Here is a 57,671-nt window from a genome sequence, read left to right as displayed (position 1 = left end):
TCTTCACGTTCGACCCGGACGCCTTCGCCGTCTTCAACGAGTTCACGTGCGTCGCCCACTCACTGGACACCGGCGAGAGACCGGTACGCACGATCGACAGCCCCAACTGGTTGGGTCCCATCCCGACCAGAGTCTGCGTCTCGGCAGTCGACCACGCGCTACCCCAGATCGACTGGGCGGCACCGAATCCGTCGACCGTCTGGTACCTGGTGGCGCTGTTCACGGTGATGTCCGCCGGCCCGGTCGGCGGTGGGGTGGTCGGGGGCGGAGTGGTCGGTGGCGGGGTCGTCGGCGCGGGAGTGGTCGGCGCGGGAGTCGTCGGCGTCGTGCCGCCGGTGCAGGCCACCCCGTTCAGCGCGAAGCTGGTCGGAGCCGGGTTGCTGCCGGTCCACGAACCGTTGAAGCCGAATGACGCCGTCCCGTTGGTGGGGATGGCCCCGTTGTAACTGACGTTAGTGGCCGTGACTGCCGCGCCGCTCTGGGTCACCGTCGCGTTCCACGCCTGCGTCACCGTCTGGCCGGCGCCGTAGGACCAGGTCAGCGTCCAACCCGACACCGCATCACCGTGGTTGGTGATGACGACGTTGGCCCCGAAGCCGCCCTGCCACTGCGACGGCACGGCGTAGTCGACCGAACAGCCAGCGGCAGCGGCACCGGCCGGTACGGCTGCCGCCACCGCCGTCGATGCCAGAAGGACGGCACCCGCCGACATCATGGCCATCGTGGTCTTTCTCGGTCTTCTCATCGACAATCTCCTAGGTGTTCGGGGCCGCCCGGATCAGAGGCGGTACGGGTGAGGGACGGTCGTCGCCGGTCACTGACGGTGCGCCCCGGTTGGCGTGGAGGCACCCAGCCGTCCAGGTCCTTGCTGGAGACGTTCCGGGTGCTGCCGCTGGGCGCGTTACGTCCGCCCGGAGCGGGGTTTGATGCTCTGCTGCGGGGATTCATCGTTAGCGCTAACAGGGCGGCCCGTCGCACCCGGCGCTGAAGTCGTCGATGTCTGGCGGCGTCCGTGCTCCCAGCCGGAGCGCCACCGTGCCCGCATCGACTTTCGTGGATTGGAGGGCGTCTCGTCAAGATGCGCCGTCGAGTTTCGCGAAAGTGATTTCTTGTGCCGCGCCTACGTGGCACGCTCCGACCTCAGGCGCGATGACGACCGAGGACCATCGGCGCAACACCAGGGCACGAAATGTTGTCGCGAACATTTCAGTGCGGGCTGACCGGTACGCGGCTGCGGCGTACCGGCTGACCGGGCGGGCCACGGTCCACCCGTAGAATTTCGTTCGTGATCGATGAAGGCCACGGACGCCAATCCCGCAAGCCCTGGCGCGGTGACCTGCCCATCGCCACGATCGCCGAGCTGGCCGGGGTCTCCCCACCGACGGTTTCCAAGGTCCTCAACGGCCGAGGGGGCGTGGGCGAGCAGACCCGACTGCGGGTGGAGGCGCTGCTCCGCGACCACGGTTACCGCCGACGACAGGCCAGCGGCGCGTCCCGCTGCATCGAGGTGGTCTTTCACCAGATGCTGCCCTCGATCGCCATGGAGATCCTGCGCGGTGTGCAGGAGGTTGCCGGCCCGAGGGACCACACGGTCGGCTTCAGCGATGTCCGGCGGCGAATACTGGCGGGCCAACCGTGGGTGGAGCCCCTGCTCCTGCGCCAGCCGGCCGCCGTCATCACCGCGTTCTCGCTCATCACCGCCGACGACGGCAAGCGGTTCGCCGCAGGCGGCATACCGCTGGTCGCCATCGATCCGACAAGTGACCTCTCCCCCACGCCTGCCGTCGGGGCGAACAACTGGAGTGGCGCTCTCGCCGCCACCCGGCATCTTCTCGACCTCGGGCACCGGCGGATCGGTGTGATCACCGGGCCGGTCAACGACCTGTCCGCGCGGGCTCGCCTGGACGGCTTCCGCGCCGCGTTGGACTACGCAGGCGTTCCGTTCGACGAGACCCTCGAACGACGCGGCGTCTTCAGCTTCGACGACGGCAACGAACTCGGCGCCGACTTGCTTGCCCAGGACGCGCCGCCGAGCGCCGTCGTCTGCGGCAACGACCTACAGGCGCTGGGCCTGTACACCGCGGCTCGCGCTCGTGGCCTGCGGATTCCGGAGGACCTCAGCGTCACCGGCTTCGACGACATCGATCACGCGCCATGGCTGACCCCGCCCCTGACCACGATACGACAGCCCTTCGGTGAGATCGGTGCCACTGCTGCCCGGCTGGCCCTGGCGCTTGCCGACGGTGGCCGCCTGGCCCAGGAACGGTACGAACTCGGCACGACCCTCGTCGTCCGTGGCAGCACCGCACCGCCGGCTGCCCGGTGACCCTGGTCATCAGTCCGGCAGGTCGGCGATCCGGGTCGACAGCCTGTGCAGCACCGCGAGTTCGTCCGGGCTCAGATGATCGAGGAACCGCGCTCGTACGGACCGAAGGTGGTGCGGGGCGGCCTCTTCCAGCACCGTGAAGCCGTCATCGGTCAGGTGCAGGATGCAGCCTCGGGCGTCCTGCGGGTCGGGCTCCTTGCCGATGAGCCCTCGCGCCTGCATGCGGGCCGCGTGGTGGGACAGCCGGCTGCGCGACCACTCCATCTTGGCGGCGAGGTCCTTGAGCGCCCACCGCCGGTTCGGCTTTTCCGAGAGCGTGCTCAGCACCTCGTAGTCGGCCGGCGACAGCCCTGAGTCGCGGGCCAGGTCCCGGCTGAGCCGTGCCGGCAGCGCTGTCAGCAGTCGCCGGAAGGAGCGCCACGCGTGTTCCTCGTCCTTGCTGAGCCAGCGGATGTCCACCTGGCCACAGTACTACTCGTTGACACGTCATTGAAAACTCGGCTAACTTCTATGACATGTCATCGAATGCGTCGACCCCACCCCTGCACGTACAGGTCATCGTCGCGAGCACCCGCCCCGGACGGCTGGGGCCAGCAATCGCCGACTGGTTCGTCCAGGCAACCCTTCCGGCGGCCACCGCCGGCGCGGTCACTCTCGACGTCGCGGACCTGGCCGACATCGGGCTGCCGCTGCTCGACGAGCCCGAGCACCCCTCCAGCGGCGTGTACGAACACGAGCACACCCGGGCGTGGAGCCGACGGGTTGCCGCCGCTGACGCGTTCGTCGTGGTGACACCCGAATACAACTACGCAATGCCTGCGGCGTTGAAGAACGCCTTCGATTTCCTCTACCACGAGTGGGCGTGGAAGCCGGTAGCGTTCGTCAGCTACGGCAACACCTCGGCCGGCACCCGCTCCGTGCAGATGGCCAAGCAGGTCGTCACCACGTTGAAGATGATGCCCATCGGCGCCACCGTCGCTCTGCGCATCGCCGAAAGCACACGCGACGGGCAGGTGCTGCAATCCGAAGGACTCGACGAGACCGCCCGCAGGATGTTGCTTGAACTGACCCGGGTGGCCTCAGCGATGCGGCCCCTGCGGACCGAACCCGAGAGTGACGTCACCGGGCTGACCGGGCCTGTCGACGGGCTGCGGCTGACCACAGCCCAGCCCGACGACCTGGCCGAACTGCTCGTGCTCCAGCGGTGCTGCTGGGTGCAGGAGGCCCTCGCGAACGACACCCTCGACCTGGCGCCCCTGCGGGAGACGCTCGACGAACTGCGCGAATCGATGTCGACCTGGCAACTGTGGTGCGTACGGCGGCATGGACGCCTCGTGGCAGCGGTGCGCGCCCGCGCGCAGGGGCGTGCGTGGCTGATCGGTCGCCTCATGGTCGCTCCCGACCAGGCCGGCAACGGAATCGGCACCTGGCTCCTGACGCACGTCGAGCAGCAGGCCCCCCACGAGGCCGCGCACTACGAGCTGTTCACCGGCCGCCGCAGCACCCGCAACATCAAGCTGTACGAACGCGCCGGCTATGCCGCCCTCACCCCCGATGAAGGCACCCCGCACGACGCCGTCCGCCTCACCAAGCCGCGGCATCCGGTCGCCTCTGTCAGGTGAGCTGGCCGGCCCTCCCGGCAAGGTGGGCTCTGCCCACGGCGGAATGTGTTGCGGCCAGCGACCACTGTTGGAGAGGCTCAGGAGGTGCCTGAGCTCATGGACATCATGGTCGGAAACGTGCGCCTCTCATTGCGGCTGTGGCCTGCCGTCGACGAGGACAAGCCGCCCGCCCTGCTGCTCCACGCCACGGGCATGACCACAGGCGACTGGGATGTGATCGCCTCGGGCCTTCGTGTAGACCGCACGGTGTGCGCCGTTGATCTGCGGGGCCACGGTGCCAGTGACTGGCCCGGCACGTACACGATGGATTTGTTCGCACACGATGTCATCGGCGTCATCGACCGGTTGGACATCGGCGCGGTGGACCTGGTCGGTCACTCCCTCGGCGGCCTGGTGGCCTGCCGAGTGGCCGCCGAACGACCGCTACTCGTCCGCAAACTCGTCCTTGAGGACATCGGGTTCCTCCACCCCCGACCGCCAGCACTTCCCGAGCGGCCCGCAGGGGATCTACCGTTCGACTGGCGCATGGTCGAGCAGGTCCGGCCGCAGATCGACGACCCGGATCCGGGATGGGCCGACATCGTCGCCCGGATCACGGCACCAGCGCTGCTCATCGCCGGCGGACCCAGCAGCCCGGTCCCCCAGCAGCACATCGCCGAACTCGCCGATCGCCTGGCCGACGCGCGGCTGACGACGATCGCGGCCGGCCACCTGGTTCACCAGACTGCTCCAGCCGAGTACCTCAGGACGCTGACCGCCTTCCTCACCGCCTGATCGACGCCATCCGCTCTGGTGGCGTTCAGGCAAGCGGCTCCAGGCCCTCTGTTCGAGCCGTTGGGCATTCTCGATCATGCCGAGAGAGTTGTCGCCTCCGCAGACGGTCACGGGCAGCTGCCGAAACTGCCGGCAGTTGCCCGTGACCACGTTGTGCCATCCGGGAAGCGAGCGATGGTAGAGAGCCGCCCGTGGGGTACGGTGCTGGTTGCTACGGCTGGAGGGCCTTCGCGGCGGGGGTCCAGGTCGACTCGTCATTGACGTCGGCGACCGTGATCCCCTTGGCGATCTTCTCCAGCTCGGACTGCGACAGTCCGTTGCCGAGACCATCGGTGCTGACCTGGACGACGACCTTTCCGTCGGCGCTCCAGACGTTGCAGAAGCCACCGGCTTCGCGGCCGCCGCCAGGCCGGTCGGAGGCGTTGTAACACCTCGTCGTGCCGGGCTCCGGCGACTGGTTCGAGCTGGCGCTCGGCGTGACGAAGATGTGGAACCCGTCCTTGATGGTGCCTTCGCCCTGGTCGTACGGCCTGGTCAGGCCCGAGGTGGGCGCCGCGGGCTTGGTGTACGTCGCGCCGCCGTAATCACCGGCGCGGGCCGTGGCGATGCCGCTGAGACCGGGCATGGCGTGCGTGCCGATCTGCAGCGGCTTGTAGCCCCGCGGCACGTAGCCAACAGTGAACGGCACCGGGGCCGGCGTCGGCTGGCTGGGCTTCAGACCCTCGACCAGACCGCCCAGGTCCTCGAAGCTCGGGGTGGCCTCCTCGGTGGAGACCGACGTGACGGCAGCCCAGGCGTTGTCGGCGTACTCCCAGGCGAACAGCTTGTTTCGCGGGTCCAACACGTTCCGCGGATCGAGGCCGACCGGCAGTGTCGCCTGCACGGCCTTACGCCCGGCCACTGTGACGTTCCTGCCATCCTTGATCCCGGCAGGGTCGAAGGCACCCGGCCGGTAGACGGTCAGGTACGCCCACAGGGACGGCTTCCCGCCGGCGGCCTTCTTCTTCTGCTCGATGATGTCGCCCTGCGCCTCGGCCTCCTCTTTGGTGACGGGCTTGTCGTTCGAGGTGTGGCCGTCGGAGTAGACGGAGGCGATCTGGTACGCGGTGGACACCACGATCGGGTCCTGCACGTGCAGCGTGCCCGCGTCGTACCCCTTGAAGGTGAAGGTGAACGGCGCGGCATCGGGCCACTCGGCCGCGCCGTTCCCGGACGCCGCCGCCCCCGCCGGGGCCGGGGCCGGGGTGCCCTGCTCGGCGCCCAGGACCGGCAGCAGGAACGCGCCGGCGACCGCGACCACGACGAGACCGGCCGCGCCGGCCGACGCGAACCCGGCCCGACGACGCCGCTCGGCCCGCCGGCCCGCCAGGATGATGTCGTCGACGGTACGGGCCGTCGGTGGCTCGTCGCCGGTCACGGCGTCCACCAGGTCATGCAATTGCATTGGTCCACTCCTCCATCGGGTTCCCGTTGAGATTGATGCGCTCGGCGGCCAGTGACTCGCGCAGCTTCGCCAGGCCCCGGGAGACCTGGCTCTTGGCCGTGCCCACAGTGCAGTTGAGGACGCCGGCCGTGTCCTCCAGGCTCAGACCCAGGTAGTGCCGCAACACGACCGCTGCCCGCTGCCGGGCCGGCACGGCGTCGAGCGCTGCGCGCAGGCGCATCCGCTCGTCGGCCGCACTTACCGGGTCGCCCACTGAGACCTCCGGCATGGCGTCCCCTGCCGACCGCTCGCGCCGCCAGGGCCGCCGGGTCTCGTCGATCGCTGCCCGATAGACCATCGTCTTCACGTAGAGATCGGGCCGGTCCAGCTTCCGCCAGCGCGGGTAGAGCTTGATGAGCGCGTTGGCCACGGCGTCCTCTGCCGTATGCCAGTCGCCGCAGGTCACGTACGCCAGCTTGCGCAGCGACGTCATCTCTGACGTCACGAACTCGCGGAACGCCTGCTCGTCTTCGGCTTTCACTTCGATTGCCTCCCTGTGACGGAGGTAGAACGGAGCCACCCGCCCCAGGAGTTGCACGGTCCGGAGAAGTAGTTGTGTCATCACCGACAGTGAGGAAGGGCCTATCTCGGCACGGCTCGGAACCACGCCCCCCGATCCTCCGGGTCGGGTCCGCGCCGGGGCAGCGTCTGGGGTTCCGCACCGATGACAGGCGCGTAGTGGTCGAAGGTGGTGGTCAGGACCGCCTCGCCGCCGGTGAGATCGGGAAGGGCGGCGACGACCCCCGGAACGCGTGCGGACGGCAGGGTGCCGCTCACCTCCAGGTAGCCGCCGGTGACGGCGGTCTCGTGGACGATCGCTCCGAGCCGGCCGAGCAGCGCCAGTACCCTCTCCACCGCGGACTGGGGAAGGTTGACGTCGAACCGCTCGATCGGCTGACACACCCGGGTACCGGCCTGGCGCAGCGCGGCGGCGACCACCACCGGGGCGAGATTGCGGAAGTCCGCCGCCACTGTCGAGATCGACTTGTCGAACTTCTGATGCGGCCTGCTCTGTCGGGGCCAGTACCGGGAAGCCGTCATGGTGACAGTGCAGTCGGTGACCGGCCAGCCGTACCGGCCCTGCCGCAGCGCGGCACGCACGCCCTCCTCCGTGGCGGCGACGAACGCCGGCGGCAACCGCCCGGGCTCGACACCGGGGCGGAACTCGACGCCGTGCCCGACCGGGGCGGCCTCGATGCGCAACCCCAGTCCGGCCAGGTACGGGTTGCCGCGCTCGTGGATCCGCTCCTCGGCGGCGCCGGTGCCGACGACCCGCTCGATGCAGGCGGTCAGCGTGCCGGAGAACCGCACCCGGACGCCGTACCGGTCCTCCATGAGGGCGGCCAGCACCTCCTTCTGGACCTCGCCGTGCAGGCGGACCACCGCCTCCGCCTGCTGCTCGTCGAGGCGAAGGTCCACAAGCGGGTCCTCGTCGGCCAGCTCGGCCAGCCCGGCGAACATCGCCAGGCGCTGCTCCGGCTCCACCGGCTCGACGACCGCCTGCCGGGTCGGCGGAGGGAACCGGTAGCCGTGCCGCCGCGGCGGTTCTCCGATGTGCTGGCCGATCCGGGCCGACACGCCGCGTACCGCAGCGATCTGACCGGCGGACACCGAGGGGCGCACCAGCACACCTTCGGGCTCGATGACGGCGATCTGGGTCACCGGCTGCGGGCGGCTCTCACCGAGCCGCACCCGATCGCGTACGCGCAGACGCCCGGACCACAGCCGCAGCCAGACACGCCTGCCGTGCCCGTCCCGGTCGACGGCGAAGACCGTGCCCGCCAGCGGACCGTCCCGCGCCTCCCCGTACGGCAGCAGGTCGGCCAGGATGTCGCACAGCTGGCGTACCCCGGCTCCGGTGATCGCCGAGCCGCACGCCGCCGGGATCAGTTCGGCACGGCGCACCGCGCGCCGCAGCGCCCGCCGGACGTCGCGGACGCGTACCTGCTGATCGGTCAACCACCGCGCCGCCACCGCGTCGTCGACCTCCGCCACCTCCGCCACGACCGGTTCGGCGTCGAGGCTCACGGCCCGCACCCGGGCCTCGCGACCGCCCTGGCCGGCGACAGTGGTGAGCAGGACCGGACGCGCCCCGAGCCGTTTGCGCACCTGGGCCATCACCCGGTCGACGTCGGCGCCACGGCGGTCCACCTTGTTGAGGAAGAACACCGTTGGCACGCCGATACGGCGCAGCGCCCGCCAGATGGCGACGGTCTGTGGCTGGACCCCCTCCACGCTCGACACGACGAGCACAGCGGCGTCCAGCACTGCCAGCGAACGCTCGACCTCCGCGATGAAATCGGGGTGGCCGGGGGTGTCCAGCAGGTTGATGCGCAGGTCACCGATCGTGATCGACGTGACGGCCGCCCGGATGGTGATGCCGCGCCGGCGTTCCAGCTCCATCGAGTCGGTCCGCGTCGTGCCGGCATCGACACTGCCGAGCTGGGACACGGCGCCTGCCTCGTAGAGCAGGCGTTCGGTCAGGCTGGTCTTTCCAGCGTCAACATGGGCGACGATTCCGAGGTTCAACAAGGCCAACGCAGAGCTCCACGGTAGGACGGGAAAGGGTCCGAAGCGTGGAAGCTGCTCGCATTGGCACTCCTCGTTCTGATGGCGGTGGCGGGCGTTCGCCGCCTGCTGCAGTCCTACCTTGCACGCCCGCCGCGACCTGCACCACCGAATTCGCGCAGCTTCGAGCGACCCGGCCACCGCTCATCCCACAGTCTCGACAACCCGACCGTGTCGACCGACGCCCTGGTCGGTCCGCCGGTCGTGCGCGTGGCTGAACTGCTCGTCCCGGAGGCGGCTGCGAGGCTCACCATCGACCTGGGCCACCGGCCCCGTCCACCGCGGTTGGTGGAAAGCGTTGCACGAACGCGCGATACACGGGCGTGCCCGGCAGGCCGTCGCGGATCGCGAACACCACGTGGTCGAACCGGTCGACCACCTGCAGTGCCTCGGCGAACGCGTCGGCAACCGTCGCGGGATCGTTGCGGAAAACCCCGCACCCCCATGCGCCCAGTACGACTGTTCGGCGCCCGTGCGCGGCCGCGACCTCCAACACCCGCCGCGCACGCCGGGCCAGCACCGCCGGCACGTCCGTGGTGTGCTCGGGCTGGTTGCGGATGATCGCGCCGAGGTTCGGCGCCGCAGCGGTCAGAAACGACGTCGTGTACGGCTGGTCGAGCAGGTTGCCCTTGTCGTCCCGGAACACGGGCACATCCGGGGAGTAGATGACGCGGTCGCTGTACCGCAGATCCCGTTGCCCGCGGTGGAAGGCATAGAAGTCCGGCGCGGCAAGGAGACACGGGTACAGCGCCGACGCGCGGGCGACACTCTCCTCCTGCGCCTTCGCCCCGCCGAGGAACCCGCCACCCGGGTTCTTCGCCGACGCGAACACGAGACACGCCGCATCGGACCCAACCCGGTGGGCCGCCTGCAACGTCGACTCGTACGTCACCTCCACAGTGCCGGCACCGGGCTCCGCGCTTCCCAGTGCGAGCACATCGTCCGGTAGGTGATGACGGGTGCCGGCGACCGCGGCACGTACCGCCCGGCCGAGGACGACCTCGTCCCCGGCATCATTGCGATAGCGCCCCGACTCCGCGATCGCCACCGTCTGCCGAGCGATCTCGCGTAGACGACCGCTCACCGGTGCACCCGGAGGACCTGAAGGTGAAAGGCACGCATAGCCAGCAGGCTAGGCAGGCAGTACGCAAGCGACAAGCAAGTTTCCCCACCATGCCGGAGGCTGCGAAGGAGCAGCCGCGAGCCGGTCAGCGATGACCGTCATGCCGGGGTCGGCCGGGGAGCCTCAGTGGCCGAGTTGCCACGGTGACGGAGGAGCGGCGCGGGTGGCGGACGTCAAGCGGTGAACCGGACCCGACGGCGACGGGCCAGACCGAGCAGGGCCGCCCCCACGACCAGCAGCAGGCCAGCGGTGGCGGCCAGGGCGCCGGTCGACTGGCCGGTCACCGGAAGGCCGCCACCCCCACCGTCGCCGCAACCCGCTGGCTGCTCCCACGTGTACGGACCCCTCAGGTGGCCGGCCTGCGGGTCGAACTGGTTCGAGCGCAAGGTGACAGCCAGGCCCGGCGTGGCAGGGAATGACACGTGGGCAGTATGGTCCTCGGCAAATGCCCGCCGCTGTTCCCGGCCCTGGTTGGGGTCGAAGACGATGGACAGGCTCGCGTTGGCGGGCGCTGCCGTCACCGTGATGATGAACTCGTCGCATGTCGCGCGTGTGCGGATCTCAGGGACCGCGCAGTGGTCGGGATCGTAGGTCCACTGGTGCGTGCCCAGCGTCTCGCCTTGAGTCACAAGGGTCACCATCGCCATTGTGTACTCCCGGGGAACCACTATCGTTTTCGCGCTTTTCCCCGGAGCCAGGGTGACGGTCCGCACGAACCCTTCAGGCACAGAGGTGACCATCAGCTCGACCGTCCGCCCTGCGGGCGGGTTCGCCAGATCGACCAGCACGCTGCCGTCGCACCTGGACTGGAAGGTAGCTGTCGGATCGCTGGGCGGCTGCCCGCATCTGCCGCTGAGCGGGACGGACGCGCCGTAGCCGGCTGGCTCGTCGTAACCGTCGTCCCACTGTATCCACAGTGCCAACGAGGCCACGGTGGCCGTGCCCGGCACAGTCTGCGTGCCGATCACCGGCTTGCCCACCGAGTGTGGGAAGTCTCCCTCAGGGGTGGGGGCGATCGTGTCGATGGTGGTCCCGGCCGGGTGGAGCTCGACCCCAACGAACCGGTACCGCGTCGCATCGGTCGGCGCGGTCTCGGCGAGAACGGTCCACTCGATCCGGTAGGTGCCGTCGGCTGTGCACCGGACCTCGTGGTTGACGGTGGGGCGCGGTGGATCAGCGTTGGCCGGGGACATGGGCATCAATGTTCCGGCGAGGCTTACCACTACCACTCCGAGAGCAACCAGTGACCGCCGGCCCCGCGACCGTAAATTGATCATGAGCGCTCCCGCGCTGAGGTGAGTCGTGGTGAGCCGTCCGTCCGGCGCAGCGCCGTATCAGCGGATACGTGTGCCCACCGCCGTGATACTCGGAGGTAGGTAGGAACGGCCGACCTGCTTGGACAGATGCTACTGGCTGCGACATGCCGCCCGAGGCCCGTGACACCAGTCCGACAGGATGAACCGACCGACGCCCAGGCGGACCTTCTAAGCGCGCTCGTCCGAGGGCTGCTCTTTCGTGAGGTGGAGCAGCCAACCCTCACCGGTGCTGATGAGCGCGTACCGCCGACGACCGGTGCGGCCGTTCAACGTGAACAGCATTCGACGCTCGGTGCGGTCGTGCTCCTCCCAGGTGCCGATGTCGGCGATCGACTTGTCTGCGTCCTCGTAGGTGAGGTGATCGAGGTGGTGGTCGGGCACGGCGATCGCGAGCCGGTTGTCGTCGGGGCTGTCCGGCAGGCCGCGGGGCACCGCCCAGGAGCGCAGCACACCGCCCTCCTCGAGCCGCAGGTCGAAGTGCGGGCGGGGCTTGCGGTGGTGGTGCAGGACGAACGCGGGTTCCACAGGCACCATTGTCCGCACCTGCCGGCCCCACCGCCCGCCGATCGACGCGGATGCCCGAAGGGCCGGCGGATGGTTGCCCGCCGGCCCTTCGGAGAGGTCATCACCGTCCGTAGAGCTCGAATTCGTAGAGCGAGAACCCGTACGAGGTGGCCCGGCTGACCCCGTACACCCGCACGTAGCGGGCGGTGACCGGGGCGAAGGTGACGTTGTCGACGCCGCCGTTGCCGGCGGTGGTGGCGAACACCGGCGTCCAGGAGCTGCCGTCGCCGGAGACCTCGATCCGGTACGCGGTGCCGTAGGCGGCCTCCCACCGCAGCACCGCCCGGCTGACCGTCCGGGCCGCCCCGAGGTCCACCCGGAGCCACTGGTTGTCGTTGTAGCTGCTCGCCCACCGGCTGCTGAGGCTGCCGTCGACCGCCTTGGCCGGGGTGTTGCTGGTCAGGAACTGGGTGCTCGACGCGGTGGCCGGCCGTCCCTGCGCCAGGTTGGTGATGTTGTCGCCGCGCCGCGCCGGGAACGAGACGACCTGCTGGTAGGTGGGACGGTTCTGCCAGGCGATCACCGGGTGGGTGATGCCGCCGAGCCCAGAGTGGGCGATGGAGTCGGCGCACCACTGGTCGCCGGCTCCGCAGGACGAGTCACCCGGGTAGACAGTCGTGGCCGGTACCGCCGCGGCATTGCCGAGGGTGTCGAGCAGCACCTGCCGGCACGCGCCGAGGTTGCCGTTGCCGCAGTACGCACGCCCCGGCCCGCCGGCGACGGGGTCGCCGAGCACGGTACGCACGTCCTTGTCGACGTAGCCCCACCAGCCGTACTGGAACGCCGAGCCCTTGTGCGCCTGCCCCTGCGGCGCCCAGCTCACTGTGCCGTCGCGGCCTCCGTTCTGGCCGCCCGACGGCGCCTCGTTGACCTCGATGGCGTCGACGAGCGCGGCGTAGAGGTCCGGCCCGAGGCCCTGGCGGAACTGCGCCGAGGCCAGCAGCGGCCACCAGGCGTCGAAGATCCGAATGGCGTCGGCGTGCTGGTAGACCTTCGAGCCGGGCGACGTCTCCACCCGGCGCGCGCCGGCCTGCTGCCACGCCCGCAGCTTGCCGATCGCGTCGGCGAGCGCCGGATCGGTGACCGGCGTGCTGTTCAGCACCCGCAGCAGGTTGCCGAGAACCTGCTGGCCGCGCAGGTCGGTCACCGCCGCGTCGGCCGTGATCTTGACGACGTCGGCGCGGCCGAGCTTGCGTTGGGCGATCGCGGCGCGCACCGGGCCGTCGAGCAACTGACCCCGGTGTACGGAGCCGAAGCTGAAGTTGCCGTCGGCCGCCCCGAAGTCCCGCGCCTGCTTGTTGTTCCAGCTGACGTAGTAGTCCTGGTTCACCGACTGCGGGTGGGCCGACGTCGGGATGTAGGTGGCGTCGTTGGTGTCCGGGTTCCAGCCTGCCCACTCGTACGCCGGCTCCGCCTTCGCCGGAAGGTTCGGGTCGAGCCCGGACGGGCGGACCGGGTTCGAACCGGAGTTGAAGTACGCCGCCTCGGTCGAGTTGACGTAGAACCAGTTGAACGCGTACCCGACGTTGGCGGCGGAGGCCTGGAACGCCGCAGCGCTGCCCATCGCCGACGGGTCGTTGTACGCCTGGAAGCCGATCGCCGACTCGGCCTCGTGCCGGTAGGTCGAGCGCAGCTTGGTGAACGCTGTGGGCTTCCCGTCCACCATGCCCCGGTAGGCCACAAGTCCGTACTTGGTACGCAGGGCGCGCAGCGTGTACGCGCCGGCCGGTGTGGAGTCGGCAAGCGTCGGCGACCAGGAGTTGCGCTTCTCCAGCACCTCCATCGCGAGGCACTGACCGCGGTAGAGGTAGCGGTTGGAGCGCAGCGTCGCGGCGCTGCCGTCGGTGGTGCACAGTGGCACGGCGTACGTGTCGGTCAGGTCCTGGGACGCGGAGGTGGCGCTCCAGGCGTAGTCCTGACCACGACCGAGCAGCACGTACAGGTTCAGCCCGGCGAACGCGGCGCCGCGCGCGCTGATCCCCGGCCCCTGGAGTTCCTGGAGCATGAGCAGCTGCGGGGCGAAGTAGCCGGTCTGCGGGCCGAACACGGCGACCGGGTTGCCGGTGGTGGTGTGCCTTCCGGAGACCACCACCGCGTTGGACATGCCGTGTGCGCGCAGGTTGGACAGCCCGCCGAGCAGCTTGTTGGTGGCGGTGCTGGCACCGGCGCGGGCGGCGGCCCCGCCGGTGGCGTCATAGGCAAGGGGTTCGGCGACGACAGTGCCGGCGTCGGGAAGCACCGCGCTTGTCGCGCCCGGCGGTGTCGCGCCGTACGGGAAGCTCTGCCCGTCGTGCAGCGTGAGCACGGTCTCCGGGTCGTTCTGCGAGCGGAACCCCTGCCAGACCCGGTCGCCCTCGGTGGCGCCGTACTTGGCTCGGGCTGCCACCCGTACCAGCGCGGACTGGATCTCGCTGCCGCCGCCCCCGCCGAAGAGCCCACCAACGACACCGGCGGTGGCGATCAGATCGGTCATTGTGAAGTGCGTCGGCTTGCCAGCCCCGGTAAGCACGTACTCGCCGGGGTAGTTGTCGTCGGCGATCGACTTGTCGATGTAGGCGTTGATGCCGGCGATGTAGTCGACGACGTCGGTGTAGAGCTGCTGGCCCCTGGCGCCCTTGAGGCGCAGCGCGTCCACCTGCGCCTGGAGGTCCGCCTCCGAGTAGGGCGAGTTGGCCCAGATGCTCTGCTCCAGCTCACGGTTGCCCGGAGCGCCGCCGGCGAACGAGGTGAGCGTGCCGCGACCGGCGTGCCGCAGCAGGTCCATCACCCACAGCCGGTCCTGGGCCCCGGCGTAGCCGGCGCCGAACATGGTGCCGGCGCGGGTGGTGCCTGTGACGTGCGGAACGCCTGTTGCCTTGTCCCGCACGATTGTGACGTCCGACCGCGGTGAGATGGTGCTCTCGACCTGCGCGGCGGGGACGCCGAACGAGGCGTCGTTGTAGAAGTGGGCGATCTGCTCGTCGGTCAGCCCGGCGTAGTTGTAGACAAGGTTCGCGTACTCGTCGAGCTGGTCGCTGGAATGCGCCGGGCGGGTGCCGAGCGCCTGGTGGGCCAGGATGGCGACAAGCGTGGCGTTACCGTTCTGCCCGGGCGGCAGGATGTCGGCGCACTGGCCGAGGCAGTAGTCGTCGGGGGTGAAGGTGCTGGCCGCGAGCGCCGGTGACGGCGGGGTGGCGACCGTCAGGACGCTCGCGGTCAGGACGGCGGCGGTGAGGGCCGCGAGCCGAGCACGAAGGGCGGGTCTGAGCATGGGGTCCTCCGGGGACGCGGAGTCGGGCCGTTCGTCACGCCCGGCTGCCGGTGCCGACCTCTCGCCCTCCGCGCCCGGGCGTTCCACCCGGAGGTGAGAATGACTCACGTCGATTCGAGCAATGATCGACGCAGGACCGCCGTCCGGGATAGCCGTCGTTCACCACGCGCCAATGCCGACGTTTCGCCGTCTACCGCACCCGAAACACCAACCACCTCGGGTCACTCCGCACTCCCCCAACTTCCCGCCTTCTGTAAACAATCCTTGATATTAGCCTTCACGAACGTCAATATATGGAGGTCGCGGGACGCCGAAGCCAGGGGAGTTGGCAATGAGAAGCCGTCGGATTTTCGCAGTGGCAGCCGGGGCGGCGATGACCCTCACGGCCGCCGTCGCCTTCGTCCCCAGCAGCATGGCGGCCGTGTCCTCGGCCAACGCCGTCGCGATGGTCGCCTGCACCGCCCCGGCCTGGGCCGAGGGCAACACCTACCAGACGGGCGCCCAGGTGACCTACGGCGGCCGGCTCTACCAGGCACTTGTCACCCACACCGCGCACCCCGGCGCCGGCTGGAACCCCGCCGCGACCCCGTCGCTGTGGCGTGACCTGGGCGCATGCTCGGGAACCACGCCGCCACCCACCACGCCGCCACCGACGACCGCGCCACCGACGACTCCCCCGCCGACCACGCCGCCGACCACCACGCCTCCCCCCACGGGTGGGACCTGCGCGGTGAAGTCACGGCCCACCGGCAAGGTATTGCAGGGCTACTGGGAGAACTGGGACGGCGCCTCCAACGGCGTCCACCCCGGCCTCGGCTGGATCCCCATCACCGACAGCCGGCTGAACCAACACGGCTACAACGTGATCAACGCGGCGTTCCCGGTGATCCGCTCGGACGGCACGGTCCTCTGGGAGAACGGCATGGACGCTGGCGTGAAGGTGGCCACCCCGGCCGAGATGTGCCAGGCCAAAGCGGCAGGCGCCACCATCCTGATGTCGATCGGCGGGGCCGCCGCGGGCATCGACCTCAGCTCCACAGCGGTCGCCGACCGGTTCATCGCGACGATCGTGCCGATCCTGACGGCCTACCACTTCGACGGCATCGACATCGACATCGAGACCGGCCTGACCGGCAGTGGCAACATCAACACCCTGTCGACGTCACAGGCCAACCTGATCCGGATCATCGACGGCGTGCTGGCCCGAATGCCGTCGAACTTCGGCCTTACCATGGCACCGGAGACGGCCTACGTCACCGGCGGCAGCGTGGTCTACGGCTCGATCTGGGGCTCGTACCTGCCGATCATCAAGAAGTACGTGGACAACGGCCGCCTCTGGTGGCTGAACATGCAGTACTACAACGGCAGCATGTACGGCTGCACCGGCGACTCGTACCCGGCCGGCACCGTGCAGGGCTTCACCGTGCAGACGCAGTGCCTCAACAACGGCCTCACCATCCAGGGCACCACCATCCGCGTGCCGTACGACAAGCAGGTCCCGGGTTTGCCCGCGCAGATCGGGGCGGGCGGCGGCTACCTGTCGACGTCTCTGGTCACGCAGGCATGGAACTCCGTGCCCGGACTCAAGGGCCTGATGACCTGGTCGGCGAACTGGGACGGGTCGAAGGGCTGGACCTTCGGCGACAACGTGAAGCGCCTACAGGGACGCTGACCGATGATGGGTGCCGGCGGCCGGCGGCATTCGAGCCGGCCGCCGGTCAGTGCTAGCCAGATCGGCCGCGCCGGGCCCGCAGCCACACCCGCAACGCCGCGCCGGTGCCGATCAGGGCCAGCAGGGCCCACTCGCCGATGCCCAGTTCCCGCTCCAGATAGCGGTAGGAGGCGCCGCCCAGGTAGCCCAGCAGCGCCACGGCTGTCGACCACACCAGCCCGCCGGCCAGGTTCGCCCGGAGGAACACCGGCCAGCGCATCCCACCCGCGCCGGCGATCATGGGGATCACGGCCCGCAGCACCGCCACCCAGCGTCCGGTGACCACCGCCCACGCCCCACGACGGGCGACCAGGCGGCGGGCCCGCGCAAGGTCGAGGCGGCGGCGCAGCACTCGCGGGGCGCGGGCGAGCACGCTCGGGCCGTACCGGCGGCCCAGGGCGTACCCGGCCTGGTCGCCGAGGCACGCCCCGACGGCCCCGCCGGCGACCACCGCCCACAGCGGCAGCGCACCGCCGTGAGCCACCAGCCCACCGATCAGGATGGCCGTCTCGCCCGGTACGACGAGCCCGAGCAGCGTCGAGGACTCCAAAGCCGGCAGGAGGATCACCAGCGTCAGGACGAGGATCGGCGGTAGCCCGACGAGCGTCTCCACCACCTTGTCCACCACTCGCTGATTGTCGCCCCAACCGGTTGGTCGGTGACGACGAATGCCTTCCGGTGGGCGGGCGATCCGTAGGGTTCGGGTACCCCTCGGGACACGTCGCGGTCGCCACCGCCCTGGCGCTCGTCGCGGCGCGGGCCTGCGGCCCCCGGTGGCGCAGGCCCCGGCCGACCGGTTGGCCGAGACCGAGTACGCGGACCGCCCCCGAACGGAGGGTGCGTCGGGGCCCTCCATTACGGTGACGACGAACGGGGGTGGGCCACGGTGCCGGAGGTGTCGCCACGAAGGGCGAGGGCTGTGCTCGTCGCGCTCTCCCTCGCCGCGTTCGCGTTCATCACGACCGAACTGCTGCCCGTCGGCCTGCTGACGCACATCGCGCCCGATCTCGGCCGGTCCCGCTCGCAGATCGGTCTGCTGGTCAGCGGGTACGCCGTCGTGGTCGTGCTGTCGTCGATACCGCTGACCCGACTGACCCAGCGGATCCCCCGGCGTCAACTGCTCGCCGTCACGATGCTCCTGTTCGCCGCCGCGAACGCCACCGCCGCGCTCGCGCCGACGTACACGGTGCTTGCCGGCTCCCGCCTCGTGACGGCCCTCGCTCAGGCGGTGTTCTGGTCCGTCGCCACGGCGACGGTGACCGGACCGTTCCCGGTCGCGGTGCGCGGCCGGATGGTGGCGCTGTTCGCGACCGGAGCGACGCTCGCGCCGGTGCTCGGCGTACCCCTCGGGACCTGGCTCGGGCAGCAGGCCGGCTGGCGTGTCGCGTTCGCGGTGCTGGCCGGGGTCGGCCTGGCGATCGCCGCCGCGGTGTTCGTCCTCCTTCCTTCCTATCCCCCAGCCGCTGGCGGCGCCGCGCAGGGCACCGCACCGGACGGGCGGCGCTTCGCCCTGTTGCTGATCGCGACCGCCCTCGGCATCGGCGGCTTCATGACCCTGCAGACCTACATCACACCGTTCCTGCTCGACGTCAGCGGCTTCGCCGACGCGGTGCTGGCACCGCTGCTGTTCGTCTCCGGCGCGGCCGGCGTCGTCGGCACCCTTGTCGCGGCCCGGACCCTTGATGCTCGGCCTATCGCTTCCCTGCTGACGCCGCTGAGCATCGGCACGGCCTCGCTGTTCGGCCTGTACACGCTCGGCGCCCTCCGGCCCGGCACTGTCGCTCTCCTCGCCGGGATCGGCCTCGCGTACGCGGCGTTCGGCTCCGCGGTGCAGAGCCGGATGCTGCAACTGGCTCCGGGCAGCACCGACATCGCGTCGGCCGGCGTCAGCACCGCCTTCAACGCCGGTATTGCCGGCGGATCACTGCTCGGCGGTGGCCTCCTGCCCACAATTGGGGCACGACCGCTGGCACTCGCCGCCGGGGTACTGACGCTTGCCGCCCTCGCCCTGCTCGCCGTGGACGCCCGTGGCAGTCACGCGCCGCCGGGCCAACGCCGACCCGCCGCCCATCCTCCCACCAGCCCCGCACCTCCCTCGCCGTCAGCGCGGAGGTGACCCGTCAGCGCGGAGGTGTGCTCAATGGCCGCGGAACGCCTCCTCCAGCCACCACGAGCCGCGCGAGCCGCAGACCTTGGCGTCGACCACCAGCGGCCGGGTACGCCGACCGGCGAGCCATTGCCGTACCGGCCCGAGATCGTCGACGGCCCGGACCGTCACCCCGTCGCACCCGTAGCCACTGGCGATAGCGGCCAGGTTGGTCTCCGGGAAGGTGACCGTCTCCAACGGATGCCCGTCGGGGCCGAAATGGTGCACCTCGGCCCCGTACGCGGCGTCGTCGTAGATCACCACGAGCAGAGGTAGCGCCAGCCGGACGGCGGTGACCAACTCGGTAGCCGACATGAGGAACCCGCCGTCACCGACCGCGGCGACGGTGAGCCGGTCCGGCCGGGCGACCGCCGCGCCGAGCGCACTTGCCAGGCCGAGCCCGACCGACTGGAACGCCTGGGTGAAGCAGAATCCGGCCACGTCCGGCACGTCGAGCCACATCGACGGGTAGCCCATGAAGTTGCCGGAGTCGACCACCACCGTCCGGTCGGGCGGCAGCAGGTCGTCCAGGGCGGCGGAGAGCGTCCTCGGGTCGATGGTCGCCGGCGAGCCGCCGCCCTCGTCCTCGTACGGGACCGTCCGCCACCGGCCGTGGTCGCGGATCCGTCGGGCCAACTCCGGCGTACGCCAGCCGCCGTCCACGGACCCCGTGACGTCCTGCCCGAGCCGACCGAGCACCGCCTCGGCGACAGCAGTCACCTCGCCGGCCACTGTCAGGTCGACAGGGCGGTTCACACCGAACGCCGCAGGGTCGTGATCCACCTGGACGACGACGGCGGAGGGCGGGATCAGTTCGCCGTGCCGTGTGGTCCACATGTTCAGCGTGCTGCCCCACGCGACGACAAGGTCCGCCGCGCCGATCAGCTCGGCGGCGAGCGGGGTGGCGAAGCCGCCGGCCACGTCGAGGTTCCACGGGTTCCCGGCGAACAGACCCTTCGCCGCCGCCGAGACCGCGAGCAGAGCGCCGCACGCGTCGGCGAGCCGGATCAGCGGTTCCCGGGCGGCCCGGGCGCCCCGACCCGCGATGAAGACCGGTCGACGTGCGGCCTGGAGCGCTGCCAGAAGCGGTTCGACCTGCGGGGCGGTGACCGGTGTCGACTCGACGGCCGGGACCGGGCCGGACCACGGTTCGGCCATGGCGTTCTGCACCTCCAACGGGAGGCCCAGCACCACTGTCGCGCCCCGGGCGGCGGCCCGGTACGCCGCGCCCGCGTCCTGCGCCGCGTGCGTAGCGCGTACCCGATGGAAGTCGGCGCCGACCGAGGCGGCGAGTGCCGGCAGGTCGATGAAGAAGTTCGACCGGGGCGCTGTCGCCTCCGGGGCCAGGACCACGACCGGTGTACGGCTCTTCGCGGCCTCGGTGAGACCGGTGAGCGCGTTGGTGACGCCCGGACCCTGGTGCACCGAGAGCACGCCCACCGTCCCGGAGGTGCGGGCGTAGCCGTCGGCCATGCTCGCCGCGCCTCCCTCGTGGGCGGCCGCCACGAACCGGGCGCCGGCCGCCACGAGCGCGTTCGTGACATGGAAGTTGCCGCTGCCGACCACCCCGAAGACGTACCGTGCGCCGTGTCCGTACAGGACCCGGCCGACCACCTCGGCTACCCGCATCGGCTGCCCGGTCCTACCGCTCGACGAGCGCGAGGACTCGGCACGGGCTGCCGGACCCGGACACGATCGGCAGTGGACCGGCGATCACCACCGCGCCGGTCGCCGGCAACTGTGCCAGGTTACGTAGCTGGGTCAGGCCGTACTTGTCCTGGCCGAGCAGGAACGAGTGGCACGGGAACGGCGGGTCGAACGAGTGCGCGGCGCCCGCGTCGGTGCCGACCGTCTCCACGCCGACACCCTGGATCGGTGACTCCTCGGCCAGCCAGCGGGCACAGTCGACGGAGATGCCAGGGGTACGCCCGGCGTTCGCGTACCGTTCCGGGTCGTCGCCGTGCGCGTCCCAGCCGGTGCGGTAGAGCAGCCAGCCTCCGGCGGGCAGGGCGCCGTGTTCGGCCTCCCATGCCTTGACGTGCGCGACCTCGAGCAGGAAGTCGGGGTCGGCGGCGGCGTCGGCGGAGTGGTCGATCACCACTGCCGGGGCGATCAACTGGCTCACCGGGACCTGCGAGACGTCCGCGCCCTGTTTGCCGGTGACCCAGTGCACCGGGGCGTCGAAGTGGGTGCCGGTGTGCTCGCCTGTGGAGAAGTTGTTCCAGTACCAGGCCGGACCGCGGTCGTCGTACCTGCTGATCTCGCTGAGCTGGAACGGCCAGGTCTGGCCGAACTGCTCGGGCAGACCCAGGATCGGCGTCTGGTCCGAGAGCGGGGCGGTGAGGTCGACAACCTGGATCCGGCCGCTGGAAAGAGCGGCGACAAACTCCTGCAGCACCGTCATGCGGCGACGGTACATCCACGCAGGCCGTCGCGCTCCTGGCCGAGTGGTCGAGGCTGTCCCAGGCGGCCACGGACCGATCACGAAGCCTGCCGCCCGACCCGTAACAAGCCCGAAACTACCGGTTGAAAAACCTGGAACTTTCTGCCAGCCTGGTAGTCCATCGATCAGTGTGAACGTTAACAAGATCACTTCAGCACCGGAGGCGCCTCACGCGACGTCAGGCCCACCCACCTGCCAGGTGAGCACGTCCACCACCGAGAGCCCCGCGCCCGCACCCAATTCCCAGCGGGTGACCAAGCCACTCACCGCAACCCTTCACACGCTGGTCAGGCAGCCCGAGCCGAGTCGCAACGGGGGACGGACGCCCTGAGGCGGGCCACAGCCCGCCCAGGCGGACTCAGCATCGGGCCGCCAGCGTACGAGCGGGGCCTCCCACTGGAACAGCGACAGGAATTTCTATCCACCACTGGAGGATCAGCATGAATTCCCGGACCCGTCCCCCCAATCGCACCCGACTGCGAACCCTCACTTTTTCCGGAACAGCCGCGATAATTCTGGCCCTGGTTGTTTCGCTGGTGCCCAATCTCGCACAGGCCGCTGAGACGACCCTCGGCGCTGCCGCAGCCCAGTCCGGCCGGTACTTCGGTGCCGCAGTGGCCGCGAACAAGCTCAGCGACAGCGCCTACACGACGATCCTGAACCGCGAGTTCAACAGCATCACCCCCGAAAACGAAATGAAGATCGACGCGACCGAGCCGCAGCAGAACAACTTCACCTTCGGCAACGCGGACCGGATCGTCAACCACGCTCTCTCCCGGGGTTGGAAGGTCCGCGGCCACACCCTTGCCTGGTACTCGCAGCAGCCCGGCTGGATGCAGAGCATGGAAGGCAGCGCCCTGCGCAGCGCCATGCTCAACCACGTCACCCGCGTCGCCAGCTACTACCGCGGCAAGATCCACTCCTGGGACGTCGTCAACGAGGCGTTCGAGGACGGCAACAGCGGCGCCCGTCGCAACTCGAACCTGCAGCGCACCGGCAACGACTGGATCGAAGCCGCCTTCCGCGCCGCCCGCTCCGCCGACCCAGACGCCAAGCTCTGCTACAACGACTACAACACCGACAACTGGACCTGGGCCAAGACCCAGGCCGTGTACAACATGGTGCGCGACTTCAAGTCCCGTGGGGTGCCGATCGACTGCGTGGGCTTCCAGTCGCACTTCAACGCCAACTCGCCGTACAACAGCAACTACCGCACGACGCTGTCCAGCTTCGCCGCCCTCGGCGTGGACGTGCAGATCACCGAGCTGGACATCGAGGGATCCGGCACGACGCAGGCCAACACCTACCGCAACGTGGTAAACGACTGCCTTGCCGTGGCTCGCTGCAACGGTGTCACCGTGTGGGGCGTGCGTGACTGCGACTCGTGGCGCTCCAGCGGCACCCCGCTGCTGTTCGAGTGCAACGGCAACAAGAAGGCCGCCTACAACTCCACCCTGGAGGCTCTGAACAGCGCTGGCCCCGGCACCACCCCCACGCCCACCACGCCGGGCCCGACTCCCACCGTCACGCCCACCGTTCCGCCGGGCGGCTCGGCCAGTGAGATCGTCGGTAGCCAGTCCGGCAGGTGTATCGACGTACCCAACGCGTCGACCACCAACGGCACCCGGGTGCAGCTCTACGACTGCAACAAGCAGACCAACCAGGCATGGACCTACACCTCAGGAAAACAACTCCAGGTGTACGGCAACATGTGCCTCGACGCCGCAGGCACCGGCAACGGCGCGGCGGTACAGATCTACAGCTGCCACAGCCAGACCAACCAGCAGTGGAACGTCAACTCCAACGGCACCATCAGCGGCGTGCAGTCCGGACGATGCCTTGACGTGTGGAGCACCGCCAACGGCGCCCAGGTCCAGCTCTACGACTGCAACGGACAGAGCAACCAGCAGTTCCGGCTCGCGTCCCTCGGCGGCGGTTCCACGCCGACGCCGACCCCGACGTCGACTCCGACGTCGACTCCCCCGCCGACCGGCGGCACCTGTGACCTTCCCTCCACGTACCGCTGGTCGTCGACTGGCGCGCTGGCTCAGCCGCGCTCGGGTTGGGTGTCGCTGAAGGACTTCACCCACGCGCCGTACAACGGCCAGCAGTTGGTCTACGCGACGACGCACGACACCGGTACGACGTGGGGCTCGATGAACTTCGGTCTCTTCTCGAACTGGAACCAGATGGGGTCCGCGTCGCAGAACCAGATGCCGTTCGCGGCGGTGGCACCGTCACTGTTCTACTTCGCGCCCCGCAACGTCTGGGTGTTGGCCTATCAGTGGGGTCCGACGGCGTTCTCGTACCGCACGTCGACCGATCCGACCAACGTGAACAGCTGGTCATCGGCGCAGACGCTGTTCACCGGAAGCATCTCCAACTCCAGCACCGGCCCGATCGACCAGGCAGTCATCGGTGACGACCAGAACATGTACCTGTTCTTCGCCGGGGACAACGGCAGGATCTACCGGGCCAGCATGCCCATCGGGAACTTCCCGGGCAGCTTCGGGTCGAACTACACGACGATCATGACCGACTCGACGAACAACCTGTTCGAGGGCGTTCAGGTCTACAAGCTCCAGGGCCAGAACCGGTACCTCATGCTCGTCGAGGCGATCGGCGCGAACGGGCGCTACTTCCGCTCGTTCACGGCAACCAGCCTGGGTGGCACGTGGACTCCGCAGGCCACCTCGGAGAGCAACCCGTTCGCCGGCAAGGCGAACAGCAGCGCCACCTGGACCAACGACATCAGTCACGGCGAGCTGATCCGCAGCAACGCCGACCAGACGATGACCGTTGACGCCTGCAACCTGCAACTGCTCTACCAGGGGCGTTCTCCCAGCTCCGGCGGCGACTACGGGCTCCTGCCGTACCGACCGGGTCTGCTGACGCTGCAACGCTGACAACCGGACACCGCCGGAACGGGCAGGCTCGGCACGCAGCCGAGCCTGCCCGTTCCGCACTCCCCCACCACCAGGAGGCACCGACAGTGCGAGAACACGGACACCACCCCCCGCCCTCGGGGAACACCAATGCCGACCGAGTACCCGCCCGCTTTCGGGGACGGGTGTTGAAGCTCGCCGCGGTAGGGATCGCGGCCGTGGTCGGGATGTTCACCATCACAGTGGCGACCGGGTCGGCATCCGCCGCCGACAACCCGTACCAGCGGGGCCCGGACCCCACCCAGAGCAGCGTCACCGCCGTGAACGGCCCCTTCGCCAACACGTCGGTGAGCGTCCCGACCGGGTACGGCTTCAACGGCGGCAGGATCTACTACCCGACCGACACCAGCCAGGGCACCTTCGGGGCCATCGCCATCTCGCCGGGATACACGGCGTTGTTCTCCGCCGAACTGGCCTGGATGGGTCCTTGGCTGGCCTCCCACGGCTTCGTCGTGATCGGCATCGAGACCAACAGCCGCAACGACTTCGACACGGCCCGAGGCACCCAGTTGCTCGCCGCACTGGACTACCTCACGCAGCAGAGCCCGGTACGCGACCGCGTCGACCCCACCCGCTTGGCGGTCGCCGGTCACTCCATGGGCGGCGGTGGCGCGTTGAGCGCGGCCATGCGGCGTTCGTCGTTGAAGGCAGTGGTCGGCATCGCGCCGTACTCGCCGTCGTCGAACCTCGCCAACGACAGGGTGCCCACGATGATCCTGTCTGGGCAGGCGGACACGGTGGTCACCCCGTCATACGCCACCGGCCTGTACAACAGCCTCCCGTCCACGACGGAGAGCGTCTACCTTGAGGTCGCCGGTGCGGACCACGGATTCATGGTCGGGCGACCGAACCCGGTGATGGTCCGTACCATGCTGCCGTTCGTCAAGATGTTCGTCGACAACGACGCCCGGTACAGCCAGTTCCTCTGCCCGTTGCTGGACTCCAGCGGAGTGGTCAGCTACCGCAGCACCTGCCCGTTGCTGCCCACGACGCCGACCACCCCGACGCCCACCACGCCGGGGCCCACCACGCCAGGGCCAACCCCCACCGTGTCGCCGAGCGTCCCGCCCACCTCCGCTGGCGAGATCGTCGGTACGCAGTCCGGCCGGTGCGTCGACGTACCCAACGCCTCCCGTAACAACGGCACCCGGGTACAGCTCTACGACTGCAACAGGCAGACCAACCAGACCTGGACCTACACGTCAGGAAAACAACTCCAGGTGTACGGCAACATGTGCCTCGACGCCGCAGGCACCGGCAACGGCGCGGCAGTGCAGATCTACAGCTGCCACAGCCAGACCAACCAACAGTGGAACATCAACGCCAACGGCACGATCAGCAACGTCCAGTCCGGACGATGCCTGGACGCCTGGAGCACCGCCAACGGCGCCCAGATCCAGCTGTACGACTGCCACGGACAGACCAACCAACAGTTCCGGCTCGTCGCTCGGGCGTGACGACCGGAGGTCCGGACTGAAACGGGCGGGCTCGGCGTGACGCCGGGCCCGCCCACTCGTACTGCCTGATCACCACACCTTCCCGGCGCCGCCTCAGGCAGACCGCTGCGCGGTGTCGCCGCAGCGGAGGTGGTCCAGTTCGTCGTGGTACATCGCCTGCATCCGGTCATAGTGCCGAACCAACAGCGTGACCTCCTCGACGCTGTAGCCCTCGATGAGCCGCGCCGCCCGCTCGGCGAACCGCTCGTACGGTCGCGTCAGCTCGGCGATCCGCTCCGGCCGCAGGGTGACGATCACCCGCCGCCGGTCCGCGGGGTCGCGCTCGGCCGTCACGTAGCCCGCCTGCTGGAGCCGGCGGAGCATGCTGGTCACCGCCCCGGTGGTGAGGTTGGTCCGCTCGGCGACCTGCCCCGCGGTGGCGGATCCGGCGTCCGCCAGGTAGTCCAGGCACTCCAGGTCGCTCACGGTGAGGCCCAGCCGCTCCGCGATGGCGTACCGGAACACCATGGACAGCCGCGACATCTCCCGCCCGGCGCGCATGAGATCGGCGATCGTGGAGGTACGGGCCGGATCGTGGGACATGACCGCCATCATGCCTCCGGCACGGTGACCCGGTGCAGTCGAGGTAACACGCGGGTCAGCACCCAGTGTGGCGCGGCCGCGTCTCCGGTGAGGCGGCGCATCAGCCGGGCGGCGGTGTCGACGGCACGGAAGGCGTACGGCACCATCTCGTCCTGGTAGCCGGCGATAGCCTCCTCCACCGGCGCGCCGCTCGCCCGGGCCTCGACCAGTTTCCTGCCGAGCAGGGCGGCGTCGCGCAGCGCGGTGTTGCCGCCGTGGGCGCCGAACGGCGGCATGACGTGCACGGCATCGCCCATCATCGTGGCCCGGGGTACCGCCCACCGGTGCGGGCGTCGGCCGGCGGCGAAGAGGTTGAGCACCGTGGCGTCCAGCTCGGCGGTGCCTACCAGCCGCCGGACGAGCGGGTGGAAGTCCCCACTCATCAGGCTGGCCAGTCTCCACAACGCCAGCAGGTCGCCACGGATGCCGATGGGCACCTCCTCCTGCCGCAGCAGTAGTCCCCACATGACGTAGTCGTAGCCGGTGGGCGCATAGCTGCCCGGGGCCAGGCGCGCGAACGCTTCCTGCGGGTTCTCGCCGAACCGCATGGAGGTGAAGAAGAAGGCGCGGCCCGGCCGGTCGCCGATGGCCAGCACCCCGCTGGTACGCAGCGCGTCCGGGATGACGCTCTCACCGTTGCGCTGTAGGGGCGACCGACCGTAGATGCCCGCCATCGGGGTGTTCGCCGGGTCCGCGTCCGGCATGAGCTGCGCGCGCAGCGCCGAGCCGACGCCGTCCGCGCCCACGACGACGGTTGCCGAGGCGGCCCCGCCGTCGGCGAACCGCAGCCGCAGCCCGGCCGGGCCGCCGGTCTCCACCGCGACGGCGTCCTTGCCGTAGTGGATGCGTTGGTGCAGCCCGGACTGCAGGATCGACCGCAGGGTAAGCCTGTCGACCTGGCGGGTCGCGTACGGATCGTCCTTGAAGGTGATGCTGAATGCGTCCCGCAGCCGGCTGTCGGTGAAACGGAGCTGCCCGCCGGGCTCGTCGCCGGTCGTCAGCGCGAGGTTGTACAGCGGGCGGGGCAGGCTCTCGCGCAGCGCCTCCAGCCCGTACCGGTCGAGGATGATCCGGTAGCCCTGCCGCCGGACGAAGGGGCCTGGGTCCCGCTCGTAGACGTGCACGTCGACGCCGGCGCGCATCAGGTACTGGGCGAGGCAGAGGCCGGAGAGACCGGCGCCGGCGATTGCCACGGAGATGTCAGTCGATACGACCATGCAGTTATCTTAATGACTAAGATGATTTGGGCAAGAACGCGGGTGTCGCGCCCGGCGTACTCGTCGGGGATCTGCTCGTGGCGTCGAACGCCGGCAAGGGCGAAACCCAGCTCAAGCCGGTCCGCCTGGCGACGTCGGCCTACTGGAAGGGTGTCGACGTCGGCGGAGCCGGGCACGTCGGCGCCGACGGCTTCGTCTGGTCGCCCGACCAGGCGCTGGGCTCGCGACCGTGGGGCTACGTCGGCGGCAAGCCGCGTGCCACGAAGGCCGACATCGCCGGTACGCAGGACGACGCGCTGTTCCGCACCCAGCGGACCGGTGAGACGTTCAGCTACGTGTTCAAGAACGCGCCCGCCGGGACGTACCGGATCGGCCTCGACTTCGCGGAGATCGAGAAGGTGAAGGCCGGCAAGCGTGCCTTCGATGTGCTGGCCGACGGCAAGGTCGTGCTCTATGACCACGACGTGCAGGCGAAGGTGGGTGCGCTGACCGCGGACCTGAACACGGTCGCGGTCAAGCACGCCGGTGGCGATCTGACGATCGAGCTTCGCCGCGAGAAGGGCGAGGGCGACCCGATCCTCAACGCCCTCAAGGTCCAGCAGGACCCGCGCCTGTGAGATAGCCGGACCTGTCCGCCAACAGTGGCCAGAGCCTCCACGGGAAGCATCTCCGTGGAGGCTCTGGCCCTGCGTGGTCGCGTCCCGTCAGGGCGAGCGCTCACTCATTCCAGGGTCGGTGGGCGACGGTGAGGATGTGGGTCGTCGGCCAGTCGAGGGGCCGGCCGTCGAGGTCGGCGAGAGAGGCTACCGGCGCGATCCGGTTGTCGATCACCCAATCGTTGCGGACGGCGGTGGAGGCAGGAGCGATCTCGAAACCCGCTTCGGTCAGCAGCGTTGTCCAGTCGGCGAAACTGAGGCCACAGAACTGTTCCTTCGTCTCGGAGAGCCAGCTGTCGATGTAGTCCTTGCGGGTCAGGTAGTCCATCGCGGAGCCCAGTTCAAGGCATACCGAGCCGTCGGGCAGGGCCTCGTAGTCGAAGGGGAACGCGAAGTCGACAGCGAACTGATCCAGCCGCGCCCGCGTCGACAGTCCGCCGACATACCGCCTGACCTCGGCGGAGTCCAGGCTGACGAGATCCCGGCGCGGCGATGCCGGGTTGTCGCCGTCATCTGTCACGAGTCGCAGGATCACCGGCCGGTGGGGATCGTCCGGGCCGCACACGTCGCTGTTGATCCAGACGCCACCGGGCACTGTGTGGTCGTGGATGCGGCGGGCGAACTGCAACAGTGACTCCCGCTGCCGCCCGTACGACCAGATCTCATGGGTCAACGCGAAGGTGAGGGTGGTGTCCACCGAGCGGTCCTTCAGGACCGCGCCACCGAGGACGTTCCGGTGGAAGAAGTACACGTTGGCGTTGCGGAACACGCCCTGCGCCTTCTTGTGCAGGCACTCCTGAAAGAGGTGTCGGGCGACCTCGACGCCGATGAGGTCGCTCTCGTGCAGGCCGGGTTCCCGATCGGCCAACTCCAGGACCGCCCCGGCGCCGCAGCCGATATCGACGATACGGCCGGGTTGCACGTACTGACGGACGGCGTCCCACTTGCGCTCGGCTGCGCCGGCGAAGGCCTCCACGTACGTCCGGTAGTCGCGGGTGACGGTGAGGCCACCCTCGTCGCCGACGAGCGGGTCGTTGACCACCATCCGGATCTCGTCGACCAGGCGGTAGCGCTCGAAGACGTCGACAGTCGCCGGGTGCGTCAGCTCGCGCCACGTGTCGTCGCCTGCGGCCAGGCGTAGCAGGACATCCCACGGCCGTTCGGGCGTGGTCCGTAGCTCGGGGTCGGCCTCGACCTGCGCGATCGTGAAACCGAGCCGCTCGTACAGCTTGGCGACCTCCGGCGTCGAGCATGCCACCAGGGTGTCCGCAGGAGTGAGTTCGAGTCCGGTGGCTACCGCGATGTTCTTGAGGGTCACCTCGGCGAAGTCGTCGGTGTACGCGGTGTCGAAGATCGGCACGACCAGCGAACGCAGCCCGCTCAGCACACTGAATCGCTCGATCGCGGCTTCCCGGCGGTGGTACGGGACCGGATTACGCTTGGTGTTCTCGTGGTTGGCGGAGGTCACCGCCCAGACGATCGTGGTAGCGCCGTCCTCGGCGAGCCGCCGCAGGTAGTCAGCCTGGAAGCGGGTCAGCAGGTGATGGCGCCCAGGAAAGAGCACGAAGCGGGCGGACGGGCCAGCCATGATCACCCCACGTTGTTCCGGCCGATGTACGGCCCGCGATGTTAACGGGTCGGTGCCTCCGCCACCCGGGCGGGCTGACGACCAGGGCCGATCGCCATCCCACAGGGCTGAGCCGTCAGTTGCCGCGGTACCGGGACGCCAGCTCCGGGCTCTGCGCGTTGAAGGCGGCCAGCTCCGCGGAGAAGATGGCGTTCAGCAGGTACGCGTCCTGGACACCCGGGGCCACCACGACCTCACCCAGTTCCAGCCCGCGCAGGCTCGCGGTGACGACGTCGTCGGCGCTCATCCGTCGTACGGCGCTGAGGTCCATGCCCTGACGCTCGTGGAACTCGGTGGCCACCACACCAGGGCACAGAACCTGGACCCGGACACCGGTGCCCTCGAGTTCGGCGCTGAGCGTCTGCGACATGGCGACCGCGAAGGCCAGGCCGCCTGCGTACACCGCGCGCCGCGGCATCACCGAGCTCGGCGCGGGACCACTGAAGGCGATCATGCCGGCGACGTTGACGATGGTGCCCTCGCCACGGGCCTGCATACCGCCCACGACCGCCCGGGTGAGCATGGCGGGTGCCACCGTCTTGACGTGGGCCAGCTCGCGGGCCTTCTCGGCGGACAGGTCGGCCAGGGGCATGTAGTGCGCGACACCGGCGTTGTTCACCAGCAGCGTGATGTCCTCGGTGCCGCAGAGCTGAGCGACGGCGTCGATCCCGGCGTCGGTGGACAGGTCCGCCGCGAGGCCGCGGACGTTGACCTCCGGGTGCGCGGCTACGAGTTCCTTCAGGCGTTCCTCGCGGCGCCCGACGACGATGAGGTCGTAGCCCAGCCCTGCCAACCGTTGCGCGAAGGCCCTGCCGATACCCGACGTGGCCCCCGTGACGAGTGCCAGCTTGCTCATGATCGTTGGTCCTTCCCGTTTGGTGATGTCCCTGCGGCGATCACCCGTCGGCGTCTGGCGCACGCGACGCCGCCGGTGACGTGAACACCGCACCAACAGCATCAACCGGCGGCGACGAGGCAGGCAGTGCCGCCTTCTTCCTGGTATCGGCACTCCCAGGCACCGGCGACCCGGCGGTACCGGCAGCCCGCCCTTCGGCCGGTGGCTAGCATCGACGGTATGGCCGAGGACCTGCTCGCGGGCTATTTACGGGCACGTCGGGGGCAGCTCCGCCCGGGTGACGTCGGATTGCCCGAAGGGACAGTCCGACGGCGCGTGGCGGGTCTGCGCCGCGAGGAGGTGGCCTTGCTCGCAGGCATCAGCGCTGACTACTACCTGCGTCTGGAACAGGGCCGCGGAGGCACACCTTCGCTCCAGGTCATCCGGTCGTTGGCGCGGGCGCTGCGGCTGGACGACGCGGCCACCGCCTACCTGACGAGCCTGGCGACACCGCTGGCTACCGACGCGGACCCGGCGACGCAGGGCCGCGAACGGGTCCCGTCCAGCGTCGAGAACCTCGTCCGGCTCCTGCCCCTGCCAGCCTTCGTGACCGGGCGCAACTTCGATGTCCTCACCGCCAACCGCAGCGCCTTCCGGATTTCTCCCGAGCTGGTAACCGGGAAGAACCGGCTGCGGTCGTTCTTCCTCGTCGACTCCGAGCGAGACCTCTACCGGGACTGGCAGACGACGGCTCGCCGTTTCGTGGCTGTCGTGCGGGACACCGTCGGCCGGGGCGCCGCCCGTCCCGACTTCCTGGCGCTGGTGGCCGAGCTGTCGGAACGCAGCGAGAGCTTCCGTCAGTTGTGGGAGCGGCACGATGTCGTCACACGTGACACCGAACTCGCACTGCTGCGACACCCCGTCGCGGGGCCTCTGCAACTGCACCTGGAACGTCTGTCCGTCGCCGGAATGCCCGAACAGGGCCTGGTGATCTACCATCCCACGGCCGGTTCGGAGGACGCCAGGCGTCTCACCCGGCTTCTGGACAGCGCGGACAGGTAGAGCCGGTAGTGTCCCGCTCGGGCTAGGCCGCCGCGCCGTGGCTGAGCTTCGCCAGGCGACGCCGGATCTGTTCCTCCTGCCGCCCATCCGAGTCGTTGCCCAGAGCGAGCGCCTCCAGCCATGCCGCGCGGGCGGCGGGCCAGTCGTTCATCGCGTAGGCGGTGTCTCCGAGGCCCACACTCGCGCGGACCATGTGCACGCGGTGGCCGACCTTTCGGGAGAGCTCCCGGGCCGCGGCCCAGTCCGCCGAGGACTCAGCGAACTGCCGTTCGCGCAGGTGCAGGTTGGCCCGCCGCAGGTGGCATTCGCTGCGGCGGACGTCGTCGGCGAGCTGCTCGCTCATGGTCAGGGCTCGGTCAATTGTCTCGAAACTCAAGGCACGGCGGCCCAGCTCGTACTGAGCGTCGGCGAGACGGCACAGCACATCGGCCTGAGCCGTCCGGTCCCCCAGCGACTCCGCCATGTGCAGCGCCCGGTGGTGGCAGGTGACGGACCTGTCGTAATCGCCCACCGCGAAGCTCACCTCGCCCAGATTGCGTAACGTCAGCGCCTCGCGGGACGCGTTACCAAGCTCGGTGAAGATCACGAGAGCCCGTTCGAGCAGCGCCAGCGCGGACTCGCTGTCGCCGACGTAGAAGTGGGCGCCAGCCAGGCTGCGCTGCATCTCCGCCGCGCCAGCCGAGTCGCCGGCGCGCTCGGCCGCGTCGAGGCATTCGCGCACCACCATCGCCCACTCGTGCCACCAGCCCTCCCGCTGATAGAAGCCCTGCACCGTGAGTTCCAACTGCCAGGCGTCGTACACCCGGCCCCGGTCGTTCGCCTGACGCATGACCGCCTTGAGCACCTCGCGCTCGGCGACGAACCAGTCGGCGGCTTCCCGGCCGTCCCGCGGACTCTCGTCGACGACCCCGTCGGGCGCCGCCGGTGGGTCGGCGTCGATCTCGGCATTGATGAAGAGATTGGCTGCGTACGCTGTCCGCCGATAGAGCCCGAGCAGCCGGTCCGCCGCCGCCTCGCGCTCCGGGCCGGGCTCGGCGTCGAACATCAGTTCCCGCGCGTACGCCGCGATCAGGTCGTGGGTGCCGTAGCGGCCGGGCCGCCGTTCGGTGACCAGCCGGCTTCGCACCAGCTCGCCGAACACCTCGCGGGCGTCGCGCGCGGACAGGCCGCCGAGGCTCGCCGCCGCCGCGCGGGTGATGTCCGGGCCCGGGTGCAGGGCCAGCAGGCGGAAGAGTCGCGCGGCGGCAGGGCTGAGGCTGCGGTAGGACCAGGAGAAGATGGCGCGCAGGTCGCTGTCCGGGTCGTCGGAGCCGAATCCGTCGAGGCTGCCCTGCGCCTCGTGCAGTTCGCGCGCGACGTCCGACAGCCGACATCCGGGTCGGGCCAGGACCCGGGCGGCCACCACGGCGAGGGCCAGCGGAAGGCCCCCGCACAGGTCGACGATCTCGTCCAGCGCCCGCCGTTCGGCCAGAGCACGGGCGGGCCCGACGCGTGAGACCAGGAGTTCGCGCGCCTCGTCGGTCGGCAGGACGTCGAGTGTGAGCACGTGAGCCCCGTGCGTCGTGGCGAGACCGGCCAGGCTGTACCGGCTCGTGACCAGGACGAGGCTGCCGGGAGCACCGGGCAGCAGCGGCCGGACCTGGTCGGCGTCGCGAACGTTGTCCAGCACGATCAGCACCCGGCGCTCGGCCAGGAGACTGCGGTAGAGCCCCGACCGGGCCAGGTCGCGCGCCGGGATGTCCGGTCCGCGGACGCCAAGCGCGTGCAGGAAGTCCTCCAGCACCTCGCCCGGTGTCAGCGCGGCGTCCGGATCCAGGCCCCGGAGGTCGACGTGGAGCTGGCCGTCGGGGAACTCGTCGGCCACCAGGTAGGCCAGGTGGGTCGCCAGGCTCGTCTTGCCGACGCCGGGGATGCCCTCGATGGCCACGATCCGCAGGGCGTTCCCGCCGGCGCGGCCGTGGATGAGCGCCAGTGCCCGGCGCAGGCTCTGGTCCCGGCCCGTGAAGTGGGGCAGGTCCGGCAACAGCTGGGCCGGACGGACGAAAAAGCCGTCCGCCGACGGGTCGTTGGAGCGCAGTGGTGCCTCCGCCGTCTCGGCTGGGCCGGAATCGCCGTTGCGCAGGACCGTACGGTACGCCTCCTGGAGTTCCCGGCCCGGATCGATCCCGAGGTCATCGGCGAGCCGGCCGCGCAGTTCCTGGTAGAGAGCGATCGCCTCGGCCTGCTGCCCGACCGCTGACAAGGTCAGCAGCAATCTGGCCTGAACGGCCTCGTCCAGAGGACGTTGCTGGGCCACACGCCGCAGCATCGGAAGCACACCCCGTGCCGCTCCGGCGGACAGCGCCAGGTCGGCGGCCTCCCGCACCAGATCGGCGTACTCGTTGTCGACGGCCTCGAATTCGGCGACCGGGCGGTTGATCAACTCCGGCGCTCCGGCGCACGGCCCCCGCGACAATTCCAGCGCTTCGACATAGGCCGCCAATGCCTGCGACGGATCCTCGGCCGTCCGCGCCCGCTGCGCCAAGTGTCGAAACGTCAGCAGGTCCAGCCCTTCGGCGTCGACGACGATGCGATAGCCGGATGCGTCACTCGCCAGCCACCGGCCGGACGCACGAGGGGGCAGGCCGGGTTCGAACAACCGCCGAAGCCGACCCAGGTGAAGGTGCACGATGTTCGCGGCGCTGCGCGGCGGTCGCTCGTCCCACAACAGCGCGATGAAATCCGCGAGGCCGACCGGCTGGCCGGCCCGTGCCAGCAGCAGTGCCAGAATGAGGCGTTGCTGGCGCGGACCGGGATCGACAGGCTGCCCGCCGCGCCACACCTCCACCGGGCCCAGCACCGCGAAGCGCATGTCGTCCTGCGCCCCGGTCACGGAAGACCCCCATCAGCATCGCCGTCGGCCAGTGATCACCGGGAGCCAGCTTAGGCGAGCAGTTCGGACGGGACCGCTGCTACCGGCGGCTGCGGCCGGACGCTTGTGAACTCCGACCACCCGGCCCCGTAGTGCAGGGCGTGATGTCATCCCGTGGACCGCTGGTGAGCCGCGAAGCGGAGACGTATCCCGCTCGCGTGGCTGGCCCGCTACAGCGGAGCTGCGGGCCGCCGTCCATCTCTATCTCATTTACCGAAACTCGCAATCTCGGCCTGGGTAGGGCTTCGTGACGCCATTTCCGCGCATTGTTTAATGCAGCGGAATGGCACATCACAAACTAATTCACTGGCAATAGAGTAGGAATTTACAGGCGGTCTCCTACGCTTCCCCCCGAACTGTTGACGCCGATGGGGGAACACGATGGCGACGTCACCTGATATCGAGGCGCACATGCGCGAGCTCCACTTGGCCAACGGCGGCGCGCTGCTCCACTACCTGAGGAGACTGACCCCGCCGGGCTCATCCTGTACCGCCGAGGACCTGGTGCAGGAGACCATGGTGAGAGCCTGGCGCAACCTCGACCAGATGCCCTCCGGCCCGGAGCCGCAGCGGCGCTGGCTGTTCAAGGTTGCCCGACGCCTGGCTATCGACGCGTACCGCAAACGGCAGACGCGGCCCGTGGAGGTCGGCCTGGCCGAGGCGGACCTGTCGCCCCCGGTGAACGCCGCTGCGGAAACGGCGATCGCATCGCTGACCCTGCGGCGCGCCGTCGGCGAACTCGGCCCTGCCCAGCGGTCCGTGCTGCTCGAACTGTATGTGAAGGGCCATTCCGCCGGCGAGGTCGCCGACCGGCTCGGCCTTCCCGTCGGCACCGTCAAATCACGCGCGCACTACGGAGTGCGGCATGTGCGCAGGGCGCTGATGAGCGGCTGAACGGCAGGGTGCCCGCGCCCGGCAGGCCACCTCGGGAGGGACCGGTCGGCGAGCTCAACCCAGCCGGGTACGCACCACCAGGTCGTGCAGGGCGTCCACCGCGGCCGGATCCACGTCCCCGGGCAGCGCCGAGGAGTCCCGGGCCGTCTCCAACTCGGCGCGCAGCAGCGGCACGTCGGTGGCGAGTCGCTGCGCAGCGCCCGTGGGGAGCGGTCCGTGTTCGGCCTCCCGTTTGGCGGCGATGAGATCCGGCACGTACAGCAATCCTGCTCCGAGCACACCGAGGTCCGTCTCCAGACGGCCGGTCCGCATCAGGTGGATGCCGGTGAGCAGGACCCGCAGCGTGTACAGCGCGGGCTTGAGCTGCCCGGTCCTGGCGTACAACTTCTCCTGGGTGGCCGCGAACCCGAGGTAGTGGTGCGCGTGGTGCCGGGTGACCAGTCGCGGGGCCAGAGAAACCAGCTCGGCGTGCACCGCGCTGGTCACGACCACCAGCGGCGACAACACCTGCTCCAGAACGTAGCCGTTGCGGCTGTTCAACAGCTTGGCGAACTTCAGCAGATCGTGGCTCACCACGTCCAGCTCGACACCGTCACGCACGCCCATGTGCTGCAACGTCTGCGGCCCGGTGCGCAACCCGACCACCTCCTCGGGCGCGAGCAGGTGCGCGGCTCGCAGATCCAGGTCGGAGTCGACGGACGCGAACCCGTACAGATGCGCACCGCTGACCGTGGCGAACAGCAGCGGGCGGGGCAGGGCGCGGACTGCCTCGGCGGCCCACGGCGGCACCTCGATGGTCACTGCAGGTTCCTTTGCCGTACGCCCGTGAGCAGCCGATCCACTTCATCCCGGTCGGGCTGTTCGGGAAGCGCGGTGGTGGCGGCTGCATCGGCGAGCTCGACAAGTAGGTCAGCCCCCCACGCGGCGACCTCGTCCCAGGGCAACTCGCCGCCCCGCACCGCGAGCAGCCGGTCACGCAGGTGGCTAACGTCGACCAGCACGTCCCCGGTACGCAGCACGTGCACCCCGGCGACAAGCAGCCGGATCATGTGCATCGCCTGTTTGTGGTTCGTCTCGCCGGTACGCGCGCGGCGGGCGGCCACCCTGTTGAGCTGGTCCCGGGCGTAGCTGCCGTAGGTCTCCGCCACCCGCTTCGACAGGAACGCCTGCCGCGCCGCCAGCAACCGTTCCCCGTCGACGGTTATCGACTCGACCAGCGGGGACCAGAGCACCTCCAGAACCGTCGGGTTGCCTTGCAGGGCAAGCACGCAGAAGCGTTCGAACTCCCAGGAGAACTGCTCCGCCGCCGGACCGTCGAGGTGGGTGGGCGGCTTGTCGAGACGCCAGAACGCCTGCGTGGGTGCCACGTACACACCACGCCGGTCGTAGTCGGAGTCCGGGCCATGCAGCCCGTACGCCCGCGACCCGACCACGACGGCGAGGGCCGTATGCCGTTCGACAAGCTCGATCACGCCCGGGAGGCTACCCAAGCACCGGCCCGCATGCGTCATCCTTTCCAGGCAAACCGGAGCCGGCACCGAACTGCGACTCCAGTGCTCGGCCCGTCCGTTCTCTACGTGGTCGGGCTGCCGGTTAATGGCGTTGCGCGGCGGATCCGCCAGGTTAAGCTGACGGCATGATCAGCTCGCCCGCGTACCCGAAGGCGTCCCCCGACGTCCTGTTCGGCGCGCGGCGACGCCGGCGGCACCACGACCGCCTGCGCTGAGCAATCTTCTCTGTGACCGGCGGATCGAGCCGCCGGTCATCGTCGATCGTCCTCGGTCCGCCCGCATCCTCATCCGGTGATCCGCGCTGCGGGTCCGAGCGAGATCGGCGTACCAATGGATTTGGAGAAGCTTCTGACCGACCGGCTGGTGCCGGCGTTCGCGACGGTGGCGGGCGAACCGGTCGACCCGGTCGTGCGGCGCTCCCAACGGGCTGATTTCCAGTCCGACGCGGCGTTGGCTCTGGCCCGGCGGCTCGGTCGACCGCCGCGCGTCATCGCCGCCGAGGTGCTGCGGCACGCTGAGCTGGCCGACCTGTGCAGCGTGGCGGAGCTTTCCGGCCCGGGCTTTCTCAACCTGACCGTCTCCGACGCCACCTTGACCAGGCTCGTGTCCGCGCTGGCGGTCAGCTCGCGGCTGGGCGTGCCTGTGGTGGCCGCGCCGGAGACGGTGGTGGTCGACTACTCGGCGCCCAATGTGGCGAAGGAGATGCACGTCGGGCACCTGCGGTCGACGGTGATCGGCGACGCGGCGGCGCGCCTGTTGGAGTGGCTGGGGCACCGGGTGCTGCGGGCCAATCACCTGGGCGACTGGGGTACGCCCTTCGGCATGCTGATCGAGCATCTGGTCGACCTGGGCGGAGCCGACGCGGCGCAGGAGCTGTCGATGGGTGACCTGGACTCGTTCTACAAGACGGCTCGGGCCAAGTTCGACGGCGACGAGGCGTTCCGGGAGCGGTCGCGGCGGCGGGTCGTGGCGTTGCAGGGCGGCGATGAGGCGACATTGCGGCTGTGGCGGTTGCTTGTGGAGCAGTCCGAGCGTTACTTCCTGACCGTTTACGACCTGCTGGACGTGACCCTCACCGAACGGGACTTCCACGGTGAGAGCAGCTACAACGATCTGCTCGGCGCTGTGGTCGAGGACCTGGACCGCCTCGGGCTACTGCGGGAGAGCGAGGGCGCGGCCTGCGTGTTCCCGCCCGGTTGCGCCGGACGAGACGGCGAGCCACTGCCGTTGATCGTACGTAAATCCGACGGCGGGTACGGCTACCCGGCGACCGACCTGGCTGCGATCCGGCACCGGACGGCCACGCTGGGCGCGACCAGGCTGCTCTACGTGGTCGGCCTGCCGCAGCGGCGACACTTCGAGATGGTGTACGCCGTCGCCGCGCAGGCCGGATGGCTGACCCCGCCGGCCCGGGCCGAGCACGTCGGGTTCGGCTCGATCCTCGGGCCGGACGGACGGATGCTGCGGAGCCGGGCCGGCGGTTCGGTGAAGCTGGTGGGGCTGTTGGAGGAGGCAATCGCTCGGGCCACCGCACTGGCTCGGCAGCGGAACCCGGAGTTGGGCGAGGCCGAGGCGGCCGAGGTCGGCCGGGCGGTGGGCATCGGCGCGATCAAGTACGCAGACCTGTCCAGTGACCGGCACCGGGACTACGTGCTCGACTGGGAGGGGATGCTCTCGCTGGACGGCAACACCGCACCCTATCTTCAGTACGCGTACTCGCGGATCCAGTCGATCTTCCGGCGCGCCGGCGTGGCGGCCTGCCCGGAAGCGGGGATCTCGCTGGCCGAGCCGGCCGAGCGGGCACTCGCCTTCGAGCTGGTCGGCTTTGCCAGAGTGGTCGACGAGGTGGCCGTGAACCTGGAGTTCCACCGCCTCGCCGGGTACCTGTACCGGCTGGCCGCCACGTTCAGCACGTTCTACGAGCGGTGTCCCGTGCTGCGGACGGACGGACCGGTCCGGGAGAGCCGTCTGGTGCTCTGCGACCTGACCGCCCGGGTGCTCCGGCAGGGGCTCCACGTGCTCGGCATCCGGACCCCGAAACGGATGTGAGCAGGCCCGGTGTCACGCCTCGTCATCGTTCAGGTACCGCTGGTACCTGCCCGGCGTGACATGGAGGACGCTCCGGAAGAGGGCGATGAACGCGCTGGTGGAGGTGAACCCGCAGCGGTGGGCCGTTTCATTTACCGAGCGTCCGGCCGCGAGGTCGTCGAGCGCGGCGGCGAGCCGCAGCATCGCCCGCCACCGGGGAAAGCTCAGGCCGAGTTCGGTCGCCATCAGCCTGCTCAGCGTGCGCTGGCTGGTGGCAAGTGCTCGCGCATGCTGAGTGAGGCCGCGTTGGTCTGCGGGATCCTGCCGCAACGTTTCGGCCAGTGCGACAAGTCGCGGGTCGCGGGGCTCGGGTAGCCGCAGGCACGATCTACGGGTCGGTCCCCTCGACGCGAGTTCCTGCACCAGGACCGCGTGCAGCGCGGGCCGCTCGGTTCCGTCGCGGTGGTGGTCGACGAGCGCCGGGACGACGTGTCGCGCCAGTTCGGTGAGGAAGACGAGCGTGGGTTCGCCGGTTCCCGTAAGGGTCGATGGCGCGTCGACGAGCAGCACTGTGGCGATGACGCTGCGGGTGTGCGCCAGATGGGCGTGGGGCAGCCCGGCCGGGACGAACAGCGCGTACGCGGGTCCGGCCACCACCCACGTTCCCGTGGGAGTGGAGATCCCGACCACCCCGCAGGTGGGAACCAGGAGCTGCGGCACCCGATGCGTGTGCCGAGGGATCGACTGTCGATCCTGCAACGGGATCCGCCGGTACGCGCTGGCTGCGTGGCTGTTTTGCGACATCGGCTGGCACGATACGCCGTACCGGCTGAAGCGGAGGTCGGCGCAGGCTGGGCTGGTGATGAGACAGCCACGCGGTCGCGCATCCGATTCGTCGGTCCTCGCCGTCGGTCACAGCGTGAACGACCTGTACCAGGGCGCGGTGCCCGCACTGCTGCCCTTCCTTGCCGCTGCCCATGGCTGGACGTACCTGATGGTCGGGGGCCTCACCCTCGCGGCGACCGCGCTGTCCGCGATCACGCAGCCGCTGTTCGGCTGGCTGACCGACCGTCACCATCTCGCCTGGCTCGTTCCGGCCGGCACCACCCTGGCGGCGGTCGGCATCGCGCTCAGCGGCCCGGCCACGAGTTACGCGGCGACGTGCGCCGCGCTCGCCGTCTCCGGCCTCGGCGTCGCCGCCTATCATCCGGCGGCCGCGCGACTGGCCCGGGCGGCGGCCGCCGGCAGCCATCGGGCCATGAGCTGGTTCGTCTTCTCGGGCAACCTCGGCGTGGCCGTCGCCCCGCTGCTCGTCGCTCCCATCGTCGCGATGGCCGGACTGTCGGCGACGCTCTGGCTCCTGGCACCAGCGCTTGTCATGGCGACCGTCACCGTCCGCCTCCTGCCGGCGACCCGACGTCTCAGCGTCCCGGCGGCGACGCTGCCCGCCACAGTCTCGTCGCCACCCGCCGACGACTGGGCAGCCTTTCGTCGGCTCACGGCCCTGGTTGTCCTGCGTTCCCTCGTGACGTACGGGCTCGGCACCTTCGTCGCGCTGTTGCTGAACGAACGCACCGGCACGGTCATAGCCGGCCAGGCGGCGCTACTGCTGCTCGCCGCGACCGGGGCGCTCGGCACCATCGCGGGGGGCGTGCTGGCCGACCGTCACCGCGACCGGGTCCGACTGATCCGCAACGCCAACCTATGCGTCGTTCCGGGCCTACTCATGATCGTCGTACTGCCCGGCTGGTCCGGGTTGCTGGGAGTCGCCGTCACCGGAGTCAGCCTGTACGTGCCCTTCTCCCTGCACCTGACCCTCGGACAGGACTACCTTCCCGGTCGGGTGGGCACCGCGAGCGGTCTCACTCTCGGTCTCGCCGTCAGCGCCGGCGGACTCGCCGCGCCGGCACTGGGCGCGCTAGCTCAGGCGACATCCCTGCCGGTGGCCATCGCGGCGCTTGCCCTCAGTCCGATGGCGTCCCTGCCGGTGCTCAGGACGATGAACGAGCCGGCCGCCCGCGCAGCTGCGACGTGAGTACGCCGACTCATGCCCGAACGGAGTGCCCCACCCATGCTGGACCGCGTGACGGCTGAGAAGGTTGGGGCAGGCCGGCGGGGCGGCCCGATCGTGGGGCTCCTGGTCCTGGTCTGGGTCTGCGGACTGATCGCGGCGGCTGGATGGTGGGTGGCGATCGGCCTGGAGCAGTGGAGCGTCAGCTACGGCGACCAGCCCGACGAGTTCGAAGGCCTCAGACGTCGGGCGAGTGTGGCCCTGCTGGTCGCCGCGTTTGTGGCGACCGCCGGGCCGGCCGTCATCGCGCTCGTCGCGTACCAGCTGCGGCGGGTACGCACCGCAGTTGTCTTCCTTGTGCTGACCGTCGTGATCGCCGTGCCCGCCGCGCCGATCACCGTGCTCACAGCCCGGGACCTCGATCCGCCGCCGGCACCGACCATGCCGGGCCCGCCGGGGCACTGCGTGGAACACAGCGGCGGGGACACCCGCTGCCCGGGCGGCTGACGGACTCGTACTCTGAGGCATGCTCGAAGCCGGCAGCCGCACGCGTAGCCAGCCGCCTCCACCGGCCATCGTCTTCGAGGCGCTCACCAATCCTGACCGTGACCCGACGCGTCCCTGGCTGTGCCTACTCGACGACGAGCAAACTCCGCAGATCCTGCACGCGGAGCACCCGCACCTGGTCCTCTGGTCGTCACTTTGGCCCCGGCGGCCCGATGCCCAGGTGCGTTTCGACCTGGCGCCTGACGGCACACAAGGCACGCAGTTGCGCTGGACACTGTGGGTCGCCGAGCCTTTGCCCGACCCGTCGCTACTGGGACACCTGCGCAAGCGGCTCAACGAACTGATCAACGCGGACCTACGCGCCACATTCGGCCAGTAGGCAACCCACAGCTGCGTACGTTGAAGCTGCTCAATGGACATGTACGGGCGGCCAACCCGTTCACATCCCGCCCTGGCACGGTTGGGCCCTCCGGCGAGAGGTCGGAGGTGGGATCGCGCGACCCGTCCCGGACAGGGCATAGTGGCCCGCGGCGGCATCGACCGGTGTTGCCCGCGTTTGGAAAGGGTGGTTGGAAGTGACGACACGCTTACGTGTCCGATGGACCCGAGCGGCCGCATTGATCACGCTGACCGCGGGCACGCTCGCGGTGTCGGCGGCACCCGCCACTGCCGCTCCGGAAACCGTCCGCATCCTGAGCGTGTCGGCCGAGAACGTGAAACCCAACGAGACGGTACGCGTGCAGTACCGCGTCACCAACACCGGAAAACGAGCCGAAACGGCCATCGTGGTGGTCGGCGGCGGCCTGCAATGCACCTCTGGATGCAGGGTAGAGCCCAAACTCGGACCCGGCCGGAGCCAGACCTTCGACACCACGCTCGTCGCCCCCTCGGCGCGCCCGGGTGAGACCACCGGCCTCAACATCTCGATCGGCGTACGGCTTGCCGGGCAGAACAGCTATGACCACAAGATGGTCTACGTCCACGGCCCAGGTGCATCGCCGTCCAGCGCAGACAAACCGGCTGCCGGGGTGAGCGGGGTCTCCGGCAGGGTCCGCGACGCCGCCGGAAAGGCAGTCAGCGGCGTGGACCTGACAATCCAGGACAGCGCCGGGCACGAATACCGGACGACCAGCAACCCCAGCGGCCAGTTCTCGGTCACATCGAGCGCCGGCAAGACGATCGCCGCAGGAGCCATCACTGTCCGCGCGGCCAAGGACGGTTACCGCACCGCCCGCACGACCGTACGGGGCAGCGCCGGTGACGTCGCGACCGTACGGCTCACCCTCTCCGCGGTGGCGACGCCTGCCAAGACGTCGACGTCGCCCTCTGCGGAGGAAAGCCCTCTCGCCGCAGCGGGCGACGTCACCTCCGAGGCCGCGCCGCCCACCCTCAAGGCCGTCAGTGACGAGGGCAGCAGTTCGTCGCTGTTCTTCCTCCTGGGCGGCCTGCTGTTCGCCGCGGGCCTGGGCGCGCTCGCACTGGTGGTGATGCGTCGAAGGAACGCACGGGAGGCGGATGATCCCTCGACCCAACCGTTGGCGCCGACCGGTGGGGGCATGGCCGACGCTCCGACAGTCGTCCTGCGGCCGTTGAAGCCTCTATAGATCGTCGGGCCACCAGTGCGGATCAAGGCTCCTGCCGTGACCGTGAGGGCATCGTCCGTAGCCCGTGTTTGAGACGTTCCAATGCTGGCGGCAGTACGGGGCATCGCACTGGCTGCACAGGCCGGCGTCGTCGTAGAAGCCAGCGGTGGTTACGGCCGCGTACCGGTACGGCTGGGCGAAGGCATCGGCGATCCGTTCCGCCTGCGCCACGTCGACCGGTTGGCCGGATCCGTTGCCCGCCGCGATCCCGGAGAACAGCAGCCACCACTGATCGCCTCCGCCGCCCTGCCGGGCAGCGTTGTAGGTGTTGCGCTGCGCCGACGGCCAGCGCCGCCAGTCAGCAGGTCGGGCGCCGGGTGGGACGAGTTCGACACGTGCTGACGGTCGCCCACACGCCGCGCACGGCGGCTCCGCTACGAGGGCCTGGAGCATGGGTCATCATTCCGTCCGTCGCCACCTGGTGCCTTGGATGCACCTCGTCGCGACCACTCGATCACGAGCTACCGTCGTCGGGGAAGCCGCTCCGCGAGGGTCTCACGCAGATCGTCAGGTAGCCCGTCGACCTCGACCAACTCAGGCAGCAGTTCCGGCTCGGTCATGTACGCACGAAACGCCATCGCGATCGACACCCCGTGCGCCGGACGGTCCTCCACGCTCACCACGTCATCGGCCCGCACCTCGCCCGGCTCCACCACCCGCAGGTAGGCGCCCGGCCGGTTCGCCCTGGCGAATGTCTTCACCCAGCCCGGCTCGCCCATCTTGCGCTGGAACGTGACGCACGGAATGCGACCGAAGGTCGGCTGCAGGACCAACCGTGCGCCGACGCGCCACCGCTCGCCGATGACCGCGCCGTTGACGTCGACCCCCTCGGTCGTCAGGTTCTCGCCGAATAGGCCGTTGGACAGCCGCCTGCCCAGCCGCGCCTGCCACCAGCCGTAATCTTCAAGCGCGTACGCGTAAACGGCCTGGTCGTCACCGCCGTGATGCTCGACGTCGAAGATCCGGTCGCCGACCAGGCCGCTGTGCAGCCCGGTCGTCTTTGGCCCCGGCGCGCGTACGGTGACCGCGTGGCCCACCGGCTGCTTGTTGATACCCGTGACACCAACGCCCTTGGCCGGGTTGGGCTCCGGAACTGCCAGGTTCACCGAAACGATAGTGCTCACATCCGGCAACCTAGCCGCCCTGACCACCGCACGCCGAGCAGTTTTTCTGCGTCGTGCTCGTTCGCGTCGAGCGCCTCGGCCCTCTATTGCCGCTCGTCGATTCGTGGTAGAAATCCGTCACGTAGGCCATCAACGGCCAAGGTTTTCTTCACATGGAGGCGACGTGCGGGTCTTCGCCAGTTGGCTTGTGGGTCTCACCGTTGCCGCAGGGGTCGTGGCACCGGCCGGCTCGGTCGCGGGTGCCACGACACCCGTACCAACCTCGACCGCCGTGGCGCCGCTGGCCGCCGGCCCGCAACCCGGCACCTTCACCGGCCGGGGGTTCGACACCTGCACGGCGCCGTCACAGGCCGCCATGGACACGTGGCGGGCCAGTTCGCCCTACGGCGCGGTAGGCATCTACATCAGCGGGGACAGCCGCACGTGCTCCCAGCCCAACCTCACCGCGACATGGGTGACCAACCAGACCAACAACGGATGGCGGCTGCTCCCCATCGAGCTGGGTTACCAGGCGCCGTGCGGCACCCGCGCTCCGAAGATGTCAGCCGATCCCACCACGGCCCGGTCACAGGGCGTCTCCGCGGCGAACAGGTCCGCGAACGCCGCCCAGGCACTGGGCATCGGCAGTGCGAGCACCATCTACAACGACATCGAGCAGTACCCGTCCAACGCGTCGTGCCGGGCCGCCGTGCTGTCGTTCCTGTCCGGCTGGGTCGAGCAACTGCACGCGCGCGGCTACCTCGCCGGCATGTACTCCAGCGGCTCGTCCGGCATCAAGGACGTCTGCGACGCGTACGACAACCCGAGCTACCGGCGACTCGACCAGATCTGGATCGGCTGGTGGAACGGGGTGGCCGACACGCGGGCCGGCAGCTACTGCCCCGACGCCTACTACGCGAACCAGCAGCGGGTGCACCAGTACGCCGGGGACGTCACCGAGACGTGGGGTGGCGTGACGATGAAGATCGACCGAAACTACCTCGACCTGAGGGTCACGCAGACCCCGCCGCAGCAGTGGACCACGACCATCGACAACAGCACCTCGGGCGGATTCACGGCGAGCACCGCATGGGGCACCTCGGCCTACTCCGGCCAGCGGTACGGCACCGACTACCGGTTCGCGAGCCCGGTGTCGTCAAGCGACGTCGCGTGGTTCCGGTCGACGATCCCGGCAACCGGAAACTACGAGATCTCGGTCTGGTACCCGGCCGACGCCGGCTACAACGATCAGACGCCGTATCTGGTGGCGACCACCACCGGCAACAGGTCGGTGTCCGTCAACCAACGCACCAATGGCGGCCGGTGGGTCTCGATCGGTGTGTTCACCCTGGCAGCCGGCACCGGCAACACGGTCGGCGTGAGCCGCTGGACCGGCGGCACCGGGCTGGTGGTCGCCGACGCGGTACGGATCACCCGGGCCTGAACTCTCACGTCGGGTGCCCGCCCGCAGCAGGGCGCCGCCGGTCCGCCGCCGGACCTCAGGCGCGGGACGGGACGGCGGGCGGTCAGCTTCGGCGGCGTCGGATCCGTCTGACACCTCGCGCTCGGACGGCCCGAACCGTCACCGGCTAGGCCGGCTCGCGCACACCGTCGTCGCCGCCGTCATCCGGCATCGGTTCGACCGGGGCCTGCGGCAGTTCGTCGGGCGTGTCCGGCAGCAGTTCGCTGGCGTCGTCCGGTACGGGTTCACGCGGGTCGATGGGCGGATACTGTTCGGGGTCGAGGTCCGGTCCAGTCATCCAGCGAGTATCCGTCACCTTCGGCGCTGCCGCTCGGGGGACCGAAGGGTCACGCCACGGAGACCAGCGGACACCGCTGCTATCGGCCTCACGTCGCATGGCCGCCACGACCTCAGATGCCGTCCGGGGTCGTCAGCCCTTCCGTGGCCACGGCCGTATCGATGACCGAAACGGGAGTGCCAAGTTCGACGGCACGGGAGACGGTGCACAACCGATCGTGGGACTGCTTCAACGACCGGGGCAGTGCCTCGCGCGCCCTGTCACCCTCCGGCCCCGCCGGGAACGTCACGACGACCATCGGGTACGGCCGCCGGGCCGGTGGTCCCGTCCTCACGGGTCCCTCGGCCATGCCGGCACCGATCGGTGGGGGCCTATGTTCGAGGCGACGCCGCGTACTACGGACCGGCGACCGCCGGCTGACTCGGCCGGGAGGTCCCGCTTCGCTCAGGAAGGAGAGGTCATGAAGGGAACCGTGCTCCAACGGCCTGGGCGGTGGCTCACGTGGGGAGCCACCGCAGCCGAGGTGAGGGCCACGCTGCCGGGTGACGAGTTCCTTGCCGATCCGGACATCGTCTCCACCCGGGCAGTCACAATCGACGCGCCACCCGAGGCGGTCTGGCCCTGGCTTGTGCAGATGGGCACCTCATGAACGTGCTCGCCCGGTGCGTGGCGGCGGCGACGCTCGCCCCGTCGCTGCACAACAGCCAGCCATGGCGTTTCCGGATCACCGACCAGGAAGTGCGGGTGTACGCGGACCGCAGCCGCCAACTCGACGCGCTGGACGCGTCCGGGCGTGAACTGCTGATCAGTGTCGGTGCGGCCCTGTTCACCCTGCGGCTGGCCCTCCGGGCGCAGGGATGGCGGACGACGTACGTCCTCTTCCCGGAACCGGACTCGCCCCAACTGGTGGCCCGGGTGCTGCTCGACCGCGAAGACCCACCGCCGGAAGCCGTGACGACGCTGGCCGAAGCGATCGCCCGGCGCCACACCAACCGGTGGCCCTTCGCCGACTCGGTGGTCTCCGCCGACGCGATCGAGGAGCTGAGACTGGCCGCCGCAGACCAGGGTGCGGCACTCACGATCGCCGGCCCGGTCGCCCGCAACGCCATCCTGGGGCTCGGACACCAAGCCGAGCGCCAACTGCGCAACGAGGGCCGCTATCGGGCCGAGCTGAGCCGCTGGACGAGGCCCACGCCGGGCCGCCACGATGGCGTTCCACCGGCCGCCATCGGACCCTGGGACGCCCTCGAACGGATGCCGATCCGGGACTTCGGCCTCGTCCACCCGCAACCCTGGCGGACGAATGAGTTCTTCGAGGCGCACCCGACAATCGCCGTGCTCGCGACGCTCGGTGACAGCCCGGAGAACTGGGTCCGCGCCGGTCAGGCGTTGCAGCACGTCCTGCTCGTGGCCACCCGGCTGCGGTTGGCCACCACACCCATCAGCCAACCGATCGAGGTTCCGGCCGTCCGCGAACTGCTCACCGACACCGCGGCCGACCGCTGGGCTCAGATGATCATCCGGATCGGATACGGACCGCAGGCCGCGGTGACACCGCGCCGGCCACTGTCCGAAGTTTTGAAGGAGAGCGACCAGTGATCATCTCACGGTCATGGCGCAAGCGGATGTACCGGGGCGGTCGCCCCGGCCGCCTGGCCCGGGTGCTCAACCGGATCGCCGCCGCCCAGCACAGCAGCGGGTTCCTGGCCCCGTCGGCCTGGGTGACTCTGGAAGTGGTCGGCCGCAGGAGCGGGCGGACGGTGGCCTTCCCGTTGGTGATGACCATTCATGACGGGCAGCGCTACCTGGTCTCGATGCTCGGGCGCCGGGCCAACTGGGTGGCCAACGTCCGGGTCGCCGACGGTGCGGCCACCCTGCGGCATGGCCGGCGGGAGCCGGTCCGGCTGGTCGAGGTCGACGTGGCGCACCGAGCGCCCATCCTTCGCGAATATCTCGCCAAGGCACCGGGCGCCCGGGCGCACTTCCCGATCGACAGGCACTCCTCACTCGCTCAGTTCACTGAGATAGCGCCGGAGTACCCGGTATTCCTGATCACACCAACGGCGCACTGACGTCCCGGAACAGGGGCCGAAGGTCCTTCCGCTTCCGGCATGCGGCCCCGGGTGGCCGACCCCGGCTGGGCCTAACGTAAGTCCTGACAAGACGAGATCTGTGAAGGGAACCACCGTGACCACGGTCGTATCCGAACTTCGTACGCTCGACGAACTCGATGACACCGAACTCGCCCGTCTGGACGCCTGGTGGCGGGCCAACAACTACCTGACCATCGGGCAGATCTATTTACAGGGCAACCCGCTGCTGCGCGAGCCCCTGGCGCCTGAGCACATCAAGCCGCGCCTGCTCGGTCACTGGGGAACCAGCCCCGGCCTGTCGCTGATCTACGCGCACGTCTCCCGGCTGATCCGGCGCACCGGTCAGCAGGCGATCTACCTTGCCGGTCCGGGTCACGGCGGCCCGGCACTGGTGGCCGCCGGCTATCTGGAGGGCACCTACAGCGAGATCTACCCGGACGTCAGCCAGGACGAGGCGGGGATGCTGCGCCTGTTCCGGCAGTTCTCCAGCCCGGGCGGTATCCCGTCGCACGTGTCGGTGACCACCCCCGGCTCCATCCACGAGGGCGGCGAGCTGGGCTACGTCCTGGTCCACGCATTCGGCGCGGTAATGGACAACCCGGACCTGCTGGCCATCGCCGTGGTGGGCGACGGCGAGGCCGAGACCGGACCCCTCGAGGGCTCCTGGAAGGGCGTGTCCTTCCTCAACCCCGAACGAGACGGCGCGGTCCTGCCGATCCTGCACCTCAACGACGCCAAGATCGCCGGTCCCACGGTGCTGGGGCGCAAGGACCCCGAGGAGGTACGCAGCCTGCTGCGTGGCCACGGCTACGACGTCATCGAGGTCGAGGGCTCCGACCTGCCCGGCATGCACCACCGCTTCGCGGCTGCCCTCTCCACTGCCTGGACGAAGATCCGCGACATTCAGACCGCCGCCCGTGACGGTTCCTGGGACGGCACCCGTCCCACCTGGCCGCTGATAATCCTGCGGTCGCCGAAGGGCTGGACGGGGCCGGACTCCGTCGACGGGATCACCGTCACGGGCACCTGGCGGTCACACCAGGTGCCGCTGTCCGGCGTCAAGGACAACCCGGAGCATCTCGCGCTGCTCGAGCGCTGGCTCAGGTCGTACCGGCCGGAAGAGTTGTTCGATTCCTCGGGCGCGCCCGTGGCGGCGATCCGGGACCTGGCACCCGACGGTGACCTGCGGATGAGTGCCAGCCCGCACGCCAACGGCGGGGTGCTGACCCGCGATCTGGACCTGCCGGACTTCCGTTCCTACGCGGTCGACGTGCCCCGGCCCGCGCAGCAGCGGACCGAGTCGACGCGCAAGCTGGGCGAGATGATGCGCGACATCTACACCCGCAACGCCGACCGGTTCCGGTTGTTCTGTCCGGACGAGACGAACAGCAACCGGCTCGGCAGCGTCTTCGAGGTCTCCGACCGCGCCTTCATGGAGCGGGTGACGCCGGAGGATGTGGCGATCAGCCGCGACGGCCGGGTCATGGAGGTGCTCAGCGAGCACAACTGCCACGGTTGGCTGGAGGGCTACAACCTGACCGGCCGGCACGGCATGTTCGCCACGTACGAGGCGTTCGCCATGGTCAGCGCCTCGCAGACCGTGCAGCACGGCAAGTGGTTGCAGGAGGCCAAGCACCTGCCGTGGCGCGAGAAGGTGCCCAGCCTCAACGTGCTGCTCACCTCGACGGCGTGGCGCAACGACCACAACGGCTTCTCCCACCAGGGGCCGGGCCTGATCCAGGTGGTGCTGACCCAGCGCGGCGACGTCGCCCGGGTCTACCTGCCGCCGGACGCCAACACCCTGCTGTCGGTGGCCGACCACTGCTTCCGGTCGCGGTCGTACATCAACCTCATCGTGATCGACAAGCAGCCGCAGCTGCAGTACCTCTCCATGGACGAGGCGATCGAACACTGCGCCCGTGGGGCGGGGATCTGGGAGTGGGCCGGCACCGACGACGGCACCAGCGACCCCGACATCGTCCTCGCCTGCGCCGGCGACGTCGTCACCATGGAGACGGTCGCGGCGGCACAGATCCTGCGCGACAGGCTTCCCGGCCTCAAGGTCCGCGTGGTCAACGTGGTCAACCTGATGACCCTGGTCCGGCCCAAGGACCACCCGCACGGCATGAGCGAGACCCTGTTCACCGAACTGTTCACCGACGACGTCGACGTGGTGTTCTCCTTCCACGGCTACCCCGGCGCGATCCACCAGCTCGTACACGGTCGCCCGGACGCGGACCGCTTCCGGGTCCGCGGCTTCATCGAGCAGGGTACGACCACCACCCCGTTCGATATGACGGTGCGCAACAGGGCATCGCGGTACCACCTGGTGATGGACGCCATAAACAACGCCAAGCGCCTCCCCCGCGGCGCCGCTGACCTCAAGGCGTGGTGCCAGAGTCAGCTCGACCGCCATGAGACGTACGTGGTGGAGCACCTGGAGGACATGCCCGAGGTCCGCGACTGGGCTCTCGGAGACTGGGCCGCGCGCGGCTGAGATCGGAGGTCCCGGACGGTCCCGACCGTCCGGGACCTCCGGCCCTTAACGGTGGGGTCGTTCCTCGGCCAGGCTGGGAGGAGACGAAGGAGGGGCAATGGCCACCACATCCCACGAGGCCTGGCGCGGGTTCCGCGGCACCGGCTGGCGCGACACGATCGACGTCGGCGGGTTCGTCCACGACAACGTCGAGCCGTACACCGGCGGGCCGGAGTTCCTGACCGGGCCGACGCCCCGTACCGAACGGATCTGGCGGCAGCTTCAGCAGATGTTCGTCGAGGAGCGTCGTCGCGGGGTCTACGACGTGGATGCCCACACCCCCTCCACGATCACCTCGCACGAGCCGGGCTATCTCGACCGGGACCACGAGCTCATCGTCGGGCTGCAAACCGACGCGCCGCTGCGCCGCGCGATCATGCCGAACGGCGGGCTGCGGATGGTGGAGGCCGGTCTCAAGGCGTACGGCTTCACCCCCGACCCGGCCGTGCAGACGATCTTCAGCCGGTACCGCAAGACGCACAACGACGGCGTCTTCGACGCCTACCCGGCCGACGTGAAGGCCGCCCGCCGCTCGCACATCATCACCGGGCTGCCGGACGCGTACGGCCGTGGTCGGATCATCGGCGACTACCGGCGCGTCGCGCTGTACGGCGTGGACTGCCTGATCGCCGAGCGCCGGGCCGTCAAGGCTTCGCTCGACGCCCAACTGTCGTCGGAGGACGTGATCCGCGACCGTGAGGAGCTGGCCGAGCAGATCCGGGCGCTGGACGAGCTGCGAGTCATGGCTGGCCAGTACGGCTGTGACATCTCCGGCCCGGCGAGCACCGGCCGCGAGGCGATCCAGTGGCTGTACTTCGCCTACGTGGCGGCCACCAAGGAGCAGAACGGCGCGGCGATGTCGCTGGGCCGGACCGCCACCTTCGTCGACACCTACCTTCAGCGCGACATCGCCGAAGGCCTGCTCACCGAGCAGGAGGCGCAGGAACTCGTCGATGACTTCGTCATCAAGCTGCGGATCATCCGGTTCCTGCGTACACCGGAGTACGACCAGTTGTTCTCCGGCGACCCGACCTGGGTGACCGAGGCGCTCGGCGGGATCGGCTGCGACGGCCGCCCGCTTGTCACCCGCACGAGCTTCCGCTACCTGCAGACCCTGTACAACCTGGGTCCGGCCCCGGAGCCGAACCTGACTGTGCTGTGGTCGCCGGCGCTGCCCGAGGGGTTCAAGCGGTTCTGCGCCCAGGTCTCGATCGACACGAGCGCCATCCAGTACGAGAACGACGACCTGATCCGGCAGGCGTACAGCGACGACACCGCCATCGCCTGCTGCGTGTCGGCCATGCGGGTGGGCAAGGACATGCAGTTCTTCGGCGCCCGCGCCAACCTCGCCAAGGCCCTGCTGTACGCGATCAACGGCGGTCGCGACGAGATGACCGGCGAGCAGGTGTTCGTCGCCGAGCCGATCGCCGACGACATGCTCGACTTCGACGCGGTGATGGCCGCGTACGACCGGACGCTGGACTGGCTTGCCGAGACCTACGTCGACGCGCTCAACGTCATCCACTACATGCACGACAAGTACGCCTACGAGCGCATCGAGATGGCACTGCACGATTACCCGGTGCACCGCTTCCTCGCCACCGGCATCGCCGGCCTGTCGGTCGCCGTGGACAGCCTCAGCGCCATCAAGCACGCCCACGTCAAGGTGCTGCGCGACGAGGTCGGCCTGGCCGTCGACTACGCCGTGGACGGCGACTTCCCGACGTACGGCAACAACGACGACCGCGCCGACGCGATCGCCGTCGACCTGGTCGAACGATTCATGGACAAGATCCGGCGGCAGCCCACCTACCGGGGCGCCGAGCCGTCGCTCTCGGTCCTCACGATCACCTCGAACGTGGTCTACGGCAAACACACAGGCAACACGCCCGATGGGCGGCGCGCGGGTGAACCGTTCGCTCCAGGCGCGAACCCGATGAACGGCCGCGACACGCACGGCATGGTCGCCGCCGCGCTGTCGGTCGCCAAGCTGCCGTACAGCAGCGCGCGCGACGGGATCTCGCTGACGATCACCGTCACCCCGGACGGCCTCGGCCACGCCCGTGACGAACGGATCACCAACCTCGCCGGAGTGCTCGACGGCTACACCGACGGCAGCGGCTTCCACATGAACGTCAACGTGCTGGACAGGGCCACTCTCGAGGACGCCATGGCCCACCCGGAGAAGTACCCGCAGCTGACCATCCGGGTCTCCGGGTACGCGGTGAACTTCGTCAAGCTCACTCCCGAGCAGCAACGCGACGTCATCTTCCGGACCTTCCACGGATCGCTGTGATGGCCGCCGCCGTCAGAGAGCAGGTGACCGGCTCGCTCCACTCCTTCGACATCTCCACCGGAGTGGACGGGCCGGGCACCCGGTTCGTCGCGTTCCTGGCCGGCTGCCCGCTGCGCTGCCTCTACTGCCACAGCCCCGACACCCAGTACCGCCGTTACGGCCGACCCACATCCGTCAACGACCTGCTCACCGAGATCCGCCGCTACGAACGCTTCCTGAAGGTCGCGCACGGCGGCGTCACGGTGAGCGGCGGCGAGCCGTTGCAACAGCCCGCCTTCACCGGCGAGGTGCTGCGAGGCTGCAAGGAGATGGGGCTGCACACCGCCCTGGACACCAGCGGCCTGCTCGGCGACCGCGCCGACGACGCGCTGCTCGACGCCACCGACCTGGTGCTGCTCGACATCAAGTCCGGCGACCCGGCCACGTACCGGACAGTGACAGGCACCGGGCGGCTGACGCCGACAGTGCGGTTCGCGCGCCGCCTTGCCGACCGTGGTACGCCGATCTGGGTCCGTTTCGTCCTCGTGCCCGGCCTCACCGACGACCCGCGCAACGTCGACGCCGTCGCGTCCATCGCTGCGGACCTGCCCACCGTCGAACGCGTCGAGGTCCTGCCCTTCCACAGGCTCGGCGCTCAGAAGTACGCCGCCCTCGGCCTGCCGTTCCCGCTGGAGGGCACGCCGCCGCCGGATGAGGCGCTGCTGCGTCGGGTCCGTGGCCAGTTCCATGATCACGGGCTGACGGTGTACTGACCGCGCGCGCGGCAGGCGGCGGATCACCGCCGACGGCTGGCCATCCACTGCCAGATGTGGGTGCCGTTGCGGCTCGGGTCGTTGCGGGCCACGTAGATCCAGGACCAGTGGCCGGGGAACTGGTAGCCGTTCCACACGACGTGGTCGTACAGGGTGATCAGTGATCCCGGTATGAGGTTGTGGGCGTGGATCGTGTTGGTCTCGGGCGGCACGGTGTCGTCGTCGCGCGAGGTGACAAGCCAGGTAGGGGTGTCGATCCCCGCCAGTTCCGCGTCGGTGATCAGCGGCGGGCCCCCTCCGCCGAGCGGCTCGACGACCCCGCAGATCGGCACCGACGCGGCGAACAGGTCGGGATAGGCGACGGTCATCTCCAGGGACATGTAGCCGCCGTTGCTGCAACCGGCCACGTAGATCCGATCGGGGTCGACACGCTTGCGGCGTACGAGGTCCTCGACGATTTCGCGGATCAGCGGGGCGAACCGGGGGCCGTCCTCCATCCAGTAGGAGGTGCTCTGCGGAGCGACGACGTACGCGCCGGAGAAGATCCGTTGAGCCTCCGGGGTGGCGAAGCCCAACGCGCCGCGGTTGGCGCGCAGCGTGGTCTCGTTGTCGTAGTAGTCGTCGGGCAGTGAGGCGCCTTCGCCGCCGCCGTGCAGCCAGAGGATCAGCGGCAGTCGACCGTGGCGGGGCGAACGCTGCGGCGAGTACAGCCGGTACTTCATGCCCGAACCCGAGACGTGGTGGCTGAAGGCGTCCACCTCGGGGTTCGACAGCCGTCCCTGCACGAAGCGGGTGATGGTGACCGGCGGGCCGTGACGCCGGACGAGCGGGGCGTTCTGCGTGATGGTGTAGACGAGGTCCAGCTGGACGTTGCGGCCCCTGCTCAGGATGTAGCCGAGGGTGCCACCGCCGGGTTGGCCTTCGGCGTGGCTCAGCTCCAGCACGATGTTTCCGTGCCTGTCGAGCCGGGCCGCGGTCACGGTGCGGTCCAGGTCGTACTCGCTGAAGATCAGATCGCCCGGAGCGATCGGGATCGGGCTGGTGGCCTTGGCATGCACTGTGAACGTGTCGGCGGTGAGCGTGGCGGCGTCGATCGGCCCGAGCCGGCCGGTGTGGAGAGTGACAGAGGTGACCTGCTCGCCGCCGTCGAGCGTTCTCGCGTCGAGGGTGAAGCTCACGCTCGTGGAGTGGCGGCCGCCAGCGTGGGAGGCGGCGCCGGGCAGCGCCAGGCCGATGGCGGCACCGGCGCCACCGGTCAGGACGGTGCGGCGAGTGACAGACGTTGACATGCGGCCCCCGACACCTTGTTACGTAGACGTTCGTCGATAATTTCAACCTAGTGTCGCCGTGATCCGCTGGCAACCGGTGCCGCCACTGGTGATCAGGGCACGGGCCGGGTGCGGGTGGTTGGCGCCCGGCCTTCGCGGCGTCCGCCACCGGTCGCACCGCTATCGAGGAAGCTGTGCGTCCAACGGCGCCGTGATCGCGAAGTTCCTGTCGATCGCCTCAACCAGGGCTGGCCCCTTCTGCTGCACTCCGACTCGTGCGGCCCACCCGGCGAGGGCGTCGAGGATGCCGACCAGGTCCCGCTGCGCGCCGCCCAGCAGCCCGGGCAGCGCACTGCGTGGCAGGGGCCGGATGGCTCCCCAGCCGAGACGGGCCGGCTACCTCGACGCCTGTCGGGCCGCCTCGCCCATGGGGTCCTCACGCGTCGGCAACTGCTCGATGGTCGGCAGCACCTCGGCCTGGAACACGCCATACAGCCGGCGCAGCTCCAACGCGGGATGCTCGGCGTCGTCGACACGCACGAGCCGTTCCACCAGGTCGAGGCCCCGGCTGTCGTCGAATGCACCAACGATCGCCGCGAGGGTTTCCGGCCCCACCAGGCGGTTGCCCTGCACCGCGTAACCGGGCCCGGTGTGGTGCCCCGCCCAGTCCCGCGTGCGCGAGCCGGTGAAGGCGTACGAGTGACCCTGGCGTTCGACCATCCCGACCTGCCGTACCTCCCGGCCCGGGTCCCGGGCCAGCAACTCGGACAGGACGTCCTCCGGCGAGCGCCCCTCGCCGAGCAACGGCAGGCCGTCGTACGCCACGAACGGGTTGGGGGTGGCCTGGGCCGCCACCGCGCCAGCGCCGGACTGGACGTGTGCGACGAGCTTGCCGACCGCAGGCCGAGCCGTCAGAGCCCCCACCCCAAGCCGACCGGTACGCGGACACCGCGCCGCGATCGAGAAGGTCACGGTCGGCGCGTACCCGCACTGCCGCCGCCCGGCGGCTGTGCTGATCAGTGATGGGTGCTGACAACGGGCCCCACCAACGGATCAGCCGCTTCGACGGTTGCCCCACTGGCGCGGGCTCTGGACCGAGCCTCGGCCGCCGATGTGCTGACCCTTTCCGAATGGTTGAGGCGAGGCAACCTTGCCCTTCGCGCGCCGGGCAGCCCGATTTTCATGAACGGCAGGCTGCTCGGCCTCGGCGGTGGTTGAGGCTTCGGCATCCGCCGCGTGGTCGTCCTGGACGGGCTCAGGCTCCGGCATCGGGTTCTCCCTGGATTGGTGGGTGCCCTGCGGATCATCGACAGCCGACGGATGCGGACTACTCAACGCCGGTGTGGGCACCCATGACGGTATCGCAACGCCGAGCCCCGCCGATCGACGGTCTCTCAGCCTCGATGGGGTCGTCGCCGCGAAGCCGGCGCAGGCGCGGGTGCGCAAGGCGCCGGGCTCCACCGCCATCAGCCGGGCTCCACCGCCATCACCTGAATGCCCAGCGGCGCGCCCCTGCGGGGAAGAACCTCGGTCATGGCCTCCTGCTCCCGATCGTCCCGAATCGGCGTTGACCGCTGTGCTGGCCGATCCTGATGCCATCCGTCATGTCATGCAGGGATGACATGACTGTCGGGGTGGCGGTCTTGGCCACCACGCCTGGCGGACCAACCGATCTTCTACCCCGTCCTCAACCGCTGGTACGCCACGAAGATCGCCCGCGAGTGGAACGTCCCCGCCGACGGTATCGGCTACGTAACCCGGTTCGACGTCGAGCGGTCGTACCTGGACCGTTACGAGGTTCACCAGGCCGGTGACCGCGACGTGCTGGAGTATCGGATCCCCGCCGAGGAGCTTGCCGACCTCAACGCCCACATCGTCGGCGCCATCATCGAGGAAGCCGAGTACCACGGCGCAGTGAACGACCACGAGTTCACCACCGCCGACAAGGCCCTGGGCCGGTCTCTGCCGGCCGCTTGGCGAACCTACCTGCAAGGTGAGTCGTGGACCCGGCGAGGTTGGATGTCCAGCGGAGCCTACGTTTGGCTCAACTCACCACGCGAGATGCTCGAAGTCCATGACGCCTGGGACCACGCCACCGACGCGCATCCCGGCATCGCGATCATCGGCAGTGACGGCTCACGGGAACACCTTGTGCTCGACCTGCGCAGCAACCCCGCACTGGTGCTACTGGCCGACATCACCAGCAGTGGCTGGGAAGATGCGATCCGGCAAGCCGACGATGTCAGCCAACTCATCGACCGCATCGAGGCAGGCACCTTCGGATTCACCTTCGAGGATTAGCGGACACGGCGAGCATGACCGACCACGCACCTCGCGCCTAATGCCTTGACCACGAACGTTGGCCGAGTTGGGTGTCACACCGGTCCGGGTCCACGCGGCGACGACCGCGAACGGTGTAGGTACGAACAAGGGCCTATCTTGATGTGGCTCCACGGAGCGGCGTCGTAGCCCACACCACCCGACGTTGGTGCATCATGGTTTCTCATGTTCGTGGACCAGCAGCAGTTCCCTTTCCTAGGCAGTGTCTTCAAAGGTTCACAACCATTGGAGTAACGCGGCGATAGTGACGGTGGCCTGGAACGACGTGGCGG

At 69.6% G+C, this 57,671-nt stretch carries 47 protein-coding genes and 1 pseudogene (1 of these 48 running past the window's edge); 23 read left to right on the top strand and 25 right to left on the bottom strand.

What is annotated here, in order from left to right; genetic code table 11:
• Positions 1-745, bottom strand: the beginning of a protein-coding gene (locus ACLQ23_RS16825; RefSeq protein WP_355593335.1) for a cellulose binding domain-containing protein. 989 nt of this gene lie to the left of the window's left edge; the window shows 745 of its 1,734 coding nt (coding positions 1-745); it begins with the start codon at positions 743-745; its stop codon lies beyond the left edge, outside the window.
• Between the two features lie 540 nt (positions 746-1,285).
• Between ACLQ23_RS16825 and ACLQ23_RS16820 the strand changes: the two genes are divergently transcribed.
• On the top strand, positions 1,286-2,326 hold the full coding sequence (locus ACLQ23_RS16820) for a LacI family DNA-binding transcriptional regulator (protein WP_355593333.1): 1,041 nt from the start codon (positions 1,286-1,288) through the stop codon (positions 2,324-2,326).
• A gap of 9 nt (positions 2,327-2,335) precedes the next feature.
• On the opposite strand, the gene ACLQ23_RS16815 is transcribed toward ACLQ23_RS16820, so the two are convergent.
• Positions 2,336-2,785, bottom strand: a complete 450-nt coding sequence (locus ACLQ23_RS16815; protein WP_355593331.1) for a MarR family winged helix-turn-helix transcriptional regulator — start codon at positions 2,783-2,785, stop codon at positions 2,336-2,338.
• A gap of 56 nt (positions 2,786-2,841) precedes the next feature.
• Between ACLQ23_RS16815 and ACLQ23_RS16810 the strand changes: the two genes are divergently transcribed.
• A complete protein-coding gene (locus tag ACLQ23_RS16810; protein WP_355593329.1) occupies positions 2,842-3,948 on the top strand; it encodes a bifunctional NAD(P)H-dependent oxidoreductase/GNAT family N-acetyltransferase in 1,107 nt (368 codons plus the stop codon).
• An 84-nt stretch (positions 3,949-4,032) separates the two neighbouring features.
• Complete coding sequence (locus ACLQ23_RS16805; RefSeq protein ID WP_355593327.1) at positions 4,033-4,722, top strand: alpha/beta fold hydrolase; 690 nt, start codon at positions 4,033-4,035, stop codon at positions 4,720-4,722.
• A 211-nt stretch (positions 4,723-4,933) separates the two neighbouring features.
• Here ACLQ23_RS16805 and ACLQ23_RS16800 read toward each other — a convergent pair whose 3' ends face one another.
• The 7 genes from ACLQ23_RS16800 to ACLQ23_RS16770 all read right to left on the bottom strand — a co-directional run bounded on the left by ACLQ23_RS16800 (position 4,934) and on the right by ACLQ23_RS16770 (position 15,026).
• Positions 4,934-6,166 carry a hypothetical protein gene (locus ACLQ23_RS16800; RefSeq protein WP_355593325.1) on the bottom strand — a complete coding sequence of 411 codons (1,233 nt, stop codon included), beginning with the start codon at positions 6,164-6,166 and terminating at the stop codon, positions 4,934-4,936.
• Positions 6,153-6,686 carry a SigE family RNA polymerase sigma factor gene (locus ACLQ23_RS16795; protein WP_355628090.1) on the bottom strand — a complete coding sequence of 178 codons (534 nt, stop codon included), beginning with the start codon at positions 6,684-6,686 and terminating at the stop codon, positions 6,153-6,155. Before ACLQ23_RS16795 ends, ACLQ23_RS16800 begins: the two co-directional genes overlap by 14 nt.
• 101 nt (positions 6,687-6,787) lie before the next feature.
• Complete coding sequence (locus ACLQ23_RS16790; protein ID WP_355593321.1) at positions 6,788-8,743, bottom strand: translation factor GTPase family protein; 1,956 nt, start codon at positions 8,741-8,743, stop codon at positions 6,788-6,790.
• 277 nt (positions 8,744-9,020) lie between these two features.
• Positions 9,021-9,857, bottom strand: coding sequence for a TIGR02452 family protein (locus tag ACLQ23_RS16785; RefSeq protein ID WP_355593319.1), 837 nt, complete (start codon positions 9,855-9,857; stop codon positions 9,021-9,023).
• A gap of 212 nt (positions 9,858-10,069) precedes the next feature.
• Positions 10,070-11,089, bottom strand: a complete 1,020-nt coding sequence (locus ACLQ23_RS16780; protein ID WP_355593317.1) for an LPXTG cell wall anchor domain-containing protein — start codon at positions 11,087-11,089, stop codon at positions 10,070-10,072.
• A gap of 291 nt (positions 11,090-11,380) precedes the next feature.
• Positions 11,381-11,746, bottom strand: a complete 366-nt coding sequence (locus ACLQ23_RS16775; protein ID WP_355593315.1) for a DNA polymerase ligase N-terminal domain-containing protein — start codon at positions 11,744-11,746, stop codon at positions 11,381-11,383.
• Between the two features lie 91 nt (positions 11,747-11,837).
• Positions 11,838-15,026: a penicillin acylase family protein gene (locus ACLQ23_RS16770; protein ID WP_355593313.1), complete on the bottom strand. Its 3,189-nt coding sequence runs from the start codon at positions 15,024-15,026 to the stop codon at positions 11,838-11,840.
• A 331-nt stretch (positions 15,027-15,357) separates the two neighbouring features.
• On the opposite strand from ACLQ23_RS16770, the gene ACLQ23_RS16765 reads away from it, so the two are divergent.
• On the top strand, positions 15,358-16,698 hold the full coding sequence (locus ACLQ23_RS16765; protein ID WP_355593311.1) for a carbohydrate-binding protein: 1,341 nt from the start codon (positions 15,358-15,360) through the stop codon (positions 16,696-16,698).
• Between the two features lie 52 nt (positions 16,699-16,750).
• Here the strand turns inward: ACLQ23_RS16765 and ACLQ23_RS16760 are convergent, their stop codons facing one another.
• Positions 16,751-17,365, bottom strand: a complete 615-nt coding sequence (locus tag ACLQ23_RS16760; RefSeq protein ID WP_355593309.1) for a DedA family protein — start codon at positions 17,363-17,365, stop codon at positions 16,751-16,753.
• 267 nt (positions 17,366-17,632) lie between these two features.
• Between ACLQ23_RS16760 and ACLQ23_RS16755 the strand changes: the two genes are divergently transcribed.
• A complete protein-coding gene (locus ACLQ23_RS16755) occupies positions 17,633-18,853 on the top strand; it encodes an MFS transporter (RefSeq protein WP_355628096.1) in 1,221 nt (406 codons plus the stop codon).
• Between the two features lie 21 nt (positions 18,854-18,874).
• Here the strand turns inward: ACLQ23_RS16755 and ACLQ23_RS16750 are convergent, their stop codons facing one another.
• Together ACLQ23_RS16750 and ACLQ23_RS16745 are read right to left on the bottom strand one after the other, a co-directional pair.
• Positions 18,875-20,512, bottom strand: a complete 1,638-nt coding sequence (locus tag ACLQ23_RS16750) for a thiamine pyrophosphate-binding protein (RefSeq protein WP_355628098.1) — start codon at positions 20,510-20,512, stop codon at positions 18,875-18,877.
• A 13-nt stretch (positions 20,513-20,525) separates the two neighbouring features.
• Positions 20,526-21,287 (bottom strand): cyclase family protein, encoded by a 762-nt coding sequence (locus ACLQ23_RS16745; RefSeq protein ID WP_355593303.1) that lies wholly within the window; start codon positions 21,285-21,287, stop codon positions 20,526-20,528.
• A gap of 479 nt (positions 21,288-21,766) precedes the next feature.
• Between ACLQ23_RS16745 and ACLQ23_RS16740 the strand changes: the two genes are divergently transcribed.
• Both ACLQ23_RS16740 and ACLQ23_RS16735 read left to right on the top strand, forming a co-directional pair.
• A complete protein-coding gene (locus ACLQ23_RS16740) occupies positions 21,767-24,232 on the top strand; it encodes a non-reducing end alpha-L-arabinofuranosidase family hydrolase (protein ID WP_425880792.1) in 2,466 nt (821 codons plus the stop codon).
• A 164-nt stretch (positions 24,233-24,396) separates the two neighbouring features.
• A complete protein-coding gene (locus tag ACLQ23_RS16735; protein WP_425880791.1) occupies positions 24,397-25,728 on the top strand; it encodes a ricin-type beta-trefoil lectin domain protein in 1,332 nt (443 codons plus the stop codon).
• A 93-nt stretch (positions 25,729-25,821) separates the two neighbouring features.
• Here ACLQ23_RS16735 and ACLQ23_RS16730 read toward each other — a convergent pair whose 3' ends face one another.
• The gene (locus tag ACLQ23_RS16730; RefSeq protein WP_355593301.1) at positions 25,822-26,310 is read right to left on the bottom strand and encodes a MarR family winged helix-turn-helix transcriptional regulator; all 489 of its coding nucleotides are present in this window, start codon (positions 26,308-26,310) and stop codon (positions 25,822-25,824) included.
• Between the two features lie 8 nt (positions 26,311-26,318).
• Positions 26,319-27,566: an FAD-dependent oxidoreductase gene (locus ACLQ23_RS16725; protein WP_355593299.1), complete on the bottom strand. Its 1,248-nt coding sequence runs from the start codon at positions 27,564-27,566 to the stop codon at positions 26,319-26,321.
• A 26-nt stretch (positions 27,567-27,592) separates the two neighbouring features.
• Here ACLQ23_RS16725 and ACLQ23_RS16720 point away from each other — a divergent pair, with 26 nt between their 5' ends.
• Positions 27,593-28,183, top strand: coding sequence for a malectin domain-containing carbohydrate-binding protein (locus ACLQ23_RS16720; RefSeq protein ID WP_425880790.1), 591 nt, complete (start codon positions 27,593-27,595; stop codon positions 28,181-28,183).
• 100 nt (positions 28,184-28,283) lie between these two features.
• Here ACLQ23_RS16720 and ACLQ23_RS16715 read toward each other — a convergent pair whose 3' ends face one another.
• Together ACLQ23_RS16715 and ACLQ23_RS16710 are read right to left on the bottom strand one after the other, a co-directional pair.
• Entirely contained in the window at positions 28,284-29,810 is a 1,527-nt protein-coding gene (locus tag ACLQ23_RS16715) for a class I SAM-dependent methyltransferase (protein ID WP_425880789.1), read from the bottom strand.
• A 115-nt stretch (positions 29,811-29,925) separates the two neighbouring features.
• On the bottom strand, positions 29,926-30,705 hold the full coding sequence (locus ACLQ23_RS16710) for an SDR family NAD(P)-dependent oxidoreductase (protein WP_355628104.1): 780 nt from the start codon (positions 30,703-30,705) through the stop codon (positions 29,926-29,928).
• 219 nt (positions 30,706-30,924) lie between these two features.
• Between ACLQ23_RS16710 and ACLQ23_RS16705 the strand changes: the two genes are divergently transcribed.
• The gene (locus ACLQ23_RS16705) at positions 30,925-31,746 is read left to right on the top strand and encodes a helix-turn-helix transcriptional regulator (RefSeq protein ID WP_355628107.1); all 822 of its coding nucleotides are present in this window, start codon (positions 30,925-30,927) and stop codon (positions 31,744-31,746) included.
• A gap of 22 nt (positions 31,747-31,768) precedes the next feature.
• Here ACLQ23_RS16705 and ACLQ23_RS16700 read toward each other — a convergent pair whose 3' ends face one another.
• Positions 31,769-34,618, bottom strand: a complete 2,850-nt coding sequence (locus ACLQ23_RS16700) for an AfsR/SARP family transcriptional regulator (RefSeq protein WP_355628109.1) — start codon at positions 34,616-34,618, stop codon at positions 31,769-31,771.
• A gap of 450 nt (positions 34,619-35,068) precedes the next feature.
• Here ACLQ23_RS16700 and ACLQ23_RS16695 point away from each other — a divergent pair, with 450 nt between their 5' ends.
• Positions 35,069-35,551: a sigma-70 family RNA polymerase sigma factor gene (locus tag ACLQ23_RS16695; RefSeq protein WP_425736119.1), complete on the top strand. Its 483-nt coding sequence runs from the start codon at positions 35,069-35,071 to the stop codon at positions 35,549-35,551.
• A 54-nt stretch (positions 35,552-35,605) separates the two neighbouring features.
• Here ACLQ23_RS16695 and ACLQ23_RS16690 read toward each other — a convergent pair whose 3' ends face one another.
• Together ACLQ23_RS16690 and ACLQ23_RS16685 are read right to left on the bottom strand one after the other, a co-directional pair.
• Entirely contained in the window at positions 35,606-36,352 is a 747-nt protein-coding gene (locus tag ACLQ23_RS16690) for a nucleotidyltransferase domain-containing protein (protein WP_425736118.1), read from the bottom strand.
• A complete protein-coding gene (locus ACLQ23_RS16685; protein WP_425880788.1) occupies positions 36,349-37,023 on the bottom strand; it encodes a nucleotidyltransferase domain-containing protein in 675 nt (224 codons plus the stop codon). Before ACLQ23_RS16685 ends, ACLQ23_RS16690 begins: the two co-directional genes overlap by 4 nt.
• Before the next feature lie 369 nt (positions 37,024-37,392).
• On the opposite strand from ACLQ23_RS16685, the gene argS reads away from it, so the two are divergent.
• Entirely contained in the window at positions 37,393-39,111 is a 1,719-nt protein-coding gene (gene argS / locus ACLQ23_RS16680; protein ID WP_355628164.1) for an arginine--tRNA ligase, read from the top strand.
• A gap of 12 nt (positions 39,112-39,123) precedes the next feature.
• Here the strand turns inward: argS and ACLQ23_RS16675 are convergent, their stop codons facing one another.
• Positions 39,124-39,894, bottom strand: a complete 771-nt coding sequence (locus ACLQ23_RS16675) for an AraC family transcriptional regulator (RefSeq protein ID WP_355593281.1) — start codon at positions 39,892-39,894, stop codon at positions 39,124-39,126.
• 58 nt (positions 39,895-39,952) lie between these two features.
• On the opposite strand from ACLQ23_RS16675, the gene ACLQ23_RS16670 reads away from it, so the two are divergent.
• The 4 genes from ACLQ23_RS16670 to ACLQ23_RS16655 all read left to right on the top strand — a co-directional run bounded on the left by ACLQ23_RS16670 (position 39,953) and on the right by ACLQ23_RS16655 (position 43,212).
• Positions 39,953-41,125 (top strand): MFS transporter, encoded by a 1,173-nt coding sequence (locus tag ACLQ23_RS16670; protein WP_355628112.1) that lies wholly within the window; start codon positions 39,953-39,955, stop codon positions 41,123-41,125.
• A gap of 48 nt (positions 41,126-41,173) precedes the next feature.
• On the top strand, positions 41,174-41,608 hold the full coding sequence (locus ACLQ23_RS16665) for a hypothetical protein (protein WP_355628115.1): 435 nt from the start codon (positions 41,174-41,176) through the stop codon (positions 41,606-41,608).
• A gap of 19 nt (positions 41,609-41,627) precedes the next feature.
• On the top strand, positions 41,628-41,987 hold the full coding sequence (locus ACLQ23_RS16660) for a hypothetical protein (protein WP_355593275.1): 360 nt from the start codon (positions 41,628-41,630) through the stop codon (positions 41,985-41,987).
• Between the two features lie 238 nt (positions 41,988-42,225).
• The gene (locus tag ACLQ23_RS16655) at positions 42,226-43,212 is read left to right on the top strand and encodes a carboxypeptidase-like regulatory domain-containing protein (protein ID WP_355628117.1); all 987 of its coding nucleotides are present in this window, start codon (positions 42,226-42,228) and stop codon (positions 43,210-43,212) included.
• Here the strand turns inward: ACLQ23_RS16655 and ACLQ23_RS16650 are convergent.
• Together ACLQ23_RS16650 and ACLQ23_RS16645 are read right to left on the bottom strand one after the other, a co-directional pair.
• Positions 43,207-43,644 carry a hypothetical protein gene (locus ACLQ23_RS16650; RefSeq protein WP_425736113.1) on the bottom strand — a complete coding sequence of 146 codons (438 nt, stop codon included), beginning with the start codon at positions 43,642-43,644 and terminating at the stop codon, positions 43,207-43,209. The two genes, ACLQ23_RS16655 and ACLQ23_RS16650, sit on opposite strands and share 6 nt — an antisense overlap.
• 68 nt (positions 43,645-43,712) lie before the next feature.
• Positions 43,713-44,375 (bottom strand): MOSC domain-containing protein, encoded by a 663-nt coding sequence (locus tag ACLQ23_RS16645; protein ID WP_355628123.1) that lies wholly within the window; start codon positions 44,373-44,375, stop codon positions 43,713-43,715.
• A gap of 163 nt (positions 44,376-44,538) precedes the next feature.
• On the opposite strand from ACLQ23_RS16645, the gene ACLQ23_RS16640 reads away from it, so the two are divergent.
• Positions 44,539-45,798 (top strand): glycoside hydrolase domain-containing protein, encoded by a 1,260-nt coding sequence (locus ACLQ23_RS16640; protein ID WP_355593268.1) that lies wholly within the window; start codon positions 44,539-44,541, stop codon positions 45,796-45,798.
• 145 nt (positions 45,799-45,943) lie between these two features.
• On the opposite strand, the gene ACLQ23_RS16635 is transcribed toward ACLQ23_RS16640, so the two are convergent.
• Positions 45,944-46,114 (bottom strand): hypothetical protein, encoded by a 171-nt coding sequence (locus ACLQ23_RS16635; RefSeq protein ID WP_355628124.1) that lies wholly within the window; start codon positions 46,112-46,114, stop codon positions 45,944-45,946.
• 460 nt (positions 46,115-46,574) lie between these two features.
• Here ACLQ23_RS16635 and ACLQ23_RS16630 point away from each other — a divergent pair, with 460 nt between their 5' ends.
• The 6 genes from ACLQ23_RS16630 to pflA all read left to right on the top strand — a co-directional run bounded on the left by ACLQ23_RS16630 (position 46,575) and on the right by pflA (position 53,791).
• The gene (locus ACLQ23_RS16630) at positions 46,575-46,763 is read left to right on the top strand and encodes a hypothetical protein (protein WP_355593264.1); all 189 of its coding nucleotides are present in this window, start codon (positions 46,575-46,577) and stop codon (positions 46,761-46,763) included.
• Positions 46,760-47,713: an Acg family FMN-binding oxidoreductase gene (locus ACLQ23_RS16625; protein WP_355628127.1), complete on the top strand. Its 954-nt coding sequence runs from the start codon at positions 46,760-46,762 to the stop codon at positions 47,711-47,713. The genes ACLQ23_RS16630 and ACLQ23_RS16625 overlap by 4 nt, the downstream gene beginning before the upstream one ends.
• A complete protein-coding gene (locus tag ACLQ23_RS16620) occupies positions 47,710-48,186 on the top strand; it encodes a nitroreductase/quinone reductase family protein (RefSeq protein WP_355593260.1) in 477 nt (158 codons plus the stop codon). Before ACLQ23_RS16625 ends, ACLQ23_RS16620 begins: the two co-directional genes overlap by 4 nt.
• A gap of 115 nt (positions 48,187-48,301) precedes the next feature.
• Positions 48,302-50,704 (top strand): phosphoketolase family protein, encoded by a 2,403-nt coding sequence (locus ACLQ23_RS16615; protein ID WP_425880787.1) that lies wholly within the window; start codon positions 48,302-48,304, stop codon positions 50,702-50,704.
• A gap of 97 nt (positions 50,705-50,801) precedes the next feature.
• Positions 50,802-53,039: a formate C-acetyltransferase gene (pflB, locus tag ACLQ23_RS16610; RefSeq protein ID WP_425880786.1), complete on the top strand. Its 2,238-nt coding sequence runs from the start codon at positions 50,802-50,804 to the stop codon at positions 53,037-53,039.
• Positions 53,039-53,791 (top strand): pyruvate formate-lyase-activating protein, encoded by a 753-nt coding sequence (gene pflA, locus ACLQ23_RS16605; protein WP_425736111.1) that lies wholly within the window; start codon positions 53,039-53,041, stop codon positions 53,789-53,791. The genes pflB and pflA overlap by 1 nt, the downstream gene beginning before the upstream one ends.
• Positions 53,792-53,814: 23 nt before the next feature.
• Here the strand turns inward: pflA and ACLQ23_RS16600 are convergent, their stop codons facing one another.
• A complete protein-coding gene (locus ACLQ23_RS16600; RefSeq protein ID WP_425880785.1) occupies positions 53,815-55,080 on the bottom strand; it encodes a prolyl oligopeptidase family serine peptidase in 1,266 nt (421 codons plus the stop codon).
• A gap of 375 nt (positions 55,081-55,455) precedes the next feature.
• Positions 55,456-56,031: a DUF1028 domain-containing protein gene (locus ACLQ23_RS16595; RefSeq protein WP_355593250.1), complete on the bottom strand. Its 576-nt coding sequence runs from the start codon at positions 56,029-56,031 to the stop codon at positions 55,456-55,458.
• Between the two features lie 657 nt (positions 56,032-56,688).
• Here ACLQ23_RS16595 and ACLQ23_RS16590 point away from each other — a divergent pair.
• Positions 56,689-56,946, top strand: a pseudogene (locus tag ACLQ23_RS16590) (ADP-ribosylation/crystallin J1); the annotation flags it as partial.
• Positions 56,947-57,671: the final 725 nt, after the last annotated feature.

This window comes from Micromonospora sp. DT41, from assembly GCF_049841715.1.
GTDB classification, from domain to species: Bacteria; Actinomycetota; Actinomycetes; order Mycobacteriales; family Micromonosporaceae; genus Micromonospora; species Micromonospora profundi.
The sequence above is the reverse complement of the archived record's forward strand: the minus strand, read 5'-3'. Positions and strand labels throughout refer to the sequence as shown.

Bases quoted from the DNA above. Each gene is read 5' to 3' on its own strand.
- ACLQ23_RS16705 (WP_355628107.1), top strand. From the start codon at position 30,925: ATGGCCGAGGACCTGCTCGCGGGCTATTTACGGGCACGTCGGGGGCAG.
- ACLQ23_RS16675 (WP_355593281.1), bottom strand. From the start codon at position 39,894: ATGTCGCAAAACAGCCACGCAGCCAGCGCGTACCGGCGGATCCCGTTG.
- ACLQ23_RS16800 (WP_355593325.1), bottom strand. From the start codon at position 6,166: ATGCAATTGCATGACCTGGTGGACGCCGTGACCGGCGACGAGCCACCG.
- ACLQ23_RS16670 (WP_355628112.1), top strand. From the start codon at position 39,953: ATGAGACAGCCACGCGGTCGCGCATCCGATTCGTCGGTCCTCGCCGTC.
- ACLQ23_RS16810 (WP_355593329.1), top strand. From the start codon at position 2,842: ATGTCATCGAATGCGTCGACCCCACCCCTGCACGTACAGGTCATCGTC.
- ACLQ23_RS16770 (WP_355593313.1), bottom strand. From the start codon at position 15,026: ATGCTCAGACCCGCCCTTCGTGCTCGGCTCGCGGCCCTCACCGCCGCC.
- ACLQ23_RS16695 (WP_425736119.1), top strand. From the start codon at position 35,069: ATGCGCGAGCTCCACTTGGCCAACGGCGGCGCGCTGCTCCACTACCTG.
- ACLQ23_RS16600 (WP_425880785.1), bottom strand. From the start codon at position 55,080: ATGTCAACGTCTGTCACTCGCCGCACCGTCCTGACCGGTGGCGCCGGT.
- argS (WP_355628164.1), top strand. From the start codon at position 37,393: ATGGATTTGGAGAAGCTTCTGACCGACCGGCTGGTGCCGGCGTTCGCG.
- ACLQ23_RS16740 (WP_425880792.1), top strand. From the start codon at position 21,767: ATGAATTCCCGGACCCGTCCCCCCAATCGCACCCGACTGCGAACCCTC.
- ACLQ23_RS16710 (WP_355628104.1), bottom strand. From the start codon at position 30,705: ATGAGCAAGCTGGCACTCGTCACGGGGGCCACGTCGGGTATCGGCAGG.
- ACLQ23_RS16630 (WP_355593264.1), top strand. From the start codon at position 46,575: ATGAAGGGAACCGTGCTCCAACGGCCTGGGCGGTGGCTCACGTGGGGA.
- ACLQ23_RS16750 (WP_355628098.1), bottom strand. From the start codon at position 20,512: ATGCGGGTAGCCGAGGTGGTCGGCCGGGTCCTGTACGGACACGGCGCA.
- ACLQ23_RS16730 (WP_355593301.1), bottom strand. From the start codon at position 26,310: ATGTCCCACGATCCGGCCCGTACCTCCACGATCGCCGATCTCATGCGC.
- ACLQ23_RS16650 (WP_425736113.1), bottom strand. From the start codon at position 43,644: ATGCTCCAGGCCCTCGTAGCGGAGCCGCCGTGCGCGGCGTGTGGGCGA.
- ACLQ23_RS16725 (WP_355593299.1), bottom strand. From the start codon at position 27,566: ATGGTCGTATCGACTGACATCTCCGTGGCAATCGCCGGCGCCGGTCTC.
- ACLQ23_RS16715 (WP_425880789.1), bottom strand. From the start codon at position 29,810: ATGGCTGGCCCGTCCGCCCGCTTCGTGCTCTTTCCTGGGCGCCATCAC.
- ACLQ23_RS16780 (WP_355593317.1), bottom strand. From the start codon at position 11,089: ATGTCCCCGGCCAACGCTGATCCACCGCGCCCCACCGTCAACCACGAG.
- ACLQ23_RS16775 (WP_355593315.1), bottom strand. From the start codon at position 11,746: ATGGTGCCTGTGGAACCCGCGTTCGTCCTGCACCACCACCGCAAGCCC.
- ACLQ23_RS16625 (WP_355628127.1), top strand. From the start codon at position 46,760: ATGAACGTGCTCGCCCGGTGCGTGGCGGCGGCGACGCTCGCCCCGTCG.
- ACLQ23_RS16745 (WP_355593303.1), bottom strand. From the start codon at position 21,287: ATGACGGTGCTGCAGGAGTTTGTCGCCGCTCTTTCCAGCGGCCGGATC.
- ACLQ23_RS16660 (WP_355593275.1), top strand. From the start codon at position 41,628: ATGCTCGAAGCCGGCAGCCGCACGCGTAGCCAGCCGCCTCCACCGGCC.
- ACLQ23_RS16635 (WP_355628124.1), bottom strand. From the start codon at position 46,114: ATGACTGGACCGGACCTCGACCCCGAACAGTATCCGCCCATCGACCCG.
- ACLQ23_RS16765 (WP_355593311.1), top strand. From the start codon at position 15,358: ATGAGAAGCCGTCGGATTTTCGCAGTGGCAGCCGGGGCGGCGATGACC.
- pflB (WP_425880786.1), top strand. From the start codon at position 50,802: ATGGCCACCACATCCCACGAGGCCTGGCGCGGGTTCCGCGGCACCGGC.
- pflA (WP_425736111.1), top strand. From the start codon at position 53,039: ATGGCCGCCGCCGTCAGAGAGCAGGTGACCGGCTCGCTCCACTCCTTC.